The 54,481-nt window shown below is 71.1% G+C and carries 59 protein-coding genes, 2 pseudogenes and 1 riboswitch (2 of these 62 cut by a window edge); of the genes and pseudogenes, 34 read left to right on the top strand and 27 right to left on the bottom strand.

The window, feature by feature from the left end:
* Together Mam01_RS14620 and Mam01_RS14615 are read left to right on the top strand one after the other, a co-directional pair.
* Positions 1 to 2,142, top strand: partial view of a sensor histidine kinase gene (locus Mam01_RS14620; protein ID WP_204285853.1) — the 3' portion only. The gene continues 9 nt to the left of window position 1, outside the view; 2,142 of the gene's 2,151 nt are visible here — the last part of the coding sequence; its start codon lies beyond the left edge, outside the window; it ends in the stop codon at positions 2,140 to 2,142.
* Complete coding sequence (locus tag Mam01_RS14615) at positions 2,139 to 2,492, top strand: DUF742 domain-containing protein (RefSeq protein ID WP_150935971.1); 354 nt, start codon at positions 2,139 to 2,141, stop codon at positions 2,490 to 2,492. Before Mam01_RS14620 ends, Mam01_RS14615 begins: the two co-directional genes overlap by 4 nt.
* 10 nt (positions 2,493 to 2,502) lie before the next feature.
* On the opposite strand, the gene Mam01_RS14610 is transcribed toward Mam01_RS14615, so the two are convergent.
* Positions 2,503 to 2,907 (bottom strand): hypothetical protein, encoded by a 405-nt coding sequence (locus tag Mam01_RS14610; RefSeq protein WP_204285852.1) that lies wholly within the window; start codon positions 2,905 to 2,907, stop codon positions 2,503 to 2,505.
* An 81-nt stretch (positions 2,908 to 2,988) separates the two neighbouring features.
* Positions 2,989 to 3,420 (bottom strand): hypothetical protein, encoded by a 432-nt coding sequence (locus Mam01_RS14605; protein ID WP_239101305.1) that lies wholly within the window; start codon positions 3,418 to 3,420, stop codon positions 2,989 to 2,991.
* A 269-nt stretch (positions 3,421 to 3,689) separates the two neighbouring features.
* Between Mam01_RS14605 and Mam01_RS14600 the strand changes: the two genes are divergently transcribed.
* Together Mam01_RS14600 and Mam01_RS14595 are read left to right on the top strand one after the other, a co-directional pair.
* Entirely contained in the window at positions 3,690 to 4,043 is a 354-nt protein-coding gene (locus Mam01_RS14600) for a hypothetical protein (RefSeq protein WP_150935967.1), read from the top strand.
* Between the two features lie 184 nt (positions 4,044 to 4,227).
* The gene (locus tag Mam01_RS14595) at positions 4,228 to 4,485 is read left to right on the top strand and encodes a hypothetical protein (protein ID WP_204285851.1); all 258 of its coding nucleotides are present in this window, start codon (positions 4,228 to 4,230) and stop codon (positions 4,483 to 4,485) included.
* Between the two features lie 280 nt (positions 4,486 to 4,765).
* Here Mam01_RS14595 and Mam01_RS14590 read toward each other — a convergent pair whose 3' ends face one another.
* Together Mam01_RS14590 and Mam01_RS14585 are read right to left on the bottom strand one after the other, a co-directional pair.
* On the bottom strand, positions 4,766 to 5,191 hold the full coding sequence (locus tag Mam01_RS14590) for a hypothetical protein (RefSeq protein ID WP_204285850.1): 426 nt from the start codon (positions 5,189 to 5,191) through the stop codon (positions 4,766 to 4,768).
* A 184-nt stretch (positions 5,192 to 5,375) separates the two neighbouring features.
* Positions 5,376 to 6,353: a carbamoyltransferase HypF gene (locus Mam01_RS14585; RefSeq protein ID WP_204285849.1), complete on the bottom strand. Its 978-nt coding sequence runs from the start codon at positions 6,351 to 6,353 to the stop codon at positions 5,376 to 5,378.
* Between the two features lie 97 nt (positions 6,354 to 6,450).
* Between Mam01_RS14585 and Mam01_RS14580 the strand changes: the two genes are divergently transcribed.
* Together Mam01_RS14580 and Mam01_RS14575 are read left to right on the top strand one after the other, a co-directional pair.
* Positions 6,451 to 7,287 (top strand): SAM-dependent methyltransferase, encoded by an 837-nt coding sequence (locus Mam01_RS14580; RefSeq protein ID WP_204285848.1) that lies wholly within the window; start codon positions 6,451 to 6,453, stop codon positions 7,285 to 7,287.
* A gap of 248 nt (positions 7,288 to 7,535) precedes the next feature.
* On the top strand, positions 7,536 to 9,386 hold the full coding sequence (locus tag Mam01_RS14575) for a glycoside hydrolase family 6 protein (RefSeq protein WP_204285847.1): 1,851 nt from the start codon (positions 7,536 to 7,538) through the stop codon (positions 9,384 to 9,386).
* Between the two features lie 37 nt (positions 9,387 to 9,423).
* Here the strand turns inward: Mam01_RS14575 and Mam01_RS14570 are convergent, their stop codons facing one another.
* Together Mam01_RS14570 and Mam01_RS14565 are read right to left on the bottom strand one after the other, a co-directional pair.
* Positions 9,424 to 11,979, bottom strand: coding sequence for a DUF6185 family protein (locus tag Mam01_RS14570; protein ID WP_204285846.1), 2,556 nt, complete (start codon positions 11,977 to 11,979; stop codon positions 9,424 to 9,426).
* 144 nt (positions 11,980 to 12,123) lie between these two features.
* Complete coding sequence (locus Mam01_RS14565; RefSeq protein ID WP_204285845.1) at positions 12,124 to 13,143, bottom strand: lytic transglycosylase domain-containing protein; 1,020 nt, start codon at positions 13,141 to 13,143, stop codon at positions 12,124 to 12,126.
* Between the two features lie 209 nt (positions 13,144 to 13,352).
* Here Mam01_RS14565 and Mam01_RS14560 point away from each other — a divergent pair, with 209 nt between their 5' ends.
* The 10 genes from Mam01_RS14560 (at position 13,353) to Mam01_RS14520 (ending at position 20,367) form a co-directional block, all read left to right on the top strand.
* The gene (locus Mam01_RS14560; RefSeq protein WP_204285844.1) at positions 13,353 to 14,459 is read left to right on the top strand and encodes a HesA/MoeB/ThiF family protein; all 1,107 of its coding nucleotides are present in this window, start codon (positions 13,353 to 13,355) and stop codon (positions 14,457 to 14,459) included.
* A gap of 106 nt (positions 14,460 to 14,565) precedes the next feature.
* Entirely contained in the window at positions 14,566 to 14,691 is a 126-nt protein-coding gene (locus Mam01_RS37330) for a hypothetical protein (protein WP_275408985.1), read from the top strand.
* 101 nt (positions 14,692 to 14,792) lie between these two features.
* Complete coding sequence (locus Mam01_RS14555; protein WP_204285843.1) at positions 14,793 to 15,434, top strand: DUF6879 family protein; 642 nt, start codon at positions 14,793 to 14,795, stop codon at positions 15,432 to 15,434.
* A 27-nt stretch (positions 15,435 to 15,461) separates the two neighbouring features.
* Positions 15,462 to 16,676: a hypothetical protein gene (locus Mam01_RS14550; RefSeq protein ID WP_204285842.1), complete on the top strand. Its 1,215-nt coding sequence runs from the start codon at positions 15,462 to 15,464 to the stop codon at positions 16,674 to 16,676.
* A 93-nt stretch (positions 16,677 to 16,769) separates the two neighbouring features.
* Positions 16,770 to 17,198, top strand: a complete 429-nt coding sequence (locus tag Mam01_RS14545) for a hypothetical protein (protein ID WP_111700600.1) — start codon at positions 16,770 to 16,772, stop codon at positions 17,196 to 17,198.
* A complete protein-coding gene (locus tag Mam01_RS14540) occupies positions 17,192 to 17,425 on the top strand; it encodes a helix-turn-helix transcriptional regulator (protein ID WP_150935945.1) in 234 nt (77 codons plus the stop codon). The genes Mam01_RS14545 and Mam01_RS14540 overlap by 7 nt, the downstream gene beginning before the upstream one ends.
* Positions 17,422 to 18,411: an NAD(P)-dependent alcohol dehydrogenase gene (locus Mam01_RS14535; protein WP_204285841.1), complete on the top strand. Its 990-nt coding sequence runs from the start codon at positions 17,422 to 17,424 to the stop codon at positions 18,409 to 18,411. Before Mam01_RS14540 ends, Mam01_RS14535 begins: the two co-directional genes overlap by 4 nt.
* Before the next feature lie 92 nt (positions 18,412 to 18,503).
* Entirely contained in the window at positions 18,504 to 19,430 is a 927-nt protein-coding gene (locus Mam01_RS14530; protein ID WP_204285840.1) for an SPFH domain-containing protein, read from the top strand.
* Positions 19,431 to 19,432: 2 nt separating this feature from the next.
* Positions 19,433 to 19,705: a type II toxin-antitoxin system antitoxin gene (locus Mam01_RS14525; RefSeq protein WP_204285839.1), complete on the top strand. Its 273-nt coding sequence runs from the start codon at positions 19,433 to 19,435 to the stop codon at positions 19,703 to 19,705.
* Between the two features lie 14 nt (positions 19,706 to 19,719).
* Positions 19,720 to 20,367, top strand: coding sequence for a GOLPH3/VPS74 family protein (locus Mam01_RS14520; RefSeq protein ID WP_204285838.1), 648 nt, complete (start codon positions 19,720 to 19,722; stop codon positions 20,365 to 20,367).
* A 29-nt stretch (positions 20,368 to 20,396) separates the two neighbouring features.
* On the opposite strand, the gene Mam01_RS14515 is transcribed toward Mam01_RS14520, so the two are convergent.
* Positions 20,397 to 20,798, bottom strand: a complete 402-nt coding sequence (locus Mam01_RS14515) for a nuclear transport factor 2 family protein (RefSeq protein ID WP_204285837.1) — start codon at positions 20,796 to 20,798, stop codon at positions 20,397 to 20,399.
* 96 nt (positions 20,799 to 20,894) lie between these two features.
* On the opposite strand from Mam01_RS14515, the gene Mam01_RS14510 reads away from it, so the two are divergent.
* Positions 20,895 to 21,539, top strand: a complete 645-nt coding sequence (locus Mam01_RS14510; RefSeq protein WP_204285836.1) for a TetR/AcrR family transcriptional regulator — start codon at positions 20,895 to 20,897, stop codon at positions 21,537 to 21,539.
* A gap of 33 nt (positions 21,540 to 21,572) precedes the next feature.
* Here the strand turns inward: Mam01_RS14510 and Mam01_RS14505 are convergent, their stop codons facing one another.
* Positions 21,573 to 22,154 carry a TetR/AcrR family transcriptional regulator gene (locus tag Mam01_RS14505; protein WP_204285835.1) on the bottom strand — a complete coding sequence of 194 codons (582 nt, stop codon included), beginning with the start codon at positions 22,152 to 22,154 and terminating at the stop codon, positions 21,573 to 21,575.
* Positions 22,155 to 22,237: 83 nt separating this feature from the next.
* Here Mam01_RS14505 and Mam01_RS14500 point away from each other — a divergent pair, with 83 nt between their 5' ends.
* Positions 22,238 to 23,446, top strand: a complete 1,209-nt coding sequence (locus Mam01_RS14500) for an FAD-dependent monooxygenase (protein WP_204285834.1) — start codon at positions 22,238 to 22,240, stop codon at positions 23,444 to 23,446.
* 293 nt (positions 23,447 to 23,739) lie between these two features.
* Here Mam01_RS14500 and Mam01_RS14495 read toward each other — a convergent pair whose 3' ends face one another.
* The 3 genes from Mam01_RS14495 to Mam01_RS14485 all read right to left on the bottom strand — a co-directional run bounded on the left by Mam01_RS14495 (position 23,740) and on the right by Mam01_RS14485 (position 27,106).
* Entirely contained in the window at positions 23,740 to 25,557 is a 1,818-nt protein-coding gene (locus Mam01_RS14495) for a family 43 glycosylhydrolase (protein WP_239101303.1), read from the bottom strand.
* A gap of 308 nt (positions 25,558 to 25,865) precedes the next feature.
* Positions 25,866 to 26,453 (bottom strand): hypothetical protein, encoded by a 588-nt coding sequence (locus Mam01_RS14490; RefSeq protein ID WP_204285833.1) that lies wholly within the window; start codon positions 26,451 to 26,453, stop codon positions 25,866 to 25,868.
* Positions 26,450 to 27,106 (bottom strand): helix-turn-helix domain-containing protein, encoded by a 657-nt coding sequence (locus Mam01_RS14485; protein ID WP_204285832.1) that lies wholly within the window; start codon positions 27,104 to 27,106, stop codon positions 26,450 to 26,452. The genes Mam01_RS14490 and Mam01_RS14485 overlap by 4 nt, the downstream gene beginning before the upstream one ends.
* A 119-nt stretch (positions 27,107 to 27,225) precedes the next feature.
* Between Mam01_RS14485 and Mam01_RS14480 the strand changes: the two genes are divergently transcribed.
* The 4 genes from Mam01_RS14480 (at position 27,226) to Mam01_RS14465 (ending at position 31,460) form a co-directional block, all read left to right on the top strand.
* On the top strand, positions 27,226 to 28,182 hold the full coding sequence (locus Mam01_RS14480; RefSeq protein WP_204285831.1) for a TolB-like translocation protein: 957 nt from the start codon (positions 27,226 to 27,228) through the stop codon (positions 28,180 to 28,182).
* Between the two features lie 71 nt (positions 28,183 to 28,253).
* Positions 28,254 to 29,372: a hypothetical protein gene (locus Mam01_RS14475; RefSeq protein WP_204285830.1), complete on the top strand. Its 1,119-nt coding sequence runs from the start codon at positions 28,254 to 28,256 to the stop codon at positions 29,370 to 29,372.
* A 407-nt stretch (positions 29,373 to 29,779) separates the two neighbouring features.
* Positions 29,780 to 29,940, top strand: a riboswitch (cyclic di-AMP (ydaO/yuaA leader).
* 129 nt (positions 29,941 to 30,069) lie between these two features.
* The gene (locus Mam01_RS14470; RefSeq protein ID WP_191910284.1) at positions 30,070 to 30,570 is read left to right on the top strand and encodes a C40 family peptidase; all 501 of its coding nucleotides are present in this window, start codon (positions 30,070 to 30,072) and stop codon (positions 30,568 to 30,570) included.
* Positions 30,571 to 30,716: 146 nt separating this feature from the next.
* Positions 30,717 to 31,460 carry an SAM-dependent methyltransferase gene (locus Mam01_RS14465; RefSeq protein WP_204285829.1) on the top strand — a complete coding sequence of 248 codons (744 nt, stop codon included), beginning with the start codon at positions 30,717 to 30,719 and terminating at the stop codon, positions 31,458 to 31,460.
* Between the two features lie 4 nt (positions 31,461 to 31,464).
* Here the strand turns inward: Mam01_RS14465 and Mam01_RS14460 are convergent, their stop codons facing one another.
* Positions 31,465 to 32,448: a BtrH N-terminal domain-containing protein gene (locus tag Mam01_RS14460; RefSeq protein ID WP_204285828.1), complete on the bottom strand. Its 984-nt coding sequence runs from the start codon at positions 32,446 to 32,448 to the stop codon at positions 31,465 to 31,467.
* A 493-nt stretch (positions 32,449 to 32,941) separates the two neighbouring features.
* On the opposite strand from Mam01_RS14460, the gene Mam01_RS36655 reads away from it, so the two are divergent.
* The gene (locus Mam01_RS36655) at positions 32,942 to 34,294 is read left to right on the top strand and encodes a CE1 family esterase (protein ID WP_239101302.1); all 1,353 of its coding nucleotides are present in this window, start codon (positions 32,942 to 32,944) and stop codon (positions 34,292 to 34,294) included.
* A gap of 129 nt (positions 34,295 to 34,423) precedes the next feature.
* On the opposite strand, the gene Mam01_RS14450 is transcribed toward Mam01_RS36655, so the two are convergent.
* Positions 34,424 to 35,038, bottom strand: coding sequence for a histidine phosphatase family protein (locus Mam01_RS14450; RefSeq protein ID WP_204285827.1), 615 nt, complete (start codon positions 35,036 to 35,038; stop codon positions 34,424 to 34,426).
* A 98-nt stretch (positions 35,039 to 35,136) separates the two neighbouring features.
* Positions 35,137 to 36,396, bottom strand: coding sequence for a PEP/pyruvate-binding domain-containing protein (locus Mam01_RS14445; RefSeq protein WP_204285826.1), 1,260 nt, complete (start codon positions 36,394 to 36,396; stop codon positions 35,137 to 35,139).
* Positions 36,397 to 36,453: 57 nt separating this feature from the next.
* On the opposite strand from Mam01_RS14445, the gene Mam01_RS14440 reads away from it, so the two are divergent.
* The 3 genes from Mam01_RS14440 to Mam01_RS14430 all read left to right on the top strand — a co-directional run bounded on the left by Mam01_RS14440 (position 36,454) and on the right by Mam01_RS14430 (position 38,216).
* Positions 36,454 to 36,849 (top strand): DNA-binding protein, encoded by a 396-nt coding sequence (locus tag Mam01_RS14440; RefSeq protein WP_150935909.1) that lies wholly within the window; start codon positions 36,454 to 36,456, stop codon positions 36,847 to 36,849.
* Positions 36,846 to 37,481 (top strand): transcriptional regulator, encoded by a 636-nt coding sequence (locus Mam01_RS14435; RefSeq protein ID WP_204285825.1) that lies wholly within the window; start codon positions 36,846 to 36,848, stop codon positions 37,479 to 37,481. The genes Mam01_RS14440 and Mam01_RS14435 overlap by 4 nt, the downstream gene beginning before the upstream one ends.
* Before the next feature lie 195 nt (positions 37,482 to 37,676).
* Positions 37,677 to 38,216: a hypothetical protein gene (locus Mam01_RS14430; RefSeq protein WP_204285824.1), complete on the top strand. Its 540-nt coding sequence runs from the start codon at positions 37,677 to 37,679 to the stop codon at positions 38,214 to 38,216.
* A gap of 37 nt (positions 38,217 to 38,253) precedes the next feature.
* Here the strand turns inward: Mam01_RS14430 and Mam01_RS14425 are convergent, their stop codons facing one another.
* From Mam01_RS14425 to Mam01_RS36650, 3 genes are all read right to left on the bottom strand, one after another.
* The gene (locus Mam01_RS14425) at positions 38,254 to 39,441 is read right to left on the bottom strand and encodes a hypothetical protein (protein WP_204285823.1); all 1,188 of its coding nucleotides are present in this window, start codon (positions 39,439 to 39,441) and stop codon (positions 38,254 to 38,256) included.
* On the bottom strand, positions 39,438 to 39,917 hold the full coding sequence (locus Mam01_RS14420) for a SigE family RNA polymerase sigma factor (protein WP_150935902.1): 480 nt from the start codon (positions 39,915 to 39,917) through the stop codon (positions 39,438 to 39,440). The genes Mam01_RS14425 and Mam01_RS14420 overlap by 4 nt, the downstream gene beginning before the upstream one ends.
* Before the next feature lie 98 nt (positions 39,918 to 40,015).
* On the bottom strand, positions 40,016 to 40,366 hold the full coding sequence (locus Mam01_RS36650) for a MarR family winged helix-turn-helix transcriptional regulator (RefSeq protein WP_275408988.1): 351 nt from the start codon (positions 40,364 to 40,366) through the stop codon (positions 40,016 to 40,018).
* Between the two features lie 31 nt (positions 40,367 to 40,397).
* Between Mam01_RS36650 and Mam01_RS14410 the strand changes: the two genes are divergently transcribed.
* Together Mam01_RS14410 and Mam01_RS14405 are read left to right on the top strand one after the other, a co-directional pair.
* On the top strand, positions 40,398 to 41,252 hold the full coding sequence (locus Mam01_RS14410; RefSeq protein WP_239101301.1) for an FAD-dependent monooxygenase: 855 nt from the start codon (positions 40,398 to 40,400) through the stop codon (positions 41,250 to 41,252).
* Positions 41,231 to 41,428 (top strand): aromatic-ring hydroxylase C-terminal domain-containing protein, encoded by a 198-nt coding sequence (locus Mam01_RS14405; protein ID WP_204285821.1) that lies wholly within the window; start codon positions 41,231 to 41,233, stop codon positions 41,426 to 41,428. Before Mam01_RS14410 ends, Mam01_RS14405 begins: the two co-directional genes overlap by 22 nt.
* 17 nt (positions 41,429 to 41,445) lie before the next feature.
* Here Mam01_RS14405 and Mam01_RS14400 read toward each other — a convergent pair whose 3' ends face one another.
* Both Mam01_RS14400 and Mam01_RS14395 read right to left on the bottom strand, forming a co-directional pair.
* Positions 41,446 to 42,690, bottom strand: coding sequence for a hypothetical protein (locus Mam01_RS14400; protein WP_204285820.1), 1,245 nt, complete (start codon positions 42,688 to 42,690; stop codon positions 41,446 to 41,448).
* A gap of 92 nt (positions 42,691 to 42,782) precedes the next feature.
* Complete coding sequence (locus Mam01_RS14395) at positions 42,783 to 44,639, bottom strand: serine hydrolase domain-containing protein (RefSeq protein ID WP_204285819.1); 1,857 nt, start codon at positions 44,637 to 44,639, stop codon at positions 42,783 to 42,785.
* A gap of 166 nt (positions 44,640 to 44,805) precedes the next feature.
* On the opposite strand from Mam01_RS14395, the gene Mam01_RS14390 reads away from it, so the two are divergent.
* Together Mam01_RS14390 and Mam01_RS14385 are read left to right on the top strand one after the other, a co-directional pair.
* Positions 44,806 to 45,957 carry a sensor histidine kinase gene (locus Mam01_RS14390; protein ID WP_204285818.1) on the top strand — a complete coding sequence of 384 codons (1,152 nt, stop codon included), beginning with the start codon at positions 44,806 to 44,808 and terminating at the stop codon, positions 45,955 to 45,957.
* Positions 45,935 to 46,588 carry a response regulator transcription factor gene (locus Mam01_RS14385; protein ID WP_204285817.1) on the top strand — a complete coding sequence of 218 codons (654 nt, stop codon included), beginning with the start codon at positions 45,935 to 45,937 and terminating at the stop codon, positions 46,586 to 46,588. Before Mam01_RS14390 ends, Mam01_RS14385 begins: the two co-directional genes overlap by 23 nt.
* Here Mam01_RS14385 and Mam01_RS14380 read toward each other — a convergent pair.
* Positions 46,564 to 47,433 (bottom strand): GNAT family N-acetyltransferase, encoded by an 870-nt coding sequence (locus tag Mam01_RS14380; RefSeq protein ID WP_239101300.1) that lies wholly within the window; start codon positions 47,431 to 47,433, stop codon positions 46,564 to 46,566. The genes Mam01_RS14385 and Mam01_RS14380 overlap by 25 nt on opposite strands.
* A gap of 13 nt (positions 47,434 to 47,446) precedes the next feature.
* On the opposite strand from Mam01_RS14380, the gene Mam01_RS14375 reads away from it, so the two are divergent.
* A complete protein-coding gene (locus Mam01_RS14375; protein WP_204285816.1) occupies positions 47,447 to 47,662 on the top strand; it encodes a hypothetical protein in 216 nt (71 codons plus the stop codon).
* 149 nt (positions 47,663 to 47,811) lie between these two features.
* Here the strand turns inward: Mam01_RS14375 and Mam01_RS14370 are convergent, their stop codons facing one another.
* Positions 47,812 to 48,828 (bottom strand): helix-turn-helix transcriptional regulator, encoded by a 1,017-nt coding sequence (locus Mam01_RS14370; protein ID WP_204285815.1) that lies wholly within the window; start codon positions 48,826 to 48,828, stop codon positions 47,812 to 47,814.
* 92 nt (positions 48,829 to 48,920) lie between these two features.
* Between Mam01_RS14370 and Mam01_RS14365 the strand changes: the two genes are divergently transcribed.
* Entirely contained in the window at positions 48,921 to 49,319 is a 399-nt protein-coding gene (locus Mam01_RS14365) for a VOC family protein (RefSeq protein ID WP_204285814.1), read from the top strand.
* A gap of 99 nt (positions 49,320 to 49,418) precedes the next feature.
* Here the strand turns inward: Mam01_RS14365 and Mam01_RS14360 are convergent, their stop codons facing one another.
* A complete protein-coding gene (locus tag Mam01_RS14360) occupies positions 49,419 to 50,138 on the bottom strand; it encodes a DUF2306 domain-containing protein (RefSeq protein ID WP_204285813.1) in 720 nt (239 codons plus the stop codon).
* Positions 50,139 to 50,241: 103 nt separating this feature from the next.
* Between Mam01_RS14360 and Mam01_RS14355 the strand changes: the two genes are divergently transcribed.
* A complete protein-coding gene (locus Mam01_RS14355) occupies positions 50,242 to 50,982 on the top strand; it encodes a TetR/AcrR family transcriptional regulator (protein WP_204285812.1) in 741 nt (246 codons plus the stop codon).
* A 204-nt stretch (positions 50,983 to 51,186) separates the two neighbouring features.
* Here the strand turns inward: Mam01_RS14355 and Mam01_RS14350 are convergent, their stop codons facing one another.
* From Mam01_RS14350 to Mam01_RS36645, 5 genes and pseudogenes are all read right to left on the bottom strand, one after another.
* On the bottom strand, positions 51,187 to 51,459 hold the full coding sequence (locus Mam01_RS14350; protein WP_204285811.1) for a hypothetical protein: 273 nt from the start codon (positions 51,457 to 51,459) through the stop codon (positions 51,187 to 51,189).
* A gap of 117 nt (positions 51,460 to 51,576) precedes the next feature.
* Positions 51,577 to 51,672, bottom strand: a pseudogene (locus Mam01_RS37920) (peptide-methionine (S)-S-oxide reductase MsrA); the annotation flags it as partial.
* 31 nt (positions 51,673 to 51,703) lie between these two features.
* Complete coding sequence (locus Mam01_RS14340) at positions 51,704 to 52,222, bottom strand: type II toxin-antitoxin system RelE family toxin (RefSeq protein ID WP_204285810.1); 519 nt, start codon at positions 52,220 to 52,222, stop codon at positions 51,704 to 51,706.
* A 3-nt stretch (positions 52,223 to 52,225) separates the two neighbouring features.
* Complete coding sequence (locus tag Mam01_RS14335; RefSeq protein ID WP_204285809.1) at positions 52,226 to 52,534, bottom strand: type II toxin-antitoxin system prevent-host-death family antitoxin; 309 nt, start codon at positions 52,532 to 52,534, stop codon at positions 52,226 to 52,228.
* A gap of 445 nt (positions 52,535 to 52,979) precedes the next feature.
* Positions 52,980 to 53,078: pseudogene (locus Mam01_RS36645) on the bottom strand (peptide-methionine (S)-S-oxide reductase MsrA); the annotation flags it as partial.
* 238 nt (positions 53,079 to 53,316) lie between these two features.
* On the opposite strand from Mam01_RS36645, the gene Mam01_RS14330 reads away from it, so the two are divergent.
* Positions 53,317 to 54,481, top strand: partial view of a dihydrolipoyl dehydrogenase family protein gene (locus tag Mam01_RS14330; protein ID WP_204285808.1) — the 5' portion only. 185 nt of this gene lie beyond the right edge of the window; the window shows 1,165 of its 1,350 coding nt (coding positions 1-1,165); the start codon lies at positions 53,317 to 53,319; its stop codon lies beyond the right edge, outside the window.

Genomic DNA, 54,481 nt, shown 5'->3' with positions numbered 1-54,481 from the left:
CGGAAACGGTCCATTCGCTTCAAGATTTTCGCGATCCTGCTGGTGCCGGTGACCGCTCTGGTGGTGATCTGGGGGTTCGCCGCCACCGTGACGATCGAGCAGGGGCAGCAGCTCCTGCGCATCCAGAAGGTCTACGACAACGTCGTCTATCCGGTCAGCGAGACGATCAACGCGCTGCAGACCGAACGGTTTGTGTCCGTGAGCTACCTCGCGTGGCGCACCACCTCGTTGCGTACCGACCTCCAGGGCCAGCGGCGCAGGACCGACGGCTGGGCGGACGAGATGACCCGCCTGTCGGAGCAGGCGCGGGACGAGACGCCGCCCGCCATGTGGAGCCGCGTCCAGGACCTGATCCGGCAGGTGCGCGGTCTCGACGTCCTGCGCGGCCAGATCGACGACCACACGCTGACCCGTCTTGAGGCGATCGAGGAGTACAGCTCGGTCGTCGAGACCGCCAACCAGGTCTACGACCGGCTCATGATCTCCCCCGACATCGACATCGTCGGGCAGACCAAGGCGCTCATCCTGCTCGTCCGCAGCCGCGAGGTGGTGAGCCAGCAGTCGGCGCTCGTGCTGGGCGCGCAGGCGGCCGGCCGGATGTCGCAGGACGAGCGGGACGCCTTCTCCGGCATGGTCGGCAAGCGCCGCCTGCTCTACCAGCTCGGCACCAGCCAGCTCGACTCCACCCTTCTCAAGCAGTTCGGCGCTCTCAACGCCTCCCCGGTCTACTCGGCGTTCCTCTCGCTGGAGAACGACGTGATCGCCAGGGTGCGGCCCGGGCAGCCGCTGCCCCCGGACGCGATCGCCTGGCCGACGACGGCCCAGGCCCTGACCAGCCAGCTCACCGAGACGACCAACGTCGCGGCCGACGTCACCGCCGCCCGCGCCCTGCCGCTGGCGCAGGCGGTGCTCTGGCGCATCGGGATCGTCGGCGTCCTCGGCCTGGCCGCGGTGCTCGCGACCATGTTCATCTCCTTCCGGTTCGCCCGCACGCTGACCGGCGAGCTCACCGCCCTCCACCGGGCCGCCCGCGACCTCGCCGAACGGCGCCTGCCCGACCTCGTACGGCGGCTGCGACGCGGCGACGACGTCGACGTGGCGGCCGAGACGCCGCCCGTGGTGGGGCGCAGCGACACGTTCGAGGTCGAGAACGTGGGCAACGCGTTCACGTCCGTGCAACAGACCGCCGTGGAGGCGGCGGTGGGCCAGGCGGAGCTGCGCAAGGGCGTCAACAAGGTCTTCCTCAACCTGGCCCGCCGCAGCCAGTCGCTGCTGCAGCGCCAGCTCGGCATGCTCGACAGCCTGGAGAAGGTGACCGCCGACCCCGACCTGCTGGAGCGGCTCTTCGGGGTGGACCACCTCACCACCCGCATGCGCCGCCACGCGGAGGGCCTGATCATCCTCTCCGGGGCCGTGCCCGGGCGCGGCTGGCGCAACCCGGTCCGCCTGTACGACGTGGTGCGCGCCGCGATCGAGGAGGTCGAGGACTACCTGCGGGTGGACGTGACCGTCCCGCACGGGTACTCCCTCGTCGGCGGAAGCGTCACCGACATGATCCACCTGCTGGCCGAGCTGATCGAGAACGCCACCGTCTTCTCCCCTCCGCACACCCGGGTGCACGTCCGGGGCGAGGTCGTCGGCCGCGGTTTCGCGCTGGAAGTCGAGGACCGCGGGCTCGGCATCCCGCCGGAGGAGCTGGAGCGCCTCAACCAGCGCCTCGCCGACCCGCCCGAGTTCGACCTCGCCGACAGCGACCGGCTCGGGCTGTTCGTGGTGGGCCTGCTGGCCCGGCGGCACAACATCCGCGTCTCCCTGCGCAGCTCGCCGTACGGCGGGACGAGCGCCGTCATGCTGCTCCCGCAGGAGATCGTGGTCGAGGCCGGGATGCACGAGCCGGCGGTGCAGCCTCTCTCGCAGCCGGAGCATGTGGCCCCGGCGCTCGCCCTCACGCCGCTCGCCGGCGGCGGCCACGACTCCCTGCCCAAGCGGGTACGACAGGCCAACATCGCTCCGCAGCTCAGGGAGGAACCGCCGCGCAGGCAGGATCCGGAGTTCAGGGAGGAACCGCAGCTCAGGGAGGAACGGAGCGACGTGTTCTCCTCGTTCCGGTCGGGCTGGCAGCGCGCCCAGGAGGACTCGTGAGCGAGCAGGAGGAGGGGCCCCTGCTGCGCCCCTACACGATCACCCGGGGACGCACCCGTCCGACAGGGCCGGAGTTCGACCTGATGACCATCATCAGGACGGCCCCCGCGGCGTACCGCGGGGTCTCCGGGCTGGCCCCGGAGCACTGGCGGATCCTGCAGCTGTGCCGGGGGCCCTCCTCCGTGGCCGACCTGGCCTCGGAGCTGGGGCTTTCGCTGAACGTCGTACGCATCCTGCTGAGCGACCTGCGCGACCAGGAGCTGATCACGGCGCGGCCGCCGGCCACCGTGGCCCAGCTGCCCGAAGAGCGTCTCCTGCGCGAGGTGATCCAGGGGCTGCAGGCGTTGTGACGGCGGCGCCTCAGGAGTCCGCCGCGCAGGACTCCACGAGGCGCTGCACGTGCCAGCGGGCCGGGGTCGTCAGCTCGTCCACGTACCGGTCCAGCAGGGCCGCGCACTCCACCGGATCCGCGATCTCGACGGGCGGCAGGACCAGGATCGCCTCCTCTCCGTCCAGCACCAGCTCGCCCCGCACGCCGAACGTGTCGTCGCCGACCGCGACGGCGGTCTCGAACACGAGCTCGTGCCCGGGCAGCGCCAGCGCCGTGCCGAGCCGTACGGCGGGCCCGGCCAGGTCGGAGATGATCTCGACGCGGACATGGGGGAAGAAGTCACGGGAGAGGGACCGGCCCATCTCGCTGAACCGCGCCGCCGTGCGCTGCAACGCCCGCAGAAGCTCGGCGGCGCCCTGACTTTTGGCGTCCACCTCCGCAGGGTAGATCACCGCCGGTAGCGCTTTGGCCGGATGTTTAGGTTGGCCCGGAAATTTCCCGAGGAGAAACCGCCGTCAGCGGAAGGCGTAGCACTCGACCTCCGCACGCCGCCGGGTCAGTCCGCCGTTCGTCGACTCCTCCACGCACGCCCGCTGCGCGGCGCTGAGTTCGAGGGTCCCGCAGACGGAGATCCCGGAGTACGTGCGGCAGTCGAGGGCGGGGTTGAACGCCCCCACGACGTATTTCGCGCGCACCTGCGTCCGGCACCGCTCTCGCGCCTGGCCCGTCTTCGGGTAGCGGCACTGGCCGATGAGGACGTCGTACTGCTCCTGGCTCACCTCCTGCCGCTCGATCCCTCCCTCGGGCAGCGTGGGAGCCTGCCGGTACGCGTTTTGCGGGCCGGTCCCGGGGCGTACGCCGGTCCCGGCGGCGACCGCCGCGACCGCGGCGGCCGTGCCGAGCGTCGTCATGGCGGCGAGCACGGAGACAGCGACGATCTTTCTCATGCGATCCCCCCGAGGAGGAACGTACCCACGGGCGACCACCCGCCCCAGGTGCTTCCAGGGACCACACGGGACCACATAGGACGGCCGTGACCTCGCGTCATCGTGAGATCGGCGGAGTCGCCACGTTGTGTAAACAGAACATTGCCGAGTGTGGTCGATGAAGATCGCGGGTACGTGTGGTCCCGGACCCGAAGGGGACGGCCTTCCGCCATTCAAACCCATTTTCCTAGGTCCAAATCCGGTCATTCTCGACACAACGGAGCTTTTACGTGCGATTTGTTCACGCAGTCACAACAGGCGCCCTGGTTCTCGCCGGGCTGACGGGCACGAGCGCGGCCGCGCTGGCCGGCACCGGGCCGACGGACCCCTCGGACTCGGCGTTCGCCGGCTACCAGATCGTCACGCTGCCCAACGCGAACGTGCCGAACTTCACCCGGCGCACCGTGTACTGCCCGGCCGGCAAGCGGGCCGTCGGCGGCGGCGGCGAGGCACAGGGCAACGACGCCGTCCTCGTGGGCAGCTTCCCCACGGCCGACGGCACCGGCTGGATCGCCCTCGGCCGGCAGACCCGCTACGACAGCGTGGGCATCAGCGTCTACGCCATCTGCGCGTACACCAGCTGACGCGGCCCTTCCGCACCCGCCCGCGGCGCGCCCCACAGCGCGCCGCGGGCGCGGTACGAACAGGGCCTATCCCGAGGCGCGGGACGGGTGTCCTCCGGCCTGGGCGGGGGCGCGTGACATCCCGCGTGGCATCCTGCGGGCAATCCCGCGCGTCAGGGTGCGTGCGGCCCGGCGGGCGAGAGCCTTGGGGCGGGAGATCGCTTTCGGGGCGGGGCGCCCGGCGGGCGGGTCCTCCCCGGAAGGCGCGGCGAGCACCTGGGCGATGTCGCACGCCCGGCTCCCCCGGCACAACGCGTTCTGGATGCCGATTCCCTCGTTCGCGACATTGATGGAGACCTGCTGGGTGCCCCGGTTGCTGATGGGGCTCGACGCGGAGAGCGCGGGCTGCGCCTCCTCGCTCCCCGCCGACGCTCCCCGATCCGGCTGCGGCCCCGGCGAATGACGCGAAAGACCACCCGCGGCGGCGGGCGCCGCGGTGGCGAGAGTCAGCGCGAGCGACACACAGGCGACAAGTCCCGAACCGCTCGGCAGAACCGGCCTGCCGTACCACCGACACCTCATCGCGCGCCGCTCCCGTCAGCCGGACCGCTCCTGCGGCCCTTCCTCGTGCGGGCCGATCCCCAGGCTAGTGATCCGCCTTTTCCCGGCGCCCGGCACGCGCGGCGTCTTACGCCATCATTGCCATTTCCGTGGCACCCGACCTGTTACACGGCGGCGACACGTCACCAGCCGAAGGCGTTGACCGGCATGTTCTGCCAGATCTTGCAGTGCCTCGGGCCGGGGCCGCAGAAGGCGCCCTGGGTGTTGATGCGGCCGCCGACCGTGATGCCGGTCTGCTGCTGGCCCATCATGAAGGTCGGGCTGTAGACACCGTTGAGGTTCTGGTTGAATTTGCCGTTCCCCGAGCCGAACTGCCTGGCCGTGGCCACCCCTCCGGCCGCCACCTGACCTCCGCCGCCGCCGTGTCCGTTTCCGTGTCCGTGCCCGGCGGCGTGCGCCGCGACTCCGCGGCGCAGCGGCGGCGTGCTCGCGCTCGCGTCTCCCGCGGCGGCGACCGAAGCGGCGACCGAGACGGCGGCCGAGGCGAGGGCGGCCGCGAGGGCGGCCAGTGTCAGGCGGCCGGCCGCGAGCGCCGGCACCGTTCGCACCCGGGGCGCACAGTCGCGGGACATCTGGAAACACACCTACTCACCAAGGCCATCCGATGATGGGCCTCGTCATGGACATCGGCAACGATGTCCTCATACCCCGTCCGGCGACCTCGGTTCCGGCCATGCCGAGCGCGTCATGGATCATGACTCAGCTTTTGCCGCGAGCCACGGCACCGGCACGTCACTGGGCGAGCGGTGACACGGGGGCCGACACAGGGGCGGACACAGGGGCGGACACAGGGGCGGACGACGGGTCCGGCCTGCCGTCCTGCCGCGGAGACGTCCAGACGGGCCACGCCGGGGAGACGGACCGCGCCGGAACCTCCAGCGCGTGATCGAGTGCACGGCCGAGACCGTGGTCGAATCCGTGGTCGAATCCGTGGTCGAGGTTCAGATCGAGGCCGACGGTCAGCGTCCCGTCGTACGGCAGCGCCTGCTCGTCGCAACGGTCCCAGACGGCCAGCGGGCCCTCGAACCGTGAGGTGAGCAGGTGCTGCAGCGGAGTGCGTGGCAGGAAGAGGTCGACGTCGGGCGTCGCCCGGCGCACCGCCCTGGGCAGCCGCGGCTCACGCAGCCGGACCAGCGTGGCCGGGTGGGAGCGCCCGGCGAGCGCGCGGATGTCGAGGAAGGTCAGGTTGGCCAGCTCCCGGGCCGCCGAGACGTGCCGCACCAGCACGCGGACCGGACCCGGTGCGCCGTCCATCCGGGCGAGCGCGGGCTCTGCCCCGGCGTCGCAGACGATCTGGTCGGCGAAGCCGTCCCTGAGCGCCACGACTCCCCCGGCCCCGATCACCTCGACCGCCTTCGCCAGCGCGTCCTGGCCCACCAGGCCGTCCCAGCGCAGGGCGGGGCCGCAGGCCGCGCATCCCGCCGCGTCGCCCGGACCGCGCCGCGAGCCGGGCCGGTCGCACTCGCGCCGGCAGTCCTCGCACAGCGCGCGCGGCCGTACGCGCGGCTCGCCGGCGGGCGGCCCGCACTCACGACAGCGGACCAGCGGGTAGAGATGCCTGCGCCCGTGCGGGTCGAACAGCTCGCGTACGCAGCCGGGGCAGATGCGGTGCTCCTTCCGGAGGCCGTGCACGTCGAGGTTCACCGGCACGCTTCCGGCCCGCGCGGAAGCACCGGCGGCCCGCCCGCCGGGAGAGGTCAAGATGCCCATGGCGTCCGCACTGCCCCGAGTGATCGCGACTAATCCCAGGAGTATCAATCGTCACACATGTCACATATTGCGCATCTCGGCCACCGGCGCGAGACTGATGATCTCGATCGGCACGGCAGACCGGAGAACCACGGTGACCGACGGACCAGGATCCCCCGCGATCGACTCCTCCGCCTCGCACTCGGCCCGCGTCTGGAACTACCTCCTGGGTGGCAAGGACCACTACGCCGTGGACCGCGAGGACGGCGACATGATCCTCCGCATGTTCCCGGACATCGCCCGGATCGCCCGCCAGCAGCGGGGTTTCCTCGTCCGCGCGGTGCGCTACCTGACCGCCGAGGCCGGCGTGCGCCAGTTCCTCGACATCGGCACCGGTCTGCCCACCGCCGACAACACCCACCAGGTAGCCCAGCGCGTCGCCCCCGATAGTCGGATCGTCTACGTCGACAACGACCCGCTCGTCCTGGTGCACGCGCGGGTGCTGCTCACCAGCACGCCGGAGGGCAGGACCGACTACATCGAGGCCGACGTGCGCGACACGGACACGATCCTGGCCGCCGCTCGGAACACGCTCGACTTCGACCGGCCCGTCGCGCTGATGATGCTCGGGATCCTGGGCCAGCTTCGCGACGAGGAGAACCCGGGGGCGGTCGCGGCCCGCCTGCTCGACGCCCTGCCGTCCGGCAGCTATCTGGCGGTGAGCGACGGCACCGACACCAGCGAGGCGCTCGTGCGGGCCATCGAGGTCTACAACGCCAACTCCGCGAGTTCCTACCACCTGCGCACCCCCGAGGCGATCGCCCGCTTCTTCGACGGCCTGGAGCTCGTCGAGCCCGGCGTGGTCACCACCTCCCGCTGGCGGCCCGACGTCGCGGACGTGGAAAGCGGTCCCCGCGCGGTGGCCTCGTTCTGCGGCGTCGGCCGCAAGCCCTGACGGCCGGGCCCACAGGCACCGGCCGCTGAATATTTCACCGCGTCCGGCAGGGGCCGGCCGCGGCCTCGTACGGATTCTCCGAGGTCTCCTCACGTTCTCGTCCGCCCATTGCGGAAAGGGACGTTTCCCCTGACGCGGACGGTGTACACGCGCCGGGCGATCACGGACTCTGGGGATCTCGGCGCCCCTCCGGCATCCGGAGCGGCCGCCTGACACGCCCGGTCACCTCACCCGGAGAAGGACGGCCCATGGCATTCGGCGACAACCGGTTTCTTCGCGGCCTCCTGACGGCCGTCACCGCCACCGCCCTGGGCGGGGCGGGGCTCGTCCTCGGCACGACCTCCGCCGACGCCGCGGTCGGCTGCGAAGTGACCTACGCGACCACCCAATGGGGTACGAACGCGGGCGGCTTCACGGCCGGCGTCACCGTCACGAGCACCGGCGAGTCGCTGAACGGCTGGAGGCTGACGTTCTCGTTCCCCGGCTCCCAGCGGCTCACGCAGGGCTGGTCGGCCAGGTGGACCCAGCTCGACGACGTGGTCGTCGCGGAGAACGAGGCCTGGAACGGCACAGTGCCCTCCGGCGGATCCGTCCACCTCGGCTTCAACGGCACCTGGACCGGAAGCAACCCGCCGCCCACGGACCTCGCTGTGAACGGGGTGCCGTGCCAGGTGACCCTCGTCCCGAGCCCGTCGCCGAGCGCGTCTGCCAGTGCGTCCGCCAGCCCGTCCGCCGGCCCCAGCAGGAGCCCCTCACCCAGCCCTTCACCGAGTCCCTCGCCCAGTCCCTCGCCGAGTCCGAGCGTCAGCCCGAGCCCGGACGTGCCGGTGGACAACCCCTTCGCCGGCGCCACCGGATACGTCGACCCTGACTGGGCGGCCGACGTGGAGTCCTCGGCCGCGAAGGTGGACGACGCGACCGCGGGCAAGATGCGCGGCCTGAAGACGACGTCCACCGCGGTGTGGCTCGACCGCATCGCCGACGTCACCGGGGGCCCCGGAGTGACGAGAACCCTCAAGGACCACCTCGACGAGGCCGTGCGGCAGGACGCCGGCTACGTCACGCTCGTGCTGCACGACCTGCCCGACCGCGACTGCCGGTCGCTGGTCTCCAGCGCCGAACTGCACCAGGCGCAGGGCGGCCTGAACCGCTACAGGACCGAGTACGTCGACGCCATCGCCGCCCTCCTGGCCAGGCCCGAGTACCGGAACCTGCGCGTCGCGACCGTCGTCGAACCGAAAGCGCTGATCGACCTCATCGTGGGCGTGAGCGCGGGGATCTTCCCGTGCCAGCAGGCGCAGCAGTCGGGCGTGTACCTGACGGGCATCCAGTACGCCCTCGACAGGCTCTCGCCCCTGCCCAACGTCTACACGTACCTGGACGCCGCCAACGCGTCGCTCGCTGGCTGGGACACCAACTTCGCGCAGCTGACGACCCTCATCACCGAAACCGTGCGCGGCACGGCGGCGGGGATGCACAGCCTCGACGGCATCGCCACGAACGTCGCCGACTACGTCCCCCTCACGGAACCGTTCCTGCCCGACCCCACCCACACCGTGGCCGGCCAGCAGCTCATCATGAGCAGGTTTTACGACTGGAACCCGCACTTCGACGAGCGGGACTACGCCCTCGCGATGCGCGCCGCCCTCGTCGCCAAGGGCCTGCCGAGCTCGCTCGGTGTGGTGATCGACACCTCCCGCGACGGCTGGGGCGGGCCGGGCAGGCCCACGGCCGTGAGCACCTCGCTCGACCTCAACACGTACGTGGACCAGAGCCGCGTCGACCGGCGCCCGTCGCGGGCCGCCACCTGCAACCAGAACGGCGCGGGGCTGGGCGCGCGGCCGGTCGCGGCGCCGGTTCCCGGGATCGACGCCTACCTGTGGATCAAGCGGCCCGGCGAGTCGGACGGAGCGGGCGGGCCGATCCTGCCCGAGGGCTCGGACCGGCTGGTCGACCGCGTGTGCGACCCCAAGGGCAACCTCACGCCCTGGTCGGACACCATACGGCCGACCAACGCCCTCCCCAACGCGCCGCTCTACGGCGACTGGCACCACGAGCAGTTCGTGATGCTGGTGAACAACGCCTACCCCGCGCTCTGAGCACGCTCCGGCGCCCCCGCCGCGGAAGGCCGGGCGGTCATCCGCCCGGCCGGCTCTGGAACAGCTGGGCGTCGGTGCTCTGCGGCGCCTGTGTCGAGGTGTCGACCTGGGAGGTGATGTCGATGCCGTGCCTGAGCTGGGTCCACAGGCCGAGAATCGCCGCCGCCTGGGCGACGATGAGCGCGATCCCGCTGCCCGCGGTGCCGAGCCGGTAGACGACGGCCACGGGGGTGAGCCGCGACGCGAGGCCGCCCGGACGGGTCTGCAGCGTGCGCGCGTCCATGAGGACGGCGACCACGGTCAGCACCAGGAAGAGCAGCAGGACCCGGACGAGAGAGCCGCGCACGGGAGCCTGGCCGATGAGGTTGTTCAGCATCGCGTGCGCCCCCGTGGCCGCGCCGTACGCGAGCACCGGCACGACCCCCTTGAGGTATCCGCGCCTGCCGGGCAGCCGACGCCACAGCGCGCCGAGCACGAACCCGGCGACCGGCCAGATCAGCAGACCCCCGATCAGGTCGCCGGCCAGCCCGTAGAACCCGTTGGGCTCGCGGAGCCGGTCGAGCCAGCCGTCGTGGCCCGTGCTGTCGGCGCTCCAGGTGGCCCAGATGAGGAAGACGGCGGCGGGCGCGCCCACGTAGGACGCGTACCGCGAGGCGAGCCGCGCGTTGGCCCACCACGAGCCCCCCGGGCCGCGCGACAGCGCGAGGTCGAGCGGGGTCAGGCCGTCCTCTCGCCGGGGATCGAGGCCGATCTCCCCGCGTAACCGCCCGATGCGCTCCACGACCGGCTCGTTCTCCCTGTGGTAGGCGGCGTCGTCCATGTCGCCCGCGGCCCAGCGCCGGCGCAGGCCCTTCTCCCGGGCCTCCAGGGTTCGGTGCTCCTCGACGACCATGGCGAGCCGCCGCCGCGACACGCCCGGGTCCGGGGGCTCGGCCCGTCGCGTCAGCCGCAGCAGCAGGGGCAGCACCGTCAGACCGGTGAGCGCGGCCAGCGGGACGGGCATCCCCGCGTACGTGCTGGGCCATCTGATCGTGCCCACGACGAACAGGAAGACGACGAGCCACGCGGTGAGCGGCCCGACGGTGTCCGTGCGCCGCCCGTGCAGGCGCAGCAGCAGCAGAAGCAGGAGCACCACCAGCGGCCACATCAGGTACGCGAGGCTGCTCAGCAGGAAGAAGGGCGACCCGACGACGTCCGGTAGGGACTGCCAGGGATCCAGCAGGCCGATGACGACCGCGTGGGCCACGAACCCCAAAGTGAGCAGCGCGAGCCCCGGGACACTCCAGCGGAGCAGCGTGCGGACGGCCCGGGGCGTCCTCCTGCCCGGCACGCGGGCCGCCCGCACCGCGATCACCCACGCCGCGCCGGTGAGCAGCAGCGCCGTCGCGGCCGCCGACGCGACCGGCGTCAGATCCGGCTGTTCGTAGGCGTGCCGCTTGGCGAGGGGTCCGAAGCCGCTCACGGCGACGAGCGCCACTCCCGCGAGCACCACTCCGCCGAACGCCGGACCGGTGAGCGCGTCGAGCCCTGAGCCGGTGGACACCGCCTCGCCAGCCCCCGCGTCAGTGGGCCCCGGGTCAGTGGGCCCCGGGTCAGTGGGCCCCGGGGCGGCGGACACAGGACTGGGCCGCCGGATTCGCCGACGCGCCGACCGCCACGCGGCCGCGAAGAGCGGCGCCGCCAGGACGAGAATCGCCCCCAGGTCCGTCAGGCCGAAGAGGTGGGCAAAGAACGCCGTCCCACTGAGGACGAGGACGGCCGTGATCGTCTCGACCGCGGTGATCAACGCCAGTGCGCCGAGCATGATCCCGGCGAGCGCGCGCTCGCCCGGGTCGGCCGAGCGCCGGCGAAGCAGCACGAGCAGGACGGCCAGCAGCAGGTACGGCAGCGCGAAGCCCAGGTAGGTCGCGACGGTGAGCACCGCCTCCCCCTGCGTGTTGGTCCAGCGCTGGAACTCGGCCCGCGCGGACATCCGGAGGGCGACCTCGACGCGCGGCGGGACGGCGGCGTCCCGCCACACGTACGTATGGTCGGGGCGTGTCTCCGACGGCAGAGGCTTCACGCCGCGCACCCCGGAATCCGGCGCCCGCACGGCCACGGCCCGCCACCTGGCCTTGGCCAGCCCGGGCGGCAGATCGGCCGGTGCGTGCAGCAGCGCGACGAACCACGTCCGGCCGGACTGCCGGACCGACCACAGCCCGGCGAGTTGCGTGGCCCACTCCGCGCCGTACAACTGCACAGGAGTCTCCTCCGTGTGCCGGACCACGACCTCGGCGCCGTCCGGCGACATCGTGGCGCTCGACGAGCCGCCTTCCGGAAGCAGGCAGCCGTCGGCGGTGGTGGCGCCGAGCAGGGCGGCGGCCCCCGCCCAGTCGCGGGGCACGCCGACCCACGTGGTGCTCCTCAGCACGGCGGTGTCGTGACCGCGTTCCTCGACGGTCACGGACGTCTCGATCCAGGCGGACGCCGGAGGGCCCGACGCGCACGGCGCGGCGGCGGCGAGCGCCGGGCGCGGGCCGGGGGCCGTCACCGCGAGGAGCGCCGAGGTCAGGGCGGCGGCCCCGAGCGCCACCGCGACGCGCGTCGTTCCCACGACAGCCGTCATCCACCGCACAGCCGGCCTCCCTGCCGCGATCGGGCCCCAAAGGATCAGTCGCTCGGAAGGCGGCATTGGTTACATCGAGTCTGGGCGAAAGGCGGCTGCCGGCCCCGCCGTCAGGAGCCGCTCAGTGGCCGCTCACGGGCCGCTCAGGCGCCGCTCGCCCTTCGTCGTGATCACGTACACCTGCCAGGTGTAGTAGGCGTAGTAGTTCCTGATGTCCCGCTTCATCTGGCGGGCGTGCAGCAGGACGGCGTCGACGTACGCCTGGGAGTGGTTGTAGGCGTACAGCGCCCGCCGGTAGTCGCCCGGCGCCCCGGACGCGTGCAGGTAGTTGGCCGCGGCGAGCAGGGCGTCCGTGGTGTCCTCGATGTCGCCGCCCATCCCGTACGCCTTCCAGGTGCCGGGCATGAACTGCATCGGCCCCTTGGCGCCCACGTAGCTCGGCGACCGGACCCGGCCGAACTTCGTCTCCACCAGCATGACCGCGGCCAGCACCTGCCAGTCGATCCCGAACCGGCGCCCGGCCCGGCGGAAGCCGTCGAGCAGGACGTCCGCCGGTTCCGGCGGCTCGATGCGGAACTTCACCGGCCCGCTCACGGGATGGGCGAGGGACAGCAGGTCGCGGATGGCCGTCACGTTGTCGCGCGCTCGCGCGGCCTGGTCCTTCGGAAGTTTGCCGTAGGTGCGGGACGCGACGCCGGGGTTGCGGGCCAGATGACGGTAGATGCGCTGCTCGTACAGGGAGAGCAGGACCACGGGCTCGGGGGCCTGGCCCTTGGCGGGGTCTCCCGTGCGCCTCCAGTCGTCGACGGCGTCCCGAAGCAGCGCGGTCGTCCGGGTCAGCGCCGCGGCCAGCGCGGCGGGGTCCCTGGGAATCTTCGTGTCGGGCGCGGGCGGCTCCGCCTGTGTCTCCGGCTGTTCTAGTGTCGCCGGTGCGGACGGGTCTCCGGAAGGCCGCTCCGGCGGCGTCGCGGGAACGGCCGGAGCCTCGGCCCCGCCGGAGACCGCCGGCGATCCCTCACCCCGCGCGCCGGCGCAGCCGGACAGCGAGACCAGTCCGGCGAGCCCGGCGGCGAGCAGGCCGGCGAGCACGCGCGGACGCCGCGACGCGGGGAGGAACGGGACACGACTGGTACGGGCACGCTGATCGTTCATCGTGTCCAACGTATGCCCGGCGGCGCCGTTTCCTGTCCTCCTCGACGCCGGACGCCGCGCGCCGCCGTGCCCCGGCAGGCGACGACGGCGGGAGAGAAAGAGCCAGCCGTAACCTTTTCCGGCCGCACCCCATATCCCGATTGCGCCGATTCGGGTGTTGACCGGATAAGTGACCGGGCAGTAATGCTCGACTCGTGCGCCTGCCCCGGGTGAAATTCGAGCACCGGCCCCACCGGTACGAGGACGGCACCATTCGCATCGGCGGCGAGATTCACGGGATCGCCGCCGAAATCGAGGACCCCAGCGGTTGGGTCTGGACCGCCCTGTGCCTGATGGACGGCACCCGCTCCCGCGAGGACATCGCCGACCGGCTCCGCCTGGCCCATCCGGAGCTGCCGGACGCCGAGTCGGTCGTCGAGCAGCTCGTCGCGACCCGATATGTGGAGGACGCCGCCGCCATGCCGCCCGCCGCGCTGAGCGAGCGGGAGCTCGACCGGTACAGCAGGAACCAGGCGTTCTTCCGGGTGGTCGGGCCGGGCCCGCACAGCTGGGAGGTCCAGCTCCGGCTCAAGAGCGCGCGGGTGGTGGTGCTGGGGCTGGGCGGCACGGGCAGCCACGCGGCGTGGGCCCTCGCCGCCGCGGGCGTCGGCGAGATTCACTGCGTGGACCCCGACCTGGTCGAGCTGTCGAACCTCAACCGCCAGGTGCTGTACGGCGAGGCCGACGTAGGACGGCCGAAGTCGGAGGCGGCCGTCGCGCGGCTGCGTGGCGTCAACTCCGACATCACCGTCACCGGCGACCGGCGGCGCATCGGCAGCCGCCGCGAGCTCGACACGCTGATCGCGGGCTACGACGCGCTCGCCCTCTGCGCGGACCGGCCGGACGGGCACGGCATCAGGGTGTGGGCCAACCGCGCCTGCGCCGCGGCCCGGATCCCGTGGGTGGGTGGCGGATACAGCGGGCCGCTCGTCACCGTTGGCTGCTTCACCCCGGAGGCCGGCACCTGCTACGAGTGCCTGTGCGACGGCGAGGAGGCCCGGCGCCGCCCGGGTACGCCGGTCGACCTCGGCGGGCCGGGGGTGATCGCCACATCGGCAGGTCTGTCCGGCCAGTTCGTCGCCCACGCGCTGATCGGGCTGCTGACCGGGGTGTCCGCGCCGCCGGTCGGCGTCATCCGGGGAGTCAACCTGATCGCCGGGGACCACCACGTGTGGGTCAGCCATCCGCCCCGTCCCGGCTGCCCGGTCTGCGGGACACGGGCACGCGCCCGTTTCGATTCGACGGAGCGCATTTCCCCGGCCCGACCGAAACAGTGATTACCAGAAGGAATTGACAGACTCCTTGACTGCGTGGCGGCGGCGGCGAATGCTGAACGCGTTCTCGCGAGAACATCCCTGTCCCCTCACCCAAGAGAGGAACCGGATGCACCCCAACGAGTCCGAGATCGAGACCGCCGACGAGGCGGCCGCACCGGTCAAGACGAAGATCACAATCAGGCTGCTCGACAAGATCGAGACGACGAACGCCAGCAACAGCGTCGGCAACTGACGCCGGTCCCGGCACCGCGGCGTGCGGGCGCGCAGCGGGAGCGCCCACACGCCACGGCGGTCGCTCCCGCACCCCGACGGACGGCCCGAAGGGAGGGAAGGGTGGAGTCCACCCGCACCGTCTTTGACGACGTACGGCAGGCCGAGGCGCGGGTGCTGCCCGCCGACGCCTACCAGGCCGAGTTCGCCGAGGAGTTCGACCAGGCCCCCGGTGTGGTGTGGAAGCTCGAACGCGCCCAGGAGTTCCACGAGCCCGACGTCCCCAGCTGGCGGGCGATGATGGCCGGCGACTGGGAACGTTCCCTCGCCCTGATCGCGGAGATGCGGGAGCCTCTCACCGGCTACTACCGGACCCACCCGGAGACCCGCAGGCTCCGCGTCGTGGAGACCCCGCTCACCCCCTATCTCCAGTGGGAACTGCACGTCCTGGCCGTCCGGGCGGCGGCCGGGGAGCGTCCGCGGGTGCTCTCCGCCGGCGCCGTACGGGAGTTCGAGCGCACCGCGCCGCTCCCCGAGATCGTCGTGGTCGGCCCGTCGCTGCTCTACGAGGTGCTGTACGACGAGATCGGCGAGCACGTCGGCGCCCGGCGCATCACCGACCCGGACCTCGCCGGCCACTGTCGCACCGTGATCGGAACGCTCTACGAGCGGGCGGAGGACGTGCGGTCGTACGTCGAGCGGGAGGTCCTCCCGCTGCCGCCTCCCGCCGTCTCCTCCCGGTCGCGCGGCACCTTCCGCCCCTGACCCCCAGTCGCACGCCTGGAGGCCGCGATGAGCCAGGACGCCGGGCGGGCGGCGGACGGGACCCGGGTCCGGCTGCGTGACCTCGCGTTCCGGCGGGACGGGTCCCAGTGGATCGTCGGCCGCCCGGACGGGCAGGAGTTCGCCGCCGTGCCGTACGAGGGGATGCGGGCCATCAGGCTGCTGATGGAGGGCGCGACCGTCGAGGAAACCGAACGGCGGCTGCGCGGCGAGACGGGCGCCGACCTCGACGTCCGCGACTTCGTCCGCGCCCTCGGCGAACTCGGTTTCCTGGAGGACCCGGGCGGGCCGGCCACCCCGCCCGAGCCGCCGACGTTCCCCCGGCTGCGCGCCCGGCACGTGCGGTGGACGCTGCACCCGCTGCTCCACGCGGCGGTCGCCGGCCTGGTCGCCGCCGGAGCCGTGACAGCGGTGATCAGGCGCGAGACGCTGCCGGGCTGGCACGACCTGCTGTGGTCCGAGCACGGCACGCTTGTCCTCCTCTCGGAGATCGCCGTCGGCTGGACGCTGATCTTCCTGCACGAGATGGCGCATCTGTCGACCGCCAGGGCGGCCGGGGTGCCGGGCCGGATCCGCCTGGGCACCCGGTTGCAGTTCCTGGCCGTCCAGACCGAGGTGTCCGGGATCTGGCTGGCCGAGCGGCGCGTCCGCCTGACGGTCTACCTCGCCGGGATGGCCGTGGACGCCGCGGCCTGCTCGGCCGCGGTCATCCTGGCCGCCGTCCTGGGCCGCCACACCGTGCTGTCCCTCGTCACGCTGACCTCGGCGTCGATGCTGACCACCCAGTTCCTGGTGTTCATGCGCACCGACGTCTACTTCCTGCTGCAGGACCTGACCGGCTGCCGGAACATGTACGGCGACGCCACCGCGTACGCGCGGCATCTGGCGCTCCGGCTGCTCGGCCGTCCCTCGCCCGACCCGCTCGCCGGCCTGCCCCGGCGGGAGCGCCGCAGCCTCCGGGCGTACGCCGTGCTGATGGTCGTGGGCACCGCGGGCTGCCTCGGGGTGGCGTTCGCGGTCACACTGCCCGCGACGCTCGTCCTGCTCTGCCGGGCCGTGCGCGCGCTCGTCACCCCCGCCGGGCTTCTCTCCGTCCTCGACGCCGCGGCGGTGCTGCTGGCCGCGCTCGGGTTCCAGGTGGCCTGGGCGCGGGCCTGGTGGCGCAGGCACGGCGCCCGTCTGCGCGGCACGCTTCCCCGCCTCCGCACCCGCCCGCGGCCCTAGCCATCCGAAGTCGTGTAAAAAATTCTGTACACGAGGTCAAAGATTGGCTACCTTGGAGATGTCAAAGATGTTGTACATCGAGAGGAGCCGCTCATGACCCACCTGGAGAAGCGCGCCTGGATCAGGCTGGTCGTCGCCGTGCTCGCCTACGCGGCGTACGTCGTCGTCGTCCTCAGACGGGCGGACGGGGGTCCGTTACCCGACACGCCGTACACCGCCGCCCTGCTGTGGTCGGTCGGCGGGGCCATCGCCGCCACGATCGCGGCCGAGATCGGGATGGCGATCGTGAACCCCCGCGCCTCCCGCGTGCAGGACGCGCGTGACCGTGAGATCGGGCGGTTCGGCGACCACGTCGGCCAGGCGTTCGTCGTCATCGGCGCGGTGGCCGCGATGCTCATGGCGATGGCCGGGTGGGACCGGTTCTGGATCGCCAACGTGGTCTACCTCTGCTTCGTGCTGTCGGCGGTCCTCGCCGGGATCGCCAAGGTCGTCGCCTATCGCAGGAGCCTTCCGGAATGGTGAAGCCGACCCGCGTGACCAACCGCATCCGCACGCTGCGGTTCACGCACGACGAGATGACCCAGGCCGAGCTCGCCGAGCGCATCGGTGTGACCCGGCAGACCCTCATCGCCATCGAACAGGGCCGATACTCGCCGTCCCTGGAGATGGCCTTCCGGATCGCCCGCGTGTTCGGCGTTCCGCTCGACGACGTGTTCCAGTACCCCGAATCCCCGGAGGAGACGCCATGAAAGCCATCGTCCAGGACGCGTACGGCCCGGCCGACGTGCTCGAACCGCGTGACGTCGACCGGCCGTCCATCGGGGACGAGGAGGTGCTCGTCGAGGTCCGCGCCGCCGCGGTGGACCCCGGCGTGTGGGTCCTCATGACCGGCCGGCCGTACCTCATGCGCCTCGCGGGCTTCGGGGTGCGCCGGCCGAAGGTCCCGGTCCGGGGCCGTGACGTGGCCGGGGTGGTGGCGGCCGTCGGCGCCCGCGTGACCCGGTTCCGGCCGGGCCAGGAGGTGTACGGCACCTGCGAGAGCGGCTCGTACGCCGAGTTCGCGAGGGCGCGGCAGAGCAGGCTCGCGCCGAAGCCGGCCGGCCTCACGTTCGAGCAGGCCGCCGCGGTGCCGGTCTCCGGCATGACGGCGCTGCAGGCCGTCCGCGACGTCGCCCGCGTCCGGCCGGGGCAGCGGGTGCTGGTCATCGGCGCGGCGGGGGGCGTGGGGTCGTTCGCCGTGCAGATCGCCAGGGCGTACGGCGCGAGCGTCACCGGCGTGTGCTCGGCGGCGAAGGCCGGGCTCGTCCGCTCGCTCGGGGCCGACGATGTCATCGACTACGCCCAGGGGGAGATCGACCGGGACGGGCCGCGTTACGACGTCGTCGTCGACACCGCCGGAAACCGGCCGCTGTCCCTGCTGCGCCGCGCCCTGACCCCGCGCGGCACGCTGGCGATCGTCGGCGGCGGGCATACCGCGTACCGCTTCACCGGTGGCACGGGGCGCACGTTCCGGGCGCCGCTGCTGTCGATGTTCGTCGGTCAGCGGCTGCGCCCGGTGATGAGCCGGGAGCGGGCCGAGCACCTGGAGGAACTGACCCGGCTCGTCGCGTCCGGCGCGGTCACCCCGGCGATCGACCGTGTCTATCCCCTCGCCGACGCGCCCGACGCGATCCGCCACCTCATGGGGGGACACCCCGGCGGCAAGGTCGTCGTCACCGTGAGCGGAACGGCCTGAGCTAAAGAGATACGCGAAAACGGCGATGGGCGCCCCTGGGCAAAAGTGATATCACTTTGCTAGTGTCGTGCTAGACATCGAGGAGCGTGCACATGACAGACCTGCAGATCGCCGTCGACATGCCGGCCCCCCAGACGAACGAGCGGGCGGCCCGGGAGACCGCGGGTTGGCCGCTGCTGATCCTGGCCCTGGTGGGCCTGCTGAGCCCCTTCGTCCTGGTCCCGGCCGGAATCAGCATCGCGGCCGACGGCAGCGCCGGGCCGGGAGTCGCGCTGGCCGTCGCCGGCGTGCTGCTCCTCCTGGCGGCCGTCGTCGCCCTCACCGGGCTCACGGCGGTCGCCCCCGGCGAGGCGCGGGTGATCCAGCTTCTCGGCCGCTACGTGGGCACGGTCCGTACTCCCGGGCTCCGGTTCGTGGTCCCCTTCACGCAGAAGCGCCGGGTGTCGACCCGGATCCGCAACCACGAGACCGACGTCAGCAAGGTCAACGACGCCGACGGCAACCCGATCGAGATGGCCGCGGTGGTGGTCTGGCAGGTCGAGGACACCGCGAAGGCCGTGTTCGAGGTGGACGACTTTGTGGAGTTCGTCGCCTTCCAGACCGAGACCGCGGTCCGCCACATCGCGGGCAGCTACCCGTACGACGGGCACGACGACGTGCTCTCCCTGCGCCAGAACGCCGACGAGATCACCGGCCGCCTGTCGGCCGAGATCCAGGCCCGGGTGGCGTCGGCGGGGGTCAGCGTCATCGAGTCGCGCATCACCCGGCTGGCGTACGCCCCCGAGATCGCGCAGGCCATGCTGCGCCGCCAGCAGGCCGGAGCGGTAGTCGCGGCGCGCCAGCGGATCGTGGAGGGCGCGGTCGGCATGGTCGAGGCCGCCCTGGCCCGCCTCGACGAGCACGACGTGATCGAGCTGGACGAGGAGCGCAAGGCCACCATGGTCAGCAACCTGCTCGTCGTCCTGTGCGGCGACCGGGACGTGCAACCCGTGGTCAACACCGGCTCCCTCTACCGCTGACCGTGGCGACCGACCGGAAGAGCATCCTGCTGCGGCTGGACCCCGCCGTGCACGACGCGCTGGCCCGGTGGGCCGGTGACGAGCTACGCAGCACCAACGCACAGATCGAGTTCCTGCTCCGCCGGGCGCTCGCGGACGCGGGGCGGCTTCCCCGCGACGCCGCCCGCATCCCCCGGCGCGGCCGGCCCCCCAGGACATCGGCTCCGCCCGACGGCTCCGCGGCTTCACCTGAATCCGAGGAGCCCGGAGGCGGAGCTCCGCCCGGAGACGACTGAGAGAAGGCGACCGCATGGACGTTCCCGGCTCCCTGCCGGCCCGGCTCTACCTGCTCGGCTACGACGCCCGCAAGGAGCGGGTGGTGACGAACTACCGCTTCCCGTACCTGCTCCGCGCCGCCGCGCTCACCGAGCTGCTCCTCGACGGCCGGATCGCCGACGAGCGCGGCAAGGTGCGGGTGGTGAGCGAGGAGCCGCTCGGCGATCCGGTCCTGGACGACCTGCTGCGCCGGATCGCCGGGTCCCGCCCCAGGTCGTGGCGGCACTGGATCGACAAGGACGGCCGCGCGACGGTCCGGGCGGTCCGGGACGAGCTGGAGACGCGGCGCTGGGTCCGCGTGGAGCTGCGCCGGCCGTTCCTCCTGGTCTTCAACAGGACCCGGGTGCGCGTGCGCGACACGCGTGTCGTGAAGCGGCTCGCGGCGCAGGTCTCCGCCGCGCTCAACGGTCCCGTGTCCCGGGTCGGCGAACGGGAGGCCGCCCTGGTCGTGCTGGCCGCCGCGGGAGAGCTCCGAACCGTGCTTCCGCGAGCCAGGCGGAAGGCGTACAAGCAGCGCATCGCCGAGCTGGGCGAACGCGGCGGACCGGCGGCCCCCGCGCTGCGCAAGGTCATCAAGCAACTGCACGCGGCGTCCGCCGCCGCCATGGGCGGGGCCGGCTGACCCGCCCGGATCCCGGTGCCGTCAGGGCGTCAGGGCGTCAGGGGCGCCCTCCTCGCCCGGATGACGCGGCGGCTGATCCGCCAGCCCTGGTCCCCGCGCACGATCGTGTCGTCGTACGTCACACTGCCCGTGGTGCCGTCGGCCATGACGCCGATGCCCTTCGAGAGCGCCCGCACGTGGTCGTCGGCCGTCTCGTCGAGAACGATGTTGGTCACGTGGTGAGCGACCGGATGCTCCCCGGCCATCGCGGACGTGGCGTCCCGCAGCGCAGCCAGCCCGGTCAGCACCCCGCCGCCCATGCCGGTCAGGTCGAAAACGACGTCGGGAGTGAACAACTCGCTCCATCTGTCGAGCTCACCGTGGTCCGTCAGGTGCCCATGCCGATTGATCAGGTCTGTTACGGCGACGCGGTCCCCGGCGGACAGGGTCACGGTATCCTCCCCTGCGGAATCAAACGGGGAGTTCCCCGATTAGCACTGCTACCATAAGCGTGGATTTCCCCGGATAGCAAGAAGCTGAGGCGGCGAATGGCATCGGAGCCCGGACGATCCGCCGGCGACCGCCGTACACGCAGGGCGGACGCCTCGCGCAACGCGGCGCTCCTGCTCGCCGCGGCGCGTGAGCTCATCGCCGAGTCCGACTCCGAGGTCGTGTTGGACGGAGTGGCTCTGGACGAGGTGGCACGGCGTGCCGGCGTCGGGAACGCGACCCTGTATCGGCACTTCCCCACAAGGGGCGATCTGCTCGTCGCCCTCTACGCCGACGAGGTGGCGGCGCTGTGCCGGCGAGGGGCCGAGCTGTCCGAGGTCGCGCGGCCGATCGACGCGCTGTTCGCCTGGCTGGAGGAGTTCGTCGTCCACGTCGCGACGAAACGGGCGCTCGCCTTCGCGGCCACCGAAGGCCCGACCGGCCGCCGTACCGAGCAGTTCGACCGGTGGCACACGTCGATCCGCTCCTCCGCGGCCGAGCTCCTCGCAGGAGCGCGGCAGGCCGGGGCCGTACGGCCGGATCTCACCGTGACCGATCTGCTGGCGCTCGCCAGCGGCGTCGCCCTCACAGCGACGGACGTCGCTCACGCCCGCCGGCTGGCGGCTCTCCTCCGCCGCGGTGTCGAGAACGACGCGGGCGGACCGGAACGACGTCACGCGACCCCGCACGACGGGTCCTCGTGACGCGCACCGCGGATCCGGCGCCTGCTGTCGGCGTCACTGGGTGGCGAGGCCGGGGGTGATCGTGCGCAGCGCCTCGGCGAGGTCGGCGGCCGACGGCGCCTCGTCGGGATCGACGAGCCACTGCGCCGCCATGCCGCCGAGCAGCGCCTGGTAGAACGCGCCGACGGCCATCGCCTTCCGCGCGTCCGCGACGGGGTCGAGGTTCTCGAAGAGCGCCGCGAGTCCCAGCTTCGCCTGGCGGTTGGCCGCCGCGAAGGCCTCCCGCAGCTCGGGCAGGCGATCCATCTGCGCGATGAGCTCGAACTGGATGGCCCACAGGGGCCTGAGCCTGGCGAAGGACTCGATGATCCGGGTCCAGGTGGCCTCGAACCGCTGCGCGGGCGTCCCGCCGAGCGCCGGCCCGGCGGCCAGGGTCTGCTCGATCTCCTGGCCCCACTCCTCCATCGCCTCGACGAGGGCCGCGTTGAGCAGCGCCTTCGTCGACCTGAAGTGGTAGCCGATGGAGGCGAGGCTGGTGCCGGCCGCGGTCGCGATGTCCCGCGCTGTGGTGCCGGAGTAACCCTTCTCCATCAGGCACCGCCGCGCACCGGCGAGCAGGTCTTCCCGGTTTCCCATGCGCAGATCTTAACCGATCCACATACCGATGTCTGAGACATCTGTACTAGACAAATATTTGAGACGTTTGTACAGTCCGGGGTGTGACGAACATCCTGATCTCCGGCGGAAGCGTCGCCGGGCTGACGCTCGCCCACTGGCTGCGGCAGTACGGCTTCACCCCCACCGTCGTCGAACGCGCTCCCGGGGTGCGGGAGGGCGGCTACAAGATCGACATCCGGGGCGCGGCACTCGACGTCGTCGGCCGCATGGGACTGCTGGACGAGGTGCGCCGGCACAGCACGGACATGCGCGTCGCGCGCTTCGTCGATGCCCGGGGGAGGCAGGTCGCGACGATGAGCGCCGAGGCGTTCGGCGGCCGCGAGGGCGACGACGTCGAGATCATGCGCGGCGACCTTGTCCGGATCCTGCGCGCCGCGGCCGGAGACGGCGTCGAGTACGTCTTCGGCGACTCCGTCACCACCCTCGACCAGACGCCCGAGGGGGTGCGCGTCACCTTCGAGAGCGGTCCCCCGAGGACGTTCGACCTGGTGGTGGGTGCCGACGGCCTGCACTCGAACGTCCGCGGGCTGGCTTTCGGCGAGGAGTCCCGGTTCGTCCGCGACCTCGGCCACCACATCTCGATCTTCACGGTGCCCAACCACCTCGGCCTGGACCGCACCGAGATGATGCACCCCGCGCCGGGCCGGAGCGCCGGGATGTACGGGACCCGGCGGGACGCCGACGCAATGGCGATGTTCCTGTTCTCGTCACCGCCGGGGGCCGGCGACGGGCGGGACGTCACCCGGCAGAAGAAGCTGCTCGCCGAGGTCTTCTCGGGCCAGGGCTGGGACGTCCCGCGTCTCCTCGACGCCATGTGGGACGCGCCCGACTTCTACTTCGACTCGATCAGCCAGGTGCGCATGGACCGCTGGTCGTCGGGCCGCGTGGCCCTCGTGGGCGACGCCGCCTACGGGCCCTCGCCCGCGTCCGGGCAGGGCACCAGCCTGGCCCTGGTCGGCGCGTACGTGCTGGCGGGCTGCCTCGCCGCCGCGGCCGGGGACCACGCCGCCGGGTTCGCCGCGTACGAGCGCGAGATGCGGCACTTCGCCGAGGAGAACCAGAAACTCGCCGCGGCCAACATGAAGGGCATGGTGCTGGGGTCCGCGGCGCGGATCCGCTTCCAGATGCTGATGCTACGGCTGATGCCGCACCTGCCGGGAAAGGACCGGATGATCGAGCGGGTCACCGGGCCGATCCGCCGGGCCGCGACCGCGATCACTATCCGGGACTACCGGGTGCCGTCCGCGTGATCCGTACGGCCGAGGCCGATGGAGCGGCGGTTCCGGGCCCGGCCTCTCGGGCCGGGCCTCTCAAGCCGGGCCTCCTGAATCGGGCGGGAATGACGGTGCGCCCGGCTGCGCCCCCACGGCGGAACCGGGCGCACCGAGTCTGCCCCGGGCCGACCCCGAACCGGTGAGGGAATGGCGGCGAGATGGCAGGGGATGGCGGCGAACCCACGTCCGCCGTCGCGAGGCCGGTGCTCGCGCGGGTCCGTCGGGTTCGCCGCCTCCTGGTGGACGGCGCCGTCAGGGCGCCGCCGGTCTCACGAGCCGGTGCAGGTGAGGGTGGGCGTCGACGCCGTGCCGTTGGCGAGGAAGCCGAACGTCGTCGACGCGGACGGCGCGAGCGAGCCGTTGTACGAGGCGTTGCTCACGGAGACGGTCGAGCCGCTGGTGGTCAGCGCGCCGTTCCAGACCTGGCTGATGGTCTGGCCGCTCGCCAGGGTCCACTTGACGGTCCAGCCGCTGATCGCCGAGCTTCCGGCCGTCACGGTGACCTCGCCCTGGAAGCCGCCGGACCACGTGTTGGTGGTGTGGTAGGTCGCGCTGCAGGCGCCGGTGACCGGCGGAGTCGGCGTCCGCGTGGGCGTGGCCGACGGAGACTGCGAGGGCGACTGTGAAGGCGACTGGGAGGGCGACTGCGACGGGGACTGCGAGGGCGACTGCGAGGGCGTGGCCGACGGCGACGGCTGGCCCGCGCCGCTGAACTGCCACCAGTTGAAGTTGAACAGGTTGCCGCTGCCGCCGGTGAACTTGAAGTACAGGTCGTGGGTGCCCGTCGCGCCGTTCACCGAGCAGGAGACGGTGGTCCAGGTCTGCCACCCGCCGGTGCCGGGGACGTTGCACGACCCGACCAGCGTGCCGTTGACGCCGTCCAGGTGAAGCTCGATCTTCCCGCCGGAGGTGGCCGAGGCCACCCGGGCGCTGAACGACGTCGCGCCGGACCCGAAGGCGACGCCCTTGACCTTGATGTAGTCGTTGTTCTCGACGAACCCGACGTTCATGCCGCCCTCGGTGGACACCTCGGTCTCCACGCCCGACTCCCACGCGATCGTCTCGGCCTCCTGCCGGACGTACGGGTTGAGCGTGCCGATCTGCGGCGCCCCGGTCGTGGTCATGTTGATGGTCGGGATCGAGCCGTCGGAGCCGTAGGTGAACTTCTCCACCGCGACCGAACGGGTGTAACCACCACCGCCCGGCAGCGCGCCGTTGTGGTAGAAGAAGTACGACCCGCCGTTGTAGTCGATGATCCCCGGGTGGTTGGTGAAGCTGCTGCCCTGCGTCGACATGATCGTGCCGCGGTAGGTCCACGGCCCGGTCGGGCTGGACGACGTCGAGTAGGCGATGAACTCCGAGCAGCACTTGGCCGCGAAGACCATGTAGTACAGGCTGCCCCGCTTGTAGAACCAGGGCCCTTCCTCGAACAGCGTCGGCCGGTTGGCGTCACCGGTGCGGGTGCCGAACCCCGAGGTGGTCAGGTTGACCTTCGTCGCGCTGCCCGAGTAGGAGATCATGTCGCTGTTCAGCTTGACGTACCACAGGTTCGGGTTGCCCCAGTAGAGGTAGGCCTGCCCGTCGCTGTCGATGTAGACGGTGGGGTCGATCTCGCCGTTCTCGACCAGCGGGCGCCCGATGGCGTCCTTGAAGGGGCCGGTGGGGCTGTCGGAGACGGCCACGCCGATGGCCATCCGGCCGGTCGAGCGGTTGGTCGTGGGGACGTACCAGTAGAACTTGCCGTTGCGGTAGACGGCCTGGCCCGCCCACGCGTCCGACTTCGCCCAGCTGAAGGTGGCCACGCTCAGCGGGGAGCCGTGGTCGGTCCAGTTCACCATGTCGGTGGTGGAGAAGACCCGCCAGTCCTTCATGGTGAAGTAGGTCGAGCCGTCCTCGTCGTGACCGGTGTAGAGGTACACCCGCCCGTTGTAGACCAGCGGAGCCGGGTCAGCGGTGTAGATCGTCTGCACGATGGGGTTGTCCGCCCTGGCCGTGGTGGCCGGCAACAACGCCATCACCGACAACAGGCCCGCCATCCAGACGACACCGCGCTTGAGCCGGGCCCGAAGCGTGAACGCCGATCCCATACTCACCTCCTGGGGTAGTAACCACGCGACTCGCGCGTCGACACGTCCGGCGGCGCCAAGTACTACCTATTTGTTAGCGCTAACAACCATCAACGCGTGCCGCGGCGACCGTGGACATCGCCACGGCGCGGAGCCAATCCCATACAAGCGGGATGGTCAAGGTTCCGGGCCCGCGTCACGACGGCGTCACGCGCCCGGGCCACCGGTCCTGAACTGTGCCCGGAGCGCCGCCACCGGGGCCTCCGTACGCGGGAAGGATGTGAAACTTTCAGCTCCGGATCGTGGCGGAAAACCCGTCCATCCGCCGGTCAGCCGCCCGGGCCGACCTCGCCCCCCGGCGCGCCGTCGCCCGCCGTCGGAAGGTCGCCTCGTTCCACCGGCACGCGGGGCGGCGTGGTGCCGGCCTTCCCGTCGCCGACGGCCCGGTGCGCGCCGGCGACGGCCGCTTTCAGCGCCGCCCGGCTGACGTCCGTCACGCCTCCGCTCAGCTTGACGAGGACGTCTCCCCGGAGCGCCACGTACTCGTGACGGTCGCCGGCCATCCGATACCAGCCCACGTCGTCGTGGATGCAGAGGACCAGCGCGTCCGGAGGCGTGGCGAGGTTGATCGGAGTGCTCCGGCACACGTCGTCACCGAAGGAGCCCCGGTCGACCCGCAGCTCCACCTGACGCCCGCCGGGCGCGGTGTAGAAGACGCCGAACCCCTCCTCGCCGACCCCGCCCATGGACTGCTCGGCCATCTCGTATTCCGGCAGGTCGACGAGATAGACGAGGTCGGGCGCGACCCCCAGCGCCCGCAGGCGGCCCATGTCCACACCGGAGGAGGCCCTTATGGACCCGCACGCGCTCAGGCAGGCGAGCCCGAGGACCGCCGCCGTGACCCATCGGCCTCTCACCCGGTCAGTGTCCCAGCCACACGCCCGGAGCGCCTAGTCGCTGTCGTCCCCCGGGACGGTTCGGCGGGCGTCTCCTGCGCGCCGCGTGGTTTCGCCCGGACGTGCATGCGTTCGCCCTGGGTGCCGAACAGGCTGAGGACCTCCACCGGCGCCTCGCCGGTGCTGCCGAACCAGTGCGGCAGCCGGGTGTCGAACTCCGCGGCCTCCCCGGCCTTGAGCACGATGTCGTGTTCGGCGAGGACCAGTCGCAGCCTCCCGTTGAGCACGTACAACCACTCGTAGCCCTCGTGCGTACGCGGCTCGGGCTCGCAGCGCTCCACCGGCAGGATCATCTTGTACGCCTGCAGCCCGCCGGGGTGCTGGGTCAGGGGCACGATCGTCGAGTCCCAGCGGGTGATGGGCTTCAACCGCACCCGGGGGTCGCCGACCGGCGGCGCCCCGACGAGTTCGTCGAGCGGCACCTGGTAGGCCCGCGCCAGCGGCAGCAACAGCTCCAGCGTGGGCTTGCGCTCGCCGGACTCCAGGCGTGACAGGGTGCTGACCGAGATGCCGGTGGACTCCGCGAGCCGGCTCAGCGTGCTGCCGTTCTGCCGGCGCAGCGCCCGCAGCCGCGCGCCCACGGAGGCCAGGACTGCGGCGTCGTCGTTTGCCATACCGGCAATGCTACTTGTCGAATCCGCACGGAGGAGCGCGCCATGTCCGGCACCCGCGCCGCCGGGGCGTACACCGACTTGGCGGCAACAATTACGCGATTACCGGCATCTCATGGGACATGGGTTCTCGTACGGCTCTCGCCGCGCTTCTCCTGACCGTCGTGCCGCTGACCGTCGTGCCGCTCGCCACGCCGCCCGCGGCTGCCGACGCGCCGGCCACGTCCGCCGCGCCCGCCACGATCGCGTACGCGAAGCGGACACAGGCCTGGGAACTGGTGCTGTCCGACGGGCGGGTGGTGAAGGTGCCGGAAGCGCTGACGAAGGCGCCCGCCGACGCGGTCAACCCCGGCGTGCCCGCGCCGTTCCTGGTCAGCCGCGACGGTCGGCACATCTTCTACTTCCGCAGATCTGACGGGGTGTTCGTCGAGCGGACAGTGCGCGGCGCGGAACACGTGGTGTCACGCCGGCTCACGGCCTTCTCGATCGGCGAGGAGTGGCCGGACGTGTCGGACGACGGCGGTTACGTGGTCACCACCACCTCGGGCCCGGGAGTGGGGATCTTCGCCGACCTGCGGAAGGGCAAGGTGCTGCCGCCTCCCGGACGCACCGACGCGTGGAGCTTCCTGGGATTCAGCCCGGACGGCGGGCGGCTGCTCCTGGCCCAGGAGGATCGGCTCACGGTGTTCGACCGGACCCTGCGTGCGCGGGTGAGCCGCAAGACGCGACTGTCGGCGACGGCGCTGGCGAACGACCACGTCACGGTGGCGGCGCTGGTCGGCAGATGGCCGAACTATCGCCAGGTGCGCCTGCTCAACCTGCGTACCGGCCGCACGAGCCGCACGGTGACCGTACGGCTGCCGCGCGGGCAGTGGGTCGACGACCTCTCCTTCGACCGGGCGGACCACCTGATCGTCCGGTCCCGGACCCGCACCGGGGTGACGATCTACCGGGTCTCGGCGGCGACCGGCAGGGCGACGCCGCTGCGGAAGATCGCGCGGCCCGACACGACGGTCTGGGTGCTCCCCGGAGACAGCACGTACGAGGCGTGGACGGAAAGGAAGCGCAGGGACTCCTGAGAAGCCCTGTGGCCGTTCGGTGAACGAATGTCGCCGATCGGACGTCGTATGAGCGAACGGAGGGGAGCGTCATGCGTACCGCAGTCCTCGCAGGGGTGATGGTTCTCGGCCTGGCGAGCGTGCCGCCCGCGGCCGCGTCCGGTGCGGCCCACCAGGGCCACCAGGGCAGCCAGGGCAGCCAGGGCAGCCAGGCGGAGGCGCCCGTGCCTGCCTGGAAGCCGGCCAAGGTGAACACGCTGCCCGGAGACGATGTGCTCAACGACGTGACGGTCCTGGGCGACGGGTCGGTGTGGGCGGCCGGGCACCGGGTCGTGAACGGCGAGCAGCGGGGTCTGGTCGAGCGGTTCGACGGCCGATCCTGGCGGGTCGTCCCGAACAGCCCGCCGTACGACCTGCGGGCGGTGACGGCCACCTCCGGCACGAACGTGTGGGTCTTCGGCGAGGGCAGGGCGGCACGCTGGAACGGCCGCGCGTGGACCACGCGCTCGCTGGGCGGCGGCTTCTCGGCGACGGACGCCGACGCGACGGGCGCGAAGGACATCTGGGCGGTCGCCTGGTCGTCCGCCACGGCGAGGCACTGGACCGGGTCGTCCTGGAGGAGCGTCCGGCTGCCGGGCCGCGCCTCCGCCGTCGACGCGTACAAGGCCGGCGTGGCCTGGGCGGCGGGCGTCAAGGGCGGCCAGCCCTCGATCATGCGGTGGAACGGGAGGTCCTGGTCCCTGGTCCCGGCGCCGGCTCTCGCCCTTCCCGCGCGGGACGCCGTCGTGACCATCCAGGACATCGCGGTCGTGGGTTCGAAGAACGTGTGGGTCGTCGGCGGGGTGAGCTGGGAAGGCGCCGACGAGCAGGGCGACGACGTGAACTTCGGCCGCACCCTGGTGATGCACTGGAACGGCAGGTCGTGGACCGTCTCCATGGGCTCCGCCAACGCCCAGCCGTACACCGAGGTGGAGCCCGACGGCAGGGGCGGCGTCTGGGTCCTGCAGGGCAGCTGGAACCCGGCCCTGTGGCACGTCACGGGCTCGACGTGGCGGCAGGCCCGGCTCCTCCGGAAGTCCGGCACCGACGCCGTCGTGTTCTCCGTCGCCCGCAGGCCGGGAACGGCGACGATGTGGGGCGCGGGCTTCAGCGTCCCACAGGGCGACCCCGACGACCCCTCGGCCAACGGCACGTTCTGGCGCACGCCGTGACCCGCTGACGTCACCGGCGGCCGGTTTCCATCCCCCCGCGGCGCGTCCGCCGCCGCGGGGTTCTCCGCCCACGGCGTGTCCGCTTGCAGGTCCCGCCGCGCGGGTCTCCGCCTTTCGGGTGGCTCCGGCGCGCCCGCTTCGCGGGCTCGCCGCGCAGGTTCCCGTCTGGCGCGGCCCCCGGCCTCGCTTGGATGGGTGTGACGCGCGTCACGTTCGTCGACTTCAACGAGCGCTCTGACCTGCGGATTCTCGCTTTATGATCCCTTTATGCGATCATCATCCGATTTGCACCCTTTGCGCCAATATGGCCTGTCTTGGTAGTTTCCTTGCCCAACGAACCCGGTCAGGCCGTGTTCGGAAAGCGCATCCAACTGTCACCGTCGCCATGTGCTCTCCCGCCCCCCTGGGCGCCGGTGATGCCGAATCCGGGCAGCAAGGAGGCCCGGAACCGGGGAACCAATCGACCTTCGACCCGAAGGTCCGGGGTGAATCGGCGCGCCCAGCGCCGTAGGGCGACTTCCCTGCCCGAATCCGTCAGCTAACCCGGTAGGCGCAAGCGGAAGACTCGAGGAGAGAACCCCTGTCCGCCAACCCCACCACCCTGCTTCGCGCTGCCTGCGTCACACTGAGTAGCGCAGCGCTCACCGCCTCCCTGGGAGGCTTCGGCGCACTCCCCGCCGGCGCCGTCACGGGGACCGTGACAGCCCCGCCCCCGGACTCGACGGCCATCCCGCCCGAGCCCCCCGTCACGGCGTTCACCCCGTACGCCGGACAGGCCGCCGCCACCCCCGCGGAGGCCTCCGTGGACACGAAGCTCACCAAGGCCGCTCTCCAGCAGGAGAAGGCCGAGCAGGCCATCAAGGTGGCGAGAAAGCACCTCGGCGATCCCTATGTGTGGGGCGCCACGGGCCCGCGGGCGTTCGACTGCTCCGGGCTGGTCCAGTTCGCCTGGCGCAAGGCCGGCGTCAAGATCCCGCGTACGACGTGGTCCATCCTCAGCGCCGTCAAGAAGAGGGTCTCCCTGGCGCGTCTCAAGCCGGGTGACCTCATCTTCACCAGTGGCGGCGGCCACGTGGGCATGTACATAGGGAACAAGAAAGTGATCAACGCTCCCCACTCCGGCGCGGTGGTCAGGGTCGACCGCCTCAAGGGCTACTGGAGGAGCAACTTCGTCGCCGCCGTACGCCCCGGCGTGTGACGCAGGCGTCATGGCACGTCCTCGGCGGAGATGTCCGGTCACCCGTGACGGCGTCTCCGCCGGAGGCCGGCCGCGGCGGCGACACGCCGCCCGCCGGGGCGAATTCGGCTTGCCGAAAGCGTCCGGGGATGCGGAAGGATTAGGCCATGGATCGCCAGCTGATCAGCCATCTCGCTCATCGGGACCACCCCATCGCCGCGCCGGTCTCCGGCGCCAACGTGACCCGGCTGCTGCGCCGGGCGCGGCTGGCCGAGGGGGCGAGGATCCTCGATCTCGGCTGCGGCGAGGGCGCCTGGACGCTGCGCGCGCTGGCGCTCTACCAGGACGCGACCGCCGACGGCGTGGACATCGACGCGCATGGGCTCAAGGCGGCGGAGCACGCGGCCGAGGTCCAGGGCGTCTGGGAGCGCATCCGGTTCCACGAGCGGCCGGCCGCCGACTTCCCGGTCGCCGAGCAGTACGACCTGGTGCTCTGCGTCGGGGCCACGCACGCCTTCGGCGGGCTCGGCCCAACCGTCGAGCACGTCCGCCGCTATCTGCGGCCGAACGGGCTGGCGCTGGTGGGCGAGGGGTTCTGGGAGCGCGAGCCGACCGAGGAGGCGCTCACCCGCCTGGGCGCCACGAAGTCGGAGTTCCTCGACCTGCCCGGCACCGTCGCCGCCGCCGAGGCCGCCGGTTTCGACGTGGTCTACGCGTACACCAGCGACCTGGCCGAATGGGACGAGTACGAGTGGTCCTGGACGGGCACGCTGCTGCGCTGGGCCAACGAGCATCCCGGCCCGGACGCCGGCGACGCCCGCACGGCGGCTCTGGAGCACCGCGACATGTGGTTGCGCGGTTACCGGGGTGTCCTCGGGTTCGTCACGCTCCTCCTCCAGCGCAGAAACTGACCCCCTACAGCTGACGCAGCATCTCCATGGCGTCCTTCTCCACGCGCGAGAGATCGTGGAGGATGACGCCGGCCTGCTCCAGGTGTCCCGCGTCACCGCTCTCCCCCGCCTTCTCGATCAAGGTGGCCACCTCCGTCCACAGGCCGGCGGCCTCGGCGTACAGCCGATGACCGGCGCGGAGGCGGCCGTCGTCGATCAGTGCGGCGCACTCGCCGAGGAAGTCGCGGTAGAGGGCGCGGAACAGGCCGCCGCCGGTGCCGCCCCGCTCCATGAGGAGAGCGGCCTGCGGCAGGTCCCGCCGCGGCTCGGCGGCGCGGAGCAGCCATCCGGGCACCAGCCTGCCGGCCTTCTCGATGCCGCGGTAGCCGAGGTTCGCGATGGGAGCGGCGAGGAAGGCGCCGGCGCAGTCCCTGACGGCGGGGATGATCTGGTCCTGCCAGGAGAGCGGGCGCTCCGGCAGGGTGATGGTGAAGGACCGGTTCCTGGCGGTCATCGGGCCGCGTTCGGCCCGTGCCCTGGCGAGGCCGGCCCGGCTGGTGCGCACCGCTCCGCCCTGTGGGCCGGTGTCCACCAGGTAGACCTCGTGCTCGTCGTAGCCGTACATCGCGACGACGTGACCGCCGAAGTGCACCTTGGTGCGGAAGTAGTCCAGGTGGTAGCAGTCGAGCTGGAGGCCGACCGGCCGGCCCGCGTCGACGGACGCGGCCACGTTCTCCCACGCCCTGCGCGACGAGGTGGTCTCCTCGGTCACCAGCGTCAGCCCCAATCTGGCGGCCAGATTCCTGGTGAGTTCGAACGGCTTGACCCGGCCCCCGAGAAACGGGACCGGCATGGCCTTGCTGTCCCAGTAGACGAAGGACAGGCCCGACCCCAAGCCGAACAGCATGGGCTCGGACAGGTCGAGCCCTTCATGCCGTAACAGCACCCCCAGCGCCGTCGTCTCGCAGTGGTGCGTGCCACGGGCCTCGACGTCCTTCACGAAGGTCATGCGTCGCTCTCCTCATGCCGGCCGGGCGTCGCCCCGGCACCTCCATGATCGGCCATCCGGCCCGCTTCCCACGAAACCGCCGACGATGAAATTTACATCGAGGCGGCGCCGGCGGCCGCGGCCTTTTCCCTGGTCAAAAACCGAATGAATGGACGTGCGCCGGAGAGGGGCCGCCGAAGCGAAGACAAGATCCTTGACATGTCGCATGACTTCTTATTTGCTCCGGTTCACCACCACCACCAGTCGCCCGTTAGAGAGGAGCCCCTGGCTGCCCCCGGCTGCTGTTAACGCTAACACGCACTGGACCCAACGCCGGGCGGAGCGTGCCGCCCCCGGGTCGACTGACGGGTGGGCTCACTTGCATTTGAATCCGGGAAGACCGCCCGGCCGGCCTGCACAGGCCGGCCGCGGACACCCTGCCGGACGAAGAAAAACAAATAACTGTCCTGTCGACGCACGTGGATTTTCGAATGGTAAAGGGAGTTGCGTGAAATTGAGACAGAAATCCATCTTCGCCGCCGTCGCGGCGGCCGCGCTTCTCGTTCTGGCGACCGGGCAAACGGCGCTGAGCGACAGCCTCGGCTCGGCCAAGACGTCCTCGGCGAGCGCCGCCGCGGCGACGACCGCCGGATGCGGTAAGACCCCGACCCTCAGAAGCGGCTCGCAGACGATCACGACCAGCGGCAAGAATCGCAGCTGGATCCTGCGGATTCCCGACAACTACGACAACACCCGCCCCTACCGGTTGATCATCGCGTACCACTGGTTGAACGGCACCGCCCAGATCGTCGACTCGGGCGGATCGGACGGAGCCGTCTGGGCCTACTACGGGCTCAAGCAGGTTTCCAACAACAGCACGATCTTCATCGCGCCGCAGGGCATCAACAACGGCTGGGGCAACTCCAACGGTGAGGACCTGACCTTCACCGACGACATGCTGAAGCTCGTCGAGAGCAACCTCTGTGTCGACACGACGCAGCGTTTCGCCCTGGGCTGGAGCTACGGCGGCGCGATGAGCTTCGCGGTCGCCTGTGCCCGGCCGACCGTCTTCCGCGCGGTCGCGGTCTACTCCGGCGCGCAGCTCAGCGGGTGCAACGGCGGCACGCAGCCCGTCGCGTACATGGGAATCCACGGCATCCACGACTCGGTGCTCAACATCTCCCAGGGACGGTCGCTGCGTGACAGGTTCGTCTCGAACAACGGCTGCACGCCCCAGAGCCCGCGGGAACCCTCGCAGGGCAGCCTGACGCACATCATCACCGCCTACTCGGGATGCCGGGCCGGATACCCGGTCGTCTGGGCCGCGTTCGACGGGGACCACACCCCCTCCCCGAACGACGGGTCCACCTCCACCAGCGGTGCCAGGACCTGGACGACCGCGGAGGTGTGGAAGTTCTTCACCCAGTTCCAGTCCGGTCCGACGACGTCTCCCTCGGCTTCGCCCTCCCAGTCCCCGTCGCAGTCCCCCTCCCAGTCGCCGTCGCAGTCGCCCTCGCAGTCCCCGTCCCAGTCGCCCAGCGGCGGAACGGGCGCCTGCCGGGTCACCGCGACCGTCAACGCCTGGAACAACGGCCTGACGGAGAACCTCGCCATCACCAACACCGGCTCCTCCACCATCAACGGCTGGTCGCTCGTCTTCACGCTCCCCGGCGGGCAGACGATCACCAGCGGATGGAACGCCACCTACTCGCCCACCAGTGGCCAGGTCACCGCGAAGAACATGAGCTACAACGGCACGCTGGCGCCCGGAGGCACGACTGAGGTCGGCTTCCAGGCCAACCACACCGGCAACGCCGGCAAGCCCACCTCGTTCACCCTCAACGGGAGCCCCTGCACCGTCGCCTGATCGGCGATGACCACCGGGGGTGGCGCCCGACCGGGCGCCACCCCCAAACGCGTCCGCGAGGACGACCGCGAAGACGACGCGGTCCGGCTCGCGCGGCATCGATGTCCACCCGGGCCGGCCGTAGCCGCCTCACGGCCTGACGCCTCCGGGGAACCCGGTCCAGCGCAGGTCGGCCGGGAGGTGGCTCATGTCGTTGAACATCACGATCGTGGGCGGCAGGCCGCTGCGATACTCGATGACCGTCAGTGCGGTGTTGGCGCTGTTCAGCCCGAGCCACCGGGAGGGCGGCGCGTCCAGCGCGTGCCGCACCAGCCACGCGATCGGGTAGGCGTGCGTCACCAGGACCTCGTTCGTCTCGGGCCGGGTCCCCTGCGTGGCCGGGCCGGGAACCTTCGCGAACCTGGCGACCAGGGCCTCGGCGAGCCTCTGGCCCGAAGCCGCCTCGGCGTCGTCGTAGCCGTCGAAGAAGCCGGCCCAGGACGGGGGCGTCTCGGCCGCGCTGGGAACGTAGGGCACGTGGTCGACGAGTTCGGCGGCCTCGGTCACGGGCACGTCCGGCAGATGACGGGCGAGCTCGCGCGCGCTCGCCGCGGCGCGGGGCAGCGGAGAGTGCCACACGGCGTCGACCGGCACGCCCGCGAGCCGTTCGCCCAGCAGGCCCGCCTGCCGGCGCCCGATGTCGGTGAGCCGCCCGAACGCGTCGGCCGCGCCGTGGCGTGCCAGGTAGAGGCGTCGAATCGTCATACGGGGTCAGGGGCCGGGGCCCGTGCGGGCCCGTCTCCCCTCTCCTTTCTGTCAGTGCGTACGGCTTCGGCGGGATGCCTGGGCTCGGCGATGCCCGGTCACGCGTCCGTCGCCGTGACGGTGCCGGCGGTGCCGTCGACGGTGATGACGATGTCGTCACGGAGCCTGCTCGTCGCGTCCGGGACGCCGAGGACGGCGGGGATGGCGTGCTCCCGGGCGACGATCGCGGCGTGCGAGAGCACGCCCCCGATCTCGGTGACGACACCGGCGGCGACGCGCAGCAACGGCGTCCACGCGGGGTCGGTGAAGGGGCAGACGAGGATGTCGCCCGGGCGTACGCGCGCGAAGTCGCCGCGACCGCGGACGATCCTCGCGGTTCCGGTCACGGTCCCGCGGCTGCCCGGCGTACCGGTGAGCGTGGCGGAGGGGAGGCCGGAGACGCCGGAAGGCGATACCGGCGGTGGGGGTGCGGCGGTGACCGGCCGTGCCTGCAGAATCCAGGTGCGGCCGCCGGCGATCGCCCACTCGATGTCCTGCGGTCCGCCGAGTACGGCGGCGATCCGCCTGCCCAGCGCGGCCAGCCGCGTGGCGGTCGCGTCGTCGACCGCCGGCTGGTTCCGCGCGGCGGCGGGCACGTCCTCGACCACGAGCCGCGTGCCGCGCCGGTCGAGGCGCCGCCGTTTGTCCGCGACGGCGCGGGTGACCGACCCGTCCGCGGCGACGCGGTAGGCGTCAGGGGTGACCCTGCCCGCGACGACGCTCGGGCCGAGGCCCCAGGACGCCTCGATCCGGGTCACGTCGCCGGAGTCCGCGGGGGTGAACATGACTCCGGACACCTCGGCGTCCAGGTGGCGTTGCACGACGACGGCCATCAGAAGATCGTCAGGCGGATCGCCGGCGCTGCCGGAGGCGGCCCGGTAGGCGACGGCACGCGGGGAGAACAGCGAGGCCCAGCAGGCCCGTACGGCCGTGGCGACCTCGCCGGCTCCCTGTACGGCGAGGAAGCTCTCGTGCTGACCCGCCGCCGACGCCCGGCCGGTGTCCTCGCCCGCCGCCGACGATCTGACGGCCACGGGCGGATCGCCGATCTCGCCGAGCGCTCGCCCCAGCGCGTCGACGACGGCCTCGGGGACCGGGCGGGCTCCGATCGTCCGCCGCGCCGCGTCGGCGTCGTCCGGCACGTCGAGGAACCGCCCGAGGTCCAGGTCGCGGGCAGCGTCGCGGGCGGCGTCACGGTAGGCGGCGAACGGGACGACGAAGCCCTCGGGCACCGGCAGACCCGCACGGAGCAACGCGCCGAGTGCGCCGGCCTTGCCTCCACAGGTGCCGGTGGCGGCCTCCATGAGGGATACGATCACCCGGGTCCTTTCAACAGAAGATTGACAACAATTTGTTGATTGTGCATTGTGAGACCCATGGAACGCAAGGACGACATGGCTCACAGCGCGCGCGCCGACCACGTCCAGGCCCAGCGTGAGAGGGACGCGCGTGAGCGTCTTCTGCGCCTGGGCGCGAACGCGCTCGACGCCCGCCCGTGGCGACCCCCACCCGCCCCGCCGTCGGCGGTGGACCTCGCGCAGTTCGCCGTCTGGCGCAACGCCGACCTGAACCCGGAGGACATCCTGAGCGCGCTCGCCCTCCTGCCCGCCGCACGAGCCGAGGTCGACGGACTCGAATCCGCCCTGCTCTTCATCGCCCGGAGCGCGGGTCTGACCTGGGCGCAGATGGCACACGTGATGGGGTTCAACTCTCCGCAGGCGTGCCAGCAGCACTACACCCGCCTGGCGGCACGACAGGACGCCGAGTCGTGACGCGCGACTCCACGCCCGGCCTCCTGGTCCTGCACGCCGTACGCGTCACCGGATTCGCCGACACCCCGGTGCTCGCTCGCCGCTACGGGCTCGACGCGGTCACGACGGAAGAGGTGCTGCGCGACGCCGAGGCCCGTGGCTGGGTCGAGCACAGCGCCTTCGCCGGCGCCGCGGGCTGGTCGCTGACCGAGCGGGGCCGGGCCGAGAACGAGCGTGCGCTCGCGGCGGAACTCGCCCGCGTCGGCGCCGCCGATGAGGTCCGCGACGTCTACCGCAGGTTCCTCCCGCTGAACGGCCTCCTGCTGCAGGCCTGCACCGACTGGCAGCTCCGGCCTGCCGCCGGTGATCGGCTCGCCGTCAACGACCACTCCGATCCCGCCTGGGACGCCGGAGTGCTCCATGAGCTCGCCTGCGTCGAACGGGCGCTCACGCCACTCGCGGACCGGCTCGGTCGCGTCCTCACGCGCTTCCGTGGATATGACACACGGTTCACCGCGGCCCTCGCGCGTGCCCGGGCCGGGGACGGCGCCTGGGTCGACCAGACCGGCCTGGACTCCTGCCATCGCGTCTGGTTCGAGCTCCACGAGGACCTCATCGCCACGCTCGGTCTCGACCGCGGCGCGGAACCCTGACCCCGCCGTCCCGGCTCAATTCGCGGACAGAAACTGGACTGTTCACCCCCATTTCTCCCCTCTTGACACTTCCGCGGCAGCAGCCACAATGACGGTGTCGTCGCGAGTTGCGCCCTCTCGACGTGAACCATCTCTCTTGGTTTTCGGGTCGAGAAGTGGAGTTCACGAATGCGGTCAGCATTCTCTCGTGTGTTGATGGCGGCGGTCATCGCCGCCGCGGCGATTCTCGTGCCGTCGGGGCCCGCGTCCGCGGGTGTCTGGCAGCTCACCGACGGGTTCGAGCCGTCGACGAATCCGGCGTCCCGATGGACCTTCACCGCGAGCGGGGATTGCAGCGGGCCGGTGTTCGGCAGCGCGTCGAACACGCCGCGTACGGGAAGCGGCATGGCCGCCATGGCGGCCTACACGAAGGGCGACTGGTGCGCGCTCGGGCGGACCATCACCCTCACGCCGGTGAGCGTTCATCCCGGGGCGCGCTGCACGGCCGGCGTCTGGACGGACCTGTGGGGCGAGTGGGCCCAGTTCAACCTGGAGGTGATCGACCCCGACACGTGGACGTACATCGCGCTGAAGTCGATCACCCAGGACTGGGTCCACGGCTGGGAACAGCAGACAGTGAGCTGGACGGCGCAACGCTCCGACGTCGTGCTGCGGTTCGCCGTCGTGCAGCGGCAGCCGTACTGGCACAACGCGGAGGTCGATCTCGACGACGTCGTGGTGCAGTGCTCCTACTGATCGGCCGAGCCGGCCGGGCCGTCCGGCCCGGCCGGTGCTAGCGGTCCGGGTCGTGGATGACCGCCCACTTGTCACCGCGCTTGAAGTAGATCATCTCCGTACTTATGTAGAGGGTGGGGGACGCCTTGCGGTCGTTCTGCATCCAGAGCCTGCCGGCCCGTGCCGTGGCGAGATCGTAGATCACCGAGGCCTTGCGCCCCTGCTTGTCGGTCTGGCTCAGGGTGACGAAGCGGTCGGCCACGATCCACCGGGGGTTGTCGCCCGGCAGGTCCAGCACCTGGCCACCGTCGCGGCGGATCGCCTGGCTTTCGGTGATGCACCAGGTCACATGGCACTCCGCCTGCGCCGGATCGTCGAGCCGCTCCCCGGTGCTCAGGTTGAGCAGATTCGCCATGGCCCCCGGACCGTCGAGGGGACGCCCCGCCCAGGGCCAGGAGAAGAGACGCAACCCCTTCGTGCCCGGGACGGACGACGGCTTGCCACCCGTCACCGGAACCTGGTTGACGCCCCCCGACCTGGTCGACGACCAGAAGATCCTGCCGTCCCCGACGGCCAGGTCCACACCGTAGATGGTGTCCCCGTTCACCTTGTCCACATCGAGCTCGGCCGGGAACGAGACCACCGTACGGGGGGCTCCTCCGGTCACCGGAATCGTCATGATGTGGATGTCGCGCTTCGCGTACTCGAACCAGGCGATCACGCCTTCGCCCACCGCCGGCGAGTCCACCGGCGCGATGGGATAGCCGATGACGGCCAGGCGCCGAAAGGTCCGCGATTCCAGGTGATAAGCCCACAATTCAGGCGCGGGATCGTAGCCCTTCTTCGCCACGTACCCGAGCAGGGTGCGTGAATCGATGAACAGCTTCGGCGTGAAGGCCTCACCGTTGGGGACCTTCAGTGGGACCTTCGCGACCACCGAAGGCAGCGCCTGTTCCAGCGGCGGCGCGATCTCCTTCACGATCCGTGGTTCGTGGATCCGTGGTTCGTGCAGGCGCGGTGCGGGCGTGGCCGTGACGGCGGGTGACGGGTGGGGAGCCCGCCACGTCACGGCTGTCGCCGCCCAGATCACCAGACAGGTGGCCATCGCGGTCGCCAGCACCAGCCCACGGCGTCCGCGCCGGGTCCGCCCCTCGGTCACCTGGCGCAGCAGATCCGGCGGCGTGGCCGGGATCCGCGCCTCCGCGCGCGCGAACGTACGGCGCAGCGCCTCTTCGACGTCGTTCACCAGAGGCTCCTTAGCGGGGTGACGGTCTCACGCAGCTTGCCGAGGGCGCGGGACGCCTGGCTCCGTACGGTTCCCGGAGAGATGCCGAGGATCTCGGCGATCTCGGCATCCGATCGGTCCTCGTAGTAGCGCAGGACCAGGACGGCACGCTGCCTCTTGGGCAGTTTGGCCAGCTCGTCCCAGAGGTCCGGCGGTGGCTCCGCCACCGGTTGTGGCTGGTCGGGCACCTCCCATGCCAGCTGTTCGCGCCTGCGCCGTCTCCAGACGGAGATGTGCAGCCGGGTGATCGTGGTCCTCACGTAGCTCTCCGGGTTGTGCTTGTGCCGCACGCGCGGCCATGAGCCGCGCAGCCGTATCATCGCCTCCTGAACGAGGTCGGCGGCGTCGTGCGGGTTGCCGGTGAGCATGTAGGCGTAGCGGAACAACGCATCGATCCGCTCGGCGGCGAAGTCCGCGAATTCCGGCGCGTCATCCACAGGCGGGAGTCCTCTCGTTCATCCCGGCTGAGACGCCGCAGACCCCCGAAATGTTGCATCTTCTGAAATCCGCCGGGACGACCGGTCTTCGGGCAGCCTCAGGAGCCGAGGTCCCGGACGAGCGTCGGGATGAACTCGCGGGCCCGCTCGTTGAGGCGGAGCACGAACCCGGTGATCAGTTCGAGCTGGTCGTCGTCGTACGCGTCCGCCACGGACGCGAACGCGGTCGCGACCCGCCCGAAGATCTCCGTGAGCACCGCCTCGTGCCGGCCGGTCGAGCGCACGAGGACCTTACGACGGTCGGCCGTGTCCCTGTGCCGCTCGACGAACCCGCCGCGCTCCAGCCGATCGAGGAGCGCGGTCACGGCCGAGGTGCTGAGGCCGGTCAGCTCGGCCAGCCGTCCCGCCGTGAGCTCTGTTTCGTGTCTGGCCAGGTTGAGGCACTTCAGGTCGGTCGGCCCGAGACCGAAGTGGGCGGCGATGGCAGTCTCCGGGCCCGTCCTGAAGGACTTCCTGCTCGAGATGCCCGACTTCTCCGGGCTCTCTCCCGCGCCGTTCGCCGCCGCGAGCCAGGAACGGGCCGAACAAATCCTGGCCGACCGAGCGGCTGAGCTGGCCGCCGACATCATGTTCTCGACCGAGTTGGTGTCCTTCCGCCAGGACGACGAGGCGGTGATCGCCGAGCTTCGCGACACGGCGACAGGTGATCGGCAGACGATCACGGCGCGGTACCTGGTCGGCGCCGACGGCCACAAAGGCACGATCCGCGATATGGCCGCCATACCCGTCCACGGACGCCGGTCGTCACGACCGGAGCGCACGATGTTCCTGCAGTTCGAGGCGGACCTCGAAGTGGCGCTGCGAGGCGAGGCGTTCGGGCTCTTCTACCTGCAGAATCCGGCGCTACCCGCCCGGGCGGCGACGGTCGTGACCACCGACCACCCGGGGCGCTACGTCCTGGCGGCCCGGTTCGAGCCCGAGGACGCGCCGGACGCCGAGCGGCTCATGGACGTCGTACGCACCGCCTGCGGCGTTCCGGACCTGTCCGTGAAGATCCTTGAGGCCGCCTGGTCGTCCTCCGGAGAGCACGTGACCCGGGTCGCGGACGCTTTCCAGGCCGGACGGGTCCTGCTGGCCGGCGACTCCGCGCACCTCATGCCCCCGACCGGAGGGCAGGGCGGGAACGCCGCGGTGATGGACGGCTATCACCTCGCCTGGAAACTCGCCGCCGTGCTGTCCGGCACCGCCGGGGCGGGCCTGCTCGCGAGCCACGACGGACCGGCGCCGTCGAGCAGGCCGTACGACGGCTCGGCGTGGCCCTGGACCTCCACGTGATCGGAGCCGCCGGCGGCCTGGCCGACGTGGACGGGCTGTTCCACGCGGCTTACGGCATCACGGAGGCGGGCGCCGTCCTCGTGCGGCCGGACGGGATCATCGCATGGAGATCGCGAGACGCGGGCGAACCGGGAAGCCTCGAACGTGCCCTGAGGCACGTCCTCGACCGGCCCTGATCCGGCCTCTCGACCGGTCAGGACTCCAGGGGCGGGCCTGCTGACGAACGCGCGACGCCCGCAGGCCGCGGCCGGGCGAGCCGTGCCAGGGCGGCGGCCGGCAGCGCCACGGCCGGTGCCAGAAGCGCGACGACCATGGCGTTCCAGTACGGCAGCGCCTGGGTGGAGTGGTCATAAAGCCGGGAACCGATCGTCGCGTACACCGACCAGACGAACAGCGGCCCCGCCATGCCCGCCAGCACTCCCGGTCCGACCTCCGCGTCATGTCGTGCCGTGGTCCACGCGGCCAACATGGCGGCCAGCGCGATCGACACGACGACTCCCATCGGGAAGTCGTCCAGCCGGCGGGTGGCGTCGCCGGCGGTGAACAGCAGGACGAAACAGACCAGTCCGGAGCGCGCCCCGGCATGCCGGAGCGCGGCGGCGCCTGCCACCGCGCCGACGCCGCCACCCGCGAGGGACGCCATGAGCGCCACGGCCGGGGGGTCGTACGGCGCGCCGAGCGCCTGAAGGTACTGCAGCGGCCCGGCCGTCACCGCACAGCCGAGCCACGCGGCCAGGGGCGGCGCCAGAACACGCCCCCGCCCGGCGGGCATCCAGGACGCCACGAGGGAGGCCGACACCACCGAGGCCAGCACCACCGACGCGGCGGGATACCAGAAGGCGCGGGTCAGGTCGCGGTACCAGCCCGGCCCGTCGTACTCGTGGTAGGCCTCCCACAAGGTCATGCCCAGTGCCTTTCCGGCGACGACCTGGCCGCAGGCGAGCACGGCGGCGACCACGGCCGTCAGCACGATCGCGAGCATGGGGTGCCCGGCCTCACCGGGATCGGCATGCGGCGGCCCCTCGATCGTGGTCCGCTTCGCGGGAGTCACCCCAGCGGGATCGGCGTGGGGCACTGTGACCGGATGCGCGGGGGCCGCCTGACCGGCCTGCGCCCTGGGCAGCCTCCTGGCCGCGATCGCGTAGGCGAGCACGGCCCCGATCACCCAGCCTGGCCAGCCCGGCCGGACGGCCATGGCGTCGGCGAAATCCGGGCCGCCGTCGAAAGCGCCCCGCGAGAGCTCGCCGATCAGCACGGCCGAGGCGCTGCCGTACAGGGTCGCGACCGCGGCCCTGACCGGCTTCCCCCGCAGGAGGCCCCCCGCCGCCAGGCCGGTCAGCAGCCCCGCCGACTCGAGCCCGCCGGTCACCCTGAGGAGCACGGACACGCCCGGGCCCACGGCCGTTGCCACGATCACCGCGAGCACGATGCCCCGCATTTTCGACACCCGCCCAGAAAATCACGCAAGGCGTGGCGTGACGGCGGATTCTGTGGACTTCACGCCGAGCGGTGGCCGGGCCGGTCGAGTGATCACAGGTGCCAGCCGAGCAGGTTCCAGTGCCAGCAGAACCAGAGGAGGGCGAGCAATCCCGCCAGCACGACCACCTGGTGGCCGCGGGCCAGGACGCCGGCGCGCCGCCAGCCCCTCACAGTGGTGGCGATCGCGGCGACGGTGAGGGCGAAGACCAGCAACGGCAGCACCAGGAGTGCCTGGACGTCGGCCGGCACGCCGTACAGGATGCTCGTGTCGCCGGTCAGGACCAGCGCGAACAGCACCACGAACACCAGTCCGGCCGCAGCGGCGAGCCCGGTGAGGACACGCGCGGCACGCCAGACACGCGGAACGGGACGCTTCCTTGCCCGGCCGACCACCGCGGCCACCGGCAGGCCGAGCACGGCGGTCAGCGCGGTGACGGCGAACAGCAGGACGATGACGACGTTGACCGGCGGGGTGTCCCACCAGGGGACGCGTTGGTAGGCGGGGCCGTCCGTGGCGACGTACGCGGCACCGCTCCCGCCGGTCACCAGCGCCAGCCGCTGCGTGCCGCCGTCCTGCTGGTACAGGCCGGGCCCCAGCGGGCTCCACGTCGAACCCCTGAAGGTGAGCTTCCCGCCCTCCACCCGCAGTCGGGTGGAACTCGTCAGGGCGACCACCTTCTCGATGCTGGACTCGGCGGACCGGGTGAGCTTGTAGAAGCCTTCGACAGGCATGACGGAAGCACCGCCGCCGGGCACGGCGCGCTTTCCGGGCAGGAAGCGGTCGAAGAAGGCGGGAATGATCGTGGTCAGCGCGTCGGCCCCGCTCATACTGTTCGTGGAGACGAACAGGCCGAGGTCGGCGTCGGGCACCAGCAGCAACCCGCTCTGGAAGCCCTCCCAGCCGCCGTCGTGCATGATCACGCGATGCCCGTTGAGCGTCTGCTCCTTGAACCCGTGGGCGTACCCGTCGATGCGCGGATCGGCCGCGAACGTCCGCCGGTGCATCTCCCGGGCCGTCGCCTCGTCGAGGATGCGCTGGTCGCCGAAGCGTCCGTCCCGCAGGTGGGCGATCATGAAGTGGGCCATGTCGTTCGCGGTGGCACTGATCGACCCGTCGGGGGCCAGGTTGTCGAAGACGAACGGCTTGCGCCGGTACGCCCCACCCTCGTAGTCGTAGCTGCGCGCCAGATCCGCGGCCAAGGGGGCGGGGACGGGCTCGGCGGGCGTGCTGTGCCGCATCGTGAGCGGGCCGAGGATGTGGTCGCGCACGTACTCGTCATACGGCTGCCCGCTCACCCGCGACACGATGTATCCGGCCAGCGCCGCCCCATAGTTCGAGTACGCCGACACCTCGCCGGGCGGGCGCACCCGGGCGGGCATGTTTTCGGCGAGATAGTCCGCCAGGGGCGGCACGTCGTCCTTGCTCCGCGACCCCACGCCGATCGTGCGGTCCTCGAACCCGGCCGTGTGGTCCATCAGGTCCAGCAGAGTGATCGGCCGGGGGTAGGTCGCGGGGATCCGGAACGCGGTGAGGTAGCGGTTCACGTCCGCCTTCAGGTCCAGCCTGCCCTGCTGAACCTGCTGCATCACCGCGGTCCAGGTGAACAGCTTGGTGATCGAGGCAATCCGTACCAATGAGGTGTCCGGGTCGAAGGGCCTGCGGTTCTCGACGTCGGCCAGCCCGTACCCCTTGCTGAAGAGCGTCTTCCCGCCGCCCACCACCGAGACGACCGCGCCCGGCACATGGTTGGCCGCCAGCCCGTCCGCCATCGCGGCGTCGAAGAAGTCCGCGAGAGCGTGTTCGTCCGGAACAGCGGTAGCCGCCGCGGCAGGGGAGGTGACGCAGGGCGGCACGAGGATCATCAGCGCCGCGCACACCGCGGCGAGCATCGAACGGACGACGTACACGGGACGGCTCCTGACCTTGTCGAGGCCATCCACGATGCGGCCGGCGAGGGTGCGGCCGCATCGCCATCACGGCCACAGGCGTCCCCGACGAAAGTCGGAGACCGGCCGGCGTCGGCGTCGACCTTGGTATGAGGTGGCGCGCCGCCGCCCTGGCTACGCTGAATCGATGCTGTCGTACCGCGCGGCGCTGCGGCGGGTGACCGCGCTCGGGCCACACGCGATCAGCGCGGCCTCCGTGGCGCTCTGCCTGTTCCTCACCGTCCTGGCGGTCAAGGCGCCGTGGGCGCCGCTGCCGCGACCCGTCATCGCCGCCGCCGGGCTGGCAGGCACGGGCGCGGTGTGGTTCCGGGGCCGGTGGCCGGTCACGGTGGCCGTCGTCGGGGCGGGCGCGTACGTGCTGTCAGGCAATCCCGGGCCGCTGCTGATCAGCCTGTTCTCCGGCGCGGGCACGCGCTTCCTGCCGCTGGCGGCGATCGGCACGGCGGCGTTCCTGGCCCAGCAGTGGGTGGACGGCGGCCGGTTGGGCACGGACGCGCTGGTCTCGGCCGTGACCGCCACCGGGGTCACGCTGGTGGCAGGGGCCTACGCCGCCACCCGCCGCGAGCTGACCCGATCGCTGCGCGAGCGCGCCGAACGCGCCGAGACCGAACAGCGTCTGCGCGACGAGCAGGCGAGGTCCGCCGAGCGCGGCCGGATCGCCCGGGAGATGCACGACGTGCTCGCCCACAAGGTGACGCTCATCTCGCTGCACGCCGGCGGCCTGGAGGTGAACGCCGGCGCGGGGCCGGAGCGCGTCGAGCGGGAGGCGGCGCTGATCAGGGTCAGCGCGCAGGAGGCGCTCGAAGAGCTGCGCAAGATCCTTGGCGTGCTGCGCGCCGGGCCCGACGATGACGACGACGGCTTCCCCGACCTGCGGCGACTGGTGGACTCCTGGGCATGGGCCGGCGGGATCGTCACCCTGCACGGCGACATCGGCACGTGGCCACCGGAAACGGCCAGGGCCGCGCATCGCCTCGTCCAGGAGGGCCTGACCAATGCGCACAAGCACGCCCACGGAGCCCCGGTCACGGTCACGGCGATCGGGAGCAGGGAGAACGGCGTCACGATCACGGTCGCCAACGGACGATCGCCCCAGCCGAGTGTGGAGACCGGCGCCGGGGTCGGTCTCGTGGGCCTGGCGGAGCGTTTCCGGCTGATCGGCGGAACGGTGCGCGGCGGGCCGGACGATGCGGGAGGCTGGCGTCTTGAGGGCCGCCTGCCGTGGCACGCCGCGGACGCATCCCCAAGGGGATCACATGATCAAGACGCTGCTGGTTGACGACGAGGCGCTCATCCGCGCGGGGCTGCGGTTCATCATCGAGTCCGCACCCGACGTGGAGGTCGTGGGCGAGGCCGAGGACGGCAACCAGGCCGTCGACGCGGTCCGCCGCCTCGGGCCCGACGTCGTCCTGATGGACGTCAGGATGCCCCGGTACGACGGCCTGGCCGCCACCGGGGCCATCCGCCGGCTCGCCCGGGCACCCGCGGTGATCATCCTCACCACGTTCGACAGCGACGAGCACGTCTTCACCGCCCTGGAGGCGGGAGCCTGCGGCTTCCTGCTCAAGGACACCTCGCCGCACGACCTGATCCGGGCGATCCGTCTCGCGCACGGCGGCGACTCGATGCTGTCCCCGCGGGTCACTCGGCGGCTGATCCACCGGCTCACCACCGACCAGCCCATCCGGCGCCGCCGTGACGCGCTCGCCCGGCTGGAGGCCCTGACCGGCCGCGAGCGCGAGGTGCTCACCGAGGTCGGGCTCGGCCACTCCAACAGCGAGATCGCAGCCCGCCTGCACATGAGCGAGGCCACGGTCAAGAGCCACATCTCCCACCTGTTCGACAAGCTCGCCGTCACGAACCGCGTTCAGGTGGCCATCGCCGCCTACCGCGCCGGCCTGGTCGACTGACTCAGCTCCGCGGAAGCGCCGCATGCGATGGCGTACTCGGTGAACCGGCCGCAGGTATCGAATCCGAGGCGGCGGTAGACGGGCTCACCGTCCGAAGAGGCCTGCAGGACCGCGGTGCGACAGCCCTCGTCGTACGCGGTGTGCAAGGTGGCCAGGGTCATGGCGCCGCCGTAGCCGCGTCGGCGGTCTGTCGCGAGGGTCGCGATGTTGTAGATCCCGGCGACTCCCCCGTAGAAGAAGACCTCGGCCGAGCAGACCGGGCGGCCGCTCACATAGCCGACCATATATCGGGCGGGACAGCCGGGCGCGAGAGCCCACTCGGCGGCGTCGGTGAAGAACCGACGCACCGTCGCGGCCGGCGGGTCCCAGTTCGCGGCCAGGACCATCGCGTAGTCGGCGAGCTGCTTCGGTGTTGTCACCAGGCGGATGTCCAGGTCATCGACGTGCGGCTTCGGCAGGGCGGCATGCAGGTCCTTCCACATGCCCGTCTCGGCCTCGGCCGGCCTCAGACCGGCGCCCTTCAGGAGCGAGGCGAGGCCTGGTGGTGTGGAGGCGGGACCAACCCACCAGGAGAAGGGGCGACCGGTTGCAGCCAGAGCACGGACAGTCTCCTCCACTCGCGCGGGGGCGGTGCCCGCGGTGAAACGCGCCGCCGCCACGATATTGAAAGTGTCGTCGTCAAGCCCGCTGTCGGCGATCAGGAGGTCGTCCGTCTCCGTGACAGTCGAGCGATCCATGCGACGATGCAGATGGCAGGCGTGCTCAGCAAGGTTCTGCTCCATCTTGACCAGCAGATCAGGATCGCCAGGCACCTGCGGTTTCGTCTCATTCACGTAGATAATCACATCATGCCTGTTTGTGGCTCGGGTCGGGCAGGCCGCGCTGGACCTCGTCGGCCGCGCCCTGGCGGACGGGATTCCGCCGGTCTCCGCCCTGGCCCGGCCCATCGTGAACGAGCTGGTCGCCGTCTTCGCCCAGGCCCACCGGCGGTCCGACGACGCCGGGTTCCGGCTCGGGCATCCGACTGTCCGGGCCGCCGCCGACAAGTTCACGGACCACGTGAGCCCGTTCTGAAAGCGGTGGCCCACGATGACGGACTATCGGTTCGAAGAATCACGCCTCGCCGGTGGTGCGGCCGACGGGGCAATTCACACGGGTGCCGCCGAGGCCGCAGTAGCCGTTGGGCAACGTGAACAAATTGCCGCTGGTGAAAGCCCTCCGCTTCACGCGACAACTGTGCCCGGGGCAGGAGGGATCCTCCGGGCAGAGGCTGCGAGCCGGTCAGCCAGCGCGGCGACAAGGCCGCGGAGTTCGTCTGGTCGCTCGATGACGAACGGCCGGTCGAGCGACGCGAGCACCGGAGGCAACCAGTCGAGCCGCTCCGCGCGCAACTCGACGCGGAGCCAGCCCTCGGTGTCGCAATCTGTGTCGTGCGCGGATGCGGGCTCCTCCACAGTCGCGACGCCGGCGGGAAGCCGGGCGCGGATCTGCTCGACTGTCCCCTGGACGAGCAGGACCACTTCATGCCGGTACGGAGCCTTGGCGAGGGCCGACAGAACGCGCTGCGCCGGATCAAGCCCGGCGGGCGGCGCAAACGAACCGGGCAGGGTCCTCGCGTCCGCGATGCGATCCAGCCGGAAGGTCCGCTCCTCACCGATCTTGGGATCCACACCCGTGACGTACCACCGGCCCGAATGTGCGACGAGCCCGTACGGATGCAGCGTCCGTTCGCTGCGCCGGCCGTCGGCGGCGGTGTACCTGATCGAGATCGGCCGGTGATGGCGCACCGCATCCGCGATGGAGAGCAGGACCGCGGTCTCCGGGGTGACGGACTCGCCGGGTGGAGCTGTGAAGGCGAGGGATTCGATCACCGTGTCGAGCCTGCGGGCGAGCCGCCCGGGCAGGACCCGCCGAATCTTCGCCGCCGCCGTCTCACTCGCCGTGCCCGTCGTCGCCATCAACCCTGCCCGGCGACCGGCGACCAGGCCGAGCAGCACGGCGAGCGCCTCGTCGTCGCTCAGCATGAGCGGAGGAACGCGGTATCCGGGGGCGAGCCGGTACCCGCCGTAGCGACCGCGCACCGACTCGACGGGCACGTCGAGGTCGACCAGGTGGTCCACATACCGCCGTACGGTGCGCTCGTCGACGCCGAGCCGGTCGGCGAGTTCGGCCATCGTCCTGGTGCCGCCCGATTGCAGGAGCTCCAACAGCGTGAGCACGCGATGAGTGGGTCGAGCCACGTCACACAACTTAGCGCAGATACTGGGCGGAATCTGTCCGGTATTCGCCCTAGCCTGCGGTCGGAGAACAGCCCGTCAGCAGGGAGACCACCATGGACTTCGTATCGATCCGCATCATCACGGGCGACGTCGCACGCCTCGTCGGCTTCTACGAGCGAGCCACGGAAGTGCGCGCCACCCGATACAGCGAGGACTTCGCCGAGCTCAGAACCGTCTCCGGGACCCTGGCGATCGGCAGCACCCGGACCGTCTCGCTCATCGCGCCCGGCGCTGCCCGGCCGGCCGACAACCGCTCTGTGATCATCGAGTTCCTCGTCGACGACGTGGACGGCGTGCATCGGAATCTGACCGGCTTCGTCGAGGAGTTCGTCAACGAGCCCACCACGATGCCCTGGGGCAACCGCTCACTCCTGTTGCGTGACCCCGACGGCAACCTCGTCAACTTCTTCACCCCCGTCACCCCAGCCGCCCGCGACAAGTTCGCGCGCTGACGACGCGGCAGGGGCCTGCCGGCGGGTCTTACCTCTACTGGGACGAAGAACGATCAGGGCTCCGGTCTCCCGGGGCCGGCCTGAGACCGGCCTCCGGGATCAGGGCGCGAGAGCGGTGCGGCGGCCGCGGCGGGCCACCTCGCGCTCCAGGTACCACTCCACGACCAGCAGCGGGATCGTCCAGCCGAGCCAGCCGGACAGGCCGGAGATCGTCCACGCCATCAGGTCGGGATCGCCGCGGAAGACGGTGTCCTGCAGCGGGGGCAGAACGATGATCAGGATCCCGGTCCACACCCGGTTGGTGATGATGGAGTAGGTCAGCACGGCGCTGCGCAGCATCCAGCGCCGGTGGTCGGCGTACCGGCGGGCGCGGGCGGCGCGCCAGCCCGCCAGAGTGAAGGCGAGCCACAGCAGGGCGAGGAGCACGTCGCTGACCGCGAGGAACAGCCCGAACGGGGAACGCGCCCCGATGACCAGACCGGTCAGCCCGGCAGGCACCACCCCGGCGAACACGTAGACCCGCCCGGCGCGCCGGTGCCACACCCGGTGCCGCCGCCGGAACCACGGCCACACCTGGAAGAACGCGGTGACCATGGCGACCGAGGCGAAAAGCACGTGCGCCACGAGCAACGGGTAGTGCAGGCCGAACCCCTCTGGCTGCGGCACCCGGGACAGCGTCGGGTCCCCGGTCAGGTACGGCGGCAGCGAGAACGCGAGGAACCCGGCCGCGACCAGGGCGAGCGGCACCGTCCAGCGGCGCCGCCACCACGGACGCCGGCGGGCCGATACCGGCGGAGGACTGTCGATCGTCGTGTGCATGACGGCTCCAGAGGGACGGGTCGAGTGAATGCGTATGCCATACGCTTAATGCGTACCATATACGCAAAGCGTAGGCCATACGCAAACTGCTAAGCTCTCTGGAATGCCGGACGACATCGGGAACCAGCTGCCGCACGCGCTGAACGTGCTGTGGGGGCGGGCCAAGCCGAAGGGGCGGGGACGCACGCCCGCGCTCAGCCTGGAGCGGATCGTGTCGGCGGCCATCGCCCTCGCCGACGAGGAGGGCCTGGCCGCGCTGTCCATGGCCCGGCTCGCCGAACGGCTCGGCTGCGCGCCCATGTCGCTGTACCGGCATGTGGCCGGCAAGGACGACCTGCAACTGTTCATGCTGGCCGCCGCACCCGGCCCGCCGCCGGAGTTCGACACGGCGCCGGCCGACTGGCGCGGCTCGCTCACCCGATGGGCCGTCGAACTGTTCGGCGTCTATCTGCGGCATCCGTGGATCGCCCAGCTGGCGAACTCCCCGCCGATGGACCCCGGCCAGCTCGCCTGGCTGGACGCCGCGCTGCGCTCCCTCGGCGGCACGCCGCTGGACCCGCGGGCTCGGTTCTCTGTGGTCATGCTGGTGCTGCACTACGTGCGCGGCGCCGCCCAGCTCCTGACGTCCATCCCCGCCGAACCAGAGGAAGGGGCCGACGGGGCGTACGCCGCCCTGCTCACCGAGCTCGCCGACCCCGACCGGTTCCCCGCGCTGGCCCGCGCCGTCGAGGCCGGGGTGTTCGACCCCCACACGGGGGCCGCTCCGGACGACGACTTCCACGCCGGCCTTGACCACCTGCTCGACGGGGTGGGAGTGGCGATCGAACGCGCCGCCCGGGCCTGAGCCGGGTCAGCGGGCCGACGCTGCGCCAGGAGGCGCGGACGTGAGCGTGGATCTGCGCGCAGCGTCTCCCAAGCATCGGCGTGTGCTGGCCAGGACATGACGGCATGGTTCCTCCCAGCCCTTCACCGCATCGCTCGTACCGAACCGTACGTCCCATTCGCTGTCAGGAGGCGGGGTCCGTGACCCGGTCTCCGCGCTTCGGACTCATACCGAAACGTCAACCGGTCCGAAGTCTCCGCTCGTCGCCTCACACGCCTGCGCATAATGCGCGGGGTCGGCCTTGATCCGGGCGGTCGCTCGCCAGCCTGCGATGACTTCCTGAGTGGTGGCGTCGACATCGAGCTCGGCCGCGTCAGACAGCGCCTCGACCAGTTCGAGCGTGAAGGACCGAACCTCATCAGAGATGAGGTGACGAACCCAAGGAAAGACCTCAGGCATGGCGATGACCAACGCACGGGCGGTCGGGTCATGCCTCATCAGAGCCAGGAACAGACGAGAAGCAGTGGCCGACCACCGATCGCGTCAAGCCTGACCCCGGCCCACATTGCACCAGCCTGGGCGGCGCAGGGCCAGGATCAGTCAGTTACCCGCAGGTCAGGCCTCGCCGACGATCAGGCCGACGGCGCAGCTCAGGCCGGTGCCGCCGAGGCCGCAGTAGCCGTTTGGCACCTTGAAAAGGTATTGCTGGTGGCAGCGGTTCTCTTCGCGCAATGATCCGCGACTAGCGTGGTCTGGAGCGGAAGTCAGCCCAGAGGTCGACCGCCTGCTGCAAGTCGAGGGCGGCGACATCCTCGCGAGACATACCGACGGTGTAGATCAAGCGATCCGCGAGCCAATCCGGCACCGGCTCCCTGGGAGGCGGTTGCTCCACGCGAATGTGATCGGCCAGCGCGCCCAGGCGTTCGATGATCTGCCCAAGCTGCACCACCTCGGGACGCCCCTCACCGGCGGCACGAACCCTGGCTGTGGCCTCGGCGTAGACCTCACCGTCGGCTCTTTCGCCCACAGCCCACACTTCGCAGATCTCGATCGACTTCTCGTCCGTGATTCGATAGACGACCCGCCAGGTGTTACGCCCGACCACAAGCTTGCGAAAGCCAGTCAGTTCCCCGCCCAGCGGATAGCCCGCCTCGGGATTGTCGAGCAGGAGAAGGATCTTCTTGAGCACCTTGGGCGCGGCGTCCGGACCGATCCGCCGTAGGTCATCGACCGCCGGAGCCGTGAAGACGACGTCGGACACGGACTACTCGTCGTCCGGCAGCGCGGCCAGCGACTCCCGCGTGTGCCCGAACGCGGAGAGCACGTCATCGAGTGAGACACGCTCTCCGGTGTCGGTTACCGAGCGGGCGAGCACAAGCGCCAAATCCCGGAGATCGGCGGCAGCCTCCTCCAGCTCTTCCAGGCGACGGATGCTGACAACCGCCGCCACCGGCTGATGCCGACGGGTCACCACCAGATCGGCCCCGCGTTCAGCGTCGGCGACCAGACGCGCCACCCCACGCTGGGCCGCTTCTGTGACACTCAACTCGGCAACTTTATGCAGCACGGCCATACAGCCACCGTACAGCAATCTATACAGAACAGGCAGTGCTCGACTTTACGGCTTAGGCCTCCAGTGACGTTCCTCCGCCTCGCGGTCGGCACTGGCCTGCCTCTTCAAGTCGGGCACAGGCCTGATGATGGCGGTCCCGGCCGTTCACGGCCGCAACCAACGGACCCGAGTCGATGACGATCACAAAGAGTGATCGCCCTCTGCACGGAGGATCTCCTCCGAGCGTTCCGCGAAATCCGGCTCCGCTTCAAGCAAGCCGATGAACGGCAGGTCGCGTACGACAGGCTTCGAGCTGATCGCGGACGAGCCTGAGCAGAGGAGCCACCTTCTCCTCAGCGGGACCGCCCTGGACAGCCACGCAGCACGGCAGCTGATCACAACCCGCTGAAAGCGGCTGCGCCGGCCCGGGGCGGCTTGGGCTCCGGGCCGACTGGTTCCTGCAAGATCAAGCGTCACCTGCGGTAAGGCCGACGGGGCAGCTCACACCGGTGCCGCCGAGGCCGCAATAGCCGTTTGGCACCTTGAAAAGGTATTGCTGGTGGTAGCACTTCACCTGACGCAATAGGTTTCGGCCAGAGCGGGCCAATCCGGCACCGGCTCCCTGGCAGGCGGTCGCCTTGCTCGAGCATCCGAGTCGACGGGTGTGTCGAGCCCCTGGACCAGGGTAAGGCACAGCACGGTCACGGAAAGTCAGCGCACGAGCACAATCGTGCAGCAGCGTTGGGCGATTGGTGCCGTCAGCGGAAAACGCCTGATCGAACGGGTAGCCAGAGGGATGGATCATGAAGAAGTCCTTTGACGTCGTCGTGATCGGAACAGGGGAAGCCGGCTCAGCGGTGGCCATGCGATGCCGGGCGGCCGGCCGGAGCGTGGCGATCGTCGATTCCCGGCCCTTTGGTGGTACCTGCGGGCTGCGCGGCTGTGACCCCAAGAAGGTGCTAGTGGGAGCGGCCGAGATCATCGATCGGAAACGTCGCATGGAGGGCCAAGGCGTCGCTGGGGACCTGCGCATCGACTGGCCCGAGCTGATCCGTTTCAAGGCCACGTTCACAGATCCCTTTCCCCGGCAGCGAGAGGACGGCTTCGTCGAAGCAGGGGTGGAACCCTTCCACGGGCGTGCACGCTTTCTTGACCAGCGCTCGATCGAGGTTGGCGAGGACGTGCTCGACGGCGCTCACCTGGTTGTAGCGGTTGGCGCGTGGCCGGCCAAGCTGGGCATCCGGGGAGAGCACCACCTCACCCGCAGCGACCAGTTTCTCGACCTGCAGGAGTTGCCTCGACGCATCGTATTTGTCGGAGGCGGCTACATCGGCTTCGAGTTCGGGCACATCGCGGCCAGGGCCGGCGCCACAGTCACGATCCTGCATCAAGGGGCTCGGCCGCTCAGACACTTCGACCAAGACCTCGTAGCGCGGCTAATGGAGCGCACCCGCGACGTGAGCATCGACGTTCGGACTGGTACGAAGGTCACGGGCGTCGAGGGAGCACCGGGAAACTTCAAGGTCGCGGCCTTGACGGATTCGGGGCCTGAGATGTTCGAGGCGGACATGGTTGTCCATGCGGCTGGTCGCGCACCCGAGGTGGACGATCTCGACCTGTCCGCTGCTGGGGTCGAGTTCGATCGCCGTGGGATCCGGGTCAACGGCCACCTGCAGAGCGTCTCGAACCCGGCGGTCTACGCGGCGGGTGATGCGGCCAACAGCGGAGGTCTGCCCGAGACGCCTCTCGCTCAGTACGAGGGCGGCCTCGTTGCCGAGAACATCGTGGAGGGCAACCAGCGTACGGCGGACTACCTCGGTATGGCGAGTGTGGTCTATTCGATTCCCGCACTGGGCGCCGTGGGGATGACCGAGGAGGAAGCCCACACCAAGGGCCTGAATTTCACCGTCAACCAAGCGGATACCTCTGGCTGGTACTCAGCGCGGCGGGTCGCCGAGCCGGCGTCGA

It is taken from the genome of Microbispora amethystogenes (genome assembly GCF_016863015.1).
Lineage (GTDB): Bacteria > Actinomycetota > Actinomycetes > Streptosporangiales > Streptosporangiaceae > Microbispora > Microbispora amethystogenes.
Note: the sequence above shows the minus strand (reverse complement) of the source record. Positions and strands in the feature narration are given on the sequence as shown.

Excerpts from the sequence above, each read along its gene's own strand:
- Mam01_RS14450 (WP_204285827.1), bottom strand. The coding sequence starts at position 35,038 with ATGACGATTCGACGCCTCTACCTGGCACGCCACGGCGCGGCCGACGCG.
- Mam01_RS14540 (WP_150935945.1), top strand. The coding sequence starts at position 17,192 with ATGGTGAAGCCGACCCGCGTGACCAACCGCATCCGCACGCTGCGGTTC.
- Mam01_RS14535 (WP_204285841.1), top strand. The coding sequence starts at position 17,422 with ATGAAAGCCATCGTCCAGGACGCGTACGGCCCGGCCGACGTGCTCGAA.
- Mam01_RS14365 (WP_204285814.1), top strand. The coding sequence starts at position 48,921 with ATGGACTTCGTATCGATCCGCATCATCACGGGCGACGTCGCACGCCTC.
- Mam01_RS14335 (WP_204285809.1), bottom strand. The coding sequence starts at position 52,534 with ATGGCCGTGCTGCATAAAGTTGCCGAGTTGAGTGTCACAGAAGCGGCC.
- Mam01_RS14565 (WP_204285845.1), bottom strand. The coding sequence starts at position 13,143 with ATGAACGATCAGCGTGCCCGTACCAGTCGTGTCCCGTTCCTCCCCGCG.
- Mam01_RS14400 (WP_204285820.1), bottom strand. The coding sequence starts at position 42,690 with ATGCGGGGCATCGTGCTCGCGGTGATCGTGGCAACGGCCGTGGGCCCG.
- Mam01_RS37330 (WP_275408985.1), top strand. The coding sequence starts at position 14,566 with ATGCACCCCAACGAGTCCGAGATCGAGACCGCCGACGAGGCGGCCGCA.
- Mam01_RS14585 (WP_204285849.1), bottom strand. The coding sequence starts at position 6,353 with ATGGGCATCTTGACCTCTCCCGGCGGGCGGGCCGCCGGTGCTTCCGCG.
- Mam01_RS14390 (WP_204285818.1), top strand. The coding sequence starts at position 44,806 with ATGCTGTCGTACCGCGCGGCGCTGCGGCGGGTGACCGCGCTCGGGCCA.
- Mam01_RS14475 (WP_204285830.1), top strand. The coding sequence starts at position 28,254 with ATGCGTACCGCAGTCCTCGCAGGGGTGATGGTTCTCGGCCTGGCGAGC.
- Mam01_RS14545 (WP_111700600.1), top strand. The coding sequence starts at position 16,770 with ATGACCCACCTGGAGAAGCGCGCCTGGATCAGGCTGGTCGTCGCCGTG.
- Mam01_RS14505 (WP_204285835.1), bottom strand. The coding sequence starts at position 22,154 with ATGGGAAACCGGGAAGACCTGCTCGCCGGTGCGCGGCGGTGCCTGATG.
- Mam01_RS14510 (WP_204285836.1), top strand. The coding sequence starts at position 20,895 with ATGGCATCGGAGCCCGGACGATCCGCCGGCGACCGCCGTACACGCAGG.
- Mam01_RS14550 (WP_204285842.1), top strand. The coding sequence starts at position 15,462 with ATGAGCCAGGACGCCGGGCGGGCGGCGGACGGGACCCGGGTCCGGCTG.
- Mam01_RS14465 (WP_204285829.1), top strand. The coding sequence starts at position 30,717 with ATGGATCGCCAGCTGATCAGCCATCTCGCTCATCGGGACCACCCCATC.
- Mam01_RS14440 (WP_150935909.1), top strand. The coding sequence starts at position 36,454 with ATGGAACGCAAGGACGACATGGCTCACAGCGCGCGCGCCGACCACGTC.
- Mam01_RS14580 (WP_204285848.1), top strand. The coding sequence starts at position 6,451 with ATGATCTCGATCGGCACGGCAGACCGGAGAACCACGGTGACCGACGGA.
- Mam01_RS14605 (WP_239101305.1), bottom strand. The coding sequence starts at position 3,420 with ATGAGAAAGATCGTCGCTGTCTCCGTGCTCGCCGCCATGACGACGCTC.
- Mam01_RS14430 (WP_204285824.1), top strand. The coding sequence starts at position 37,677 with ATGGCGGCGGTCATCGCCGCCGCGGCGATTCTCGTGCCGTCGGGGCCC.
- Mam01_RS14495 (WP_239101303.1), bottom strand. The coding sequence starts at position 25,557 with ATGGGATCGGCGTTCACGCTTCGGGCCCGGCTCAAGCGCGGTGTCGTC.
- Mam01_RS14460 (WP_204285828.1), bottom strand. The coding sequence starts at position 32,448 with ATGACCTTCGTGAAGGACGTCGAGGCCCGTGGCACGCACCACTGCGAG.
- Mam01_RS14385 (WP_204285817.1), top strand. The coding sequence starts at position 45,935 with ATGATCAAGACGCTGCTGGTTGACGACGAGGCGCTCATCCGCGCGGGG.
- Mam01_RS14520 (WP_204285838.1), top strand. The coding sequence starts at position 19,720 with ATGGACGTTCCCGGCTCCCTGCCGGCCCGGCTCTACCTGCTCGGCTAC.
- Mam01_RS14360 (WP_204285813.1), bottom strand. The coding sequence starts at position 50,138 with ATGCACACGACGATCGACAGTCCTCCGCCGGTATCGGCCCGCCGGCGT.
- Mam01_RS14480 (WP_204285831.1), top strand. The coding sequence starts at position 27,226 with ATGGGTTCTCGTACGGCTCTCGCCGCGCTTCTCCTGACCGTCGTGCCG.
- Mam01_RS14575 (WP_204285847.1), top strand. The coding sequence starts at position 7,536 with ATGGCATTCGGCGACAACCGGTTTCTTCGCGGCCTCCTGACGGCCGTC.
- Mam01_RS14355 (WP_204285812.1), top strand. The coding sequence starts at position 50,242 with ATGCCGGACGACATCGGGAACCAGCTGCCGCACGCGCTGAACGTGCTG.
- Mam01_RS14530 (WP_204285840.1), top strand. The coding sequence starts at position 18,504 with ATGACAGACCTGCAGATCGCCGTCGACATGCCGGCCCCCCAGACGAAC.
- Mam01_RS14410 (WP_239101301.1), top strand. The coding sequence starts at position 40,398 with ATGGCAGTCTCCGGGCCCGTCCTGAAGGACTTCCTGCTCGAGATGCCC.
- Mam01_RS14350 (WP_204285811.1), bottom strand. The coding sequence starts at position 51,459 with ATGAGGCATGACCCGACCGCCCGTGCGTTGGTCATCGCCATGCCTGAG.
- Mam01_RS14485 (WP_204285832.1), bottom strand. The coding sequence starts at position 27,106 with ATGGCAAACGACGACGCCGCAGTCCTGGCCTCCGTGGGCGCGCGGCTG.